Source organism: Sporofaciens sp. SGI.106 (assembly GCF_050314255.1).
Lineage (GTDB): Bacteria > Bacillota > Clostridia > Lachnospirales > Lachnospiraceae > Claveliimonas.
On sequence record NZ_JBNPMZ010000019.1, the window covers coordinates 1 to 55,043 of the forward strand.

General features: G+C 44.1%; 59 protein-coding genes, 9 tRNA genes and 1 other annotated feature. Of the genes, 7 read left to right on the forward strand and 61 right to left on the reverse strand.

The annotated features are described in order from the left end of the window. The 7 genes from ACQRCC_RS12250 to ACQRCC_RS12280 form a co-directional block, all read right to left on the reverse strand. On the reverse strand, positions 1–310 hold a 310-nt coding region (locus ACQRCC_RS12250; protein ID WP_427851068.1), incomplete at its 3' end, for a hypothetical protein. Between the two features lie 354 nt (positions 311–664). Continuing rightward, positions 665–1,978 carry an ATP-binding protein gene (locus tag ACQRCC_RS12255; RefSeq protein WP_427851069.1) on the reverse strand — a complete coding sequence of 438 codons (1,314 nt, stop codon included), beginning with the start codon at positions 1,976–1,978 and terminating at the stop codon, positions 665–667. Next, on the reverse strand, positions 1,972–2,328 hold the full coding sequence (locus ACQRCC_RS12260; protein ID WP_427851070.1) for an AlbA family DNA-binding domain-containing protein: 357 nt from the start codon (positions 2,326–2,328) through the stop codon (positions 1,972–1,974). The genes ACQRCC_RS12255 and ACQRCC_RS12260 overlap by 7 nt, the downstream gene beginning before the upstream one ends. Before the next feature lie 236 nt (positions 2,329–2,564). Then, on the reverse strand, positions 2,565–3,857 hold the full coding sequence (gene guaA, locus ACQRCC_RS12265; RefSeq protein ID WP_427851071.1) for a glutamine-hydrolyzing GMP synthase: 1,293 nt from the start codon (positions 3,855–3,857) through the stop codon (positions 2,565–2,567). A gap of 39 nt (positions 3,858–3,896) precedes the next feature. Next, the gene (locus tag ACQRCC_RS12270; protein WP_427851072.1) at positions 3,897–5,096 is read right to left on the reverse strand and encodes a coenzyme F420-0:L-glutamate ligase; all 1,200 of its coding nucleotides are present in this window, start codon (positions 5,094–5,096) and stop codon (positions 3,897–3,899) included. A 35-nt stretch (positions 5,097–5,131) separates the two neighbouring features. After that, positions 5,132–6,076, reverse strand: coding sequence for a CPBP family glutamic-type intramembrane protease (locus tag ACQRCC_RS12275; protein ID WP_427851073.1), 945 nt, complete (start codon positions 6,074–6,076; stop codon positions 5,132–5,134). A gap of 68 nt (positions 6,077–6,144) precedes the next feature. Then, positions 6,145–6,852 carry a DUF5714 domain-containing protein gene (locus ACQRCC_RS12280; protein ID WP_427851074.1) on the reverse strand — a complete coding sequence of 236 codons (708 nt, stop codon included), beginning with the start codon at positions 6,850–6,852 and terminating at the stop codon, positions 6,145–6,147. A gap of 256 nt (positions 6,853–7,108) precedes the next feature. On the opposite strand from ACQRCC_RS12280, the gene ACQRCC_RS12285 reads away from it, so the two are divergent. Next, positions 7,109–7,726, forward strand: coding sequence for a putative ABC transporter permease (locus tag ACQRCC_RS12285; RefSeq protein ID WP_427851075.1), 618 nt, complete (start codon positions 7,109–7,111; stop codon positions 7,724–7,726). 29 nt (positions 7,727–7,755) lie between these two features. On the opposite strand, the gene ACQRCC_RS12290 is transcribed toward ACQRCC_RS12285, so the two are convergent. The 15 genes from ACQRCC_RS12290 to sdaAB form a co-directional block, all read right to left on the reverse strand. Continuing rightward, on the reverse strand, positions 7,756–8,484 hold the full coding sequence (locus tag ACQRCC_RS12290; protein ID WP_427851076.1) for an NAD-dependent protein deacylase: 729 nt from the start codon (positions 8,482–8,484) through the stop codon (positions 7,756–7,758). 17 nt (positions 8,485–8,501) lie between these two features. Beyond that, positions 8,502–8,945 carry a MarR family winged helix-turn-helix transcriptional regulator gene (locus tag ACQRCC_RS12295; RefSeq protein ID WP_427851077.1) on the reverse strand — a complete coding sequence of 148 codons (444 nt, stop codon included), beginning with the start codon at positions 8,943–8,945 and terminating at the stop codon, positions 8,502–8,504. A 96-nt stretch (positions 8,946–9,041) separates the two neighbouring features. After that, positions 9,042–10,130 carry an NAD(P)H-dependent flavin oxidoreductase gene (locus ACQRCC_RS12300; protein WP_427851078.1) on the reverse strand — a complete coding sequence of 363 codons (1,089 nt, stop codon included), beginning with the start codon at positions 10,128–10,130 and terminating at the stop codon, positions 9,042–9,044. Positions 10,131–10,139: 9 nt separating this feature from the next. Beyond that, a complete protein-coding gene (locus tag ACQRCC_RS12305) occupies positions 10,140–11,855 on the reverse strand; it encodes an acetyl-CoA carboxylase carboxyltransferase subunit alpha (RefSeq protein WP_427851079.1) in 1,716 nt (571 codons plus the stop codon). Between the two features lie 6 nt (positions 11,856–11,861). After that, the gene (locus tag ACQRCC_RS12310; RefSeq protein WP_427851080.1) at positions 11,862–13,202 is read right to left on the reverse strand and encodes an acetyl-CoA carboxylase biotin carboxylase subunit; all 1,341 of its coding nucleotides are present in this window, start codon (positions 13,200–13,202) and stop codon (positions 11,862–11,864) included. 10 nt (positions 13,203–13,212) lie between these two features. Beyond that, on the reverse strand, positions 13,213–13,641 hold the full coding sequence (gene fabZ / locus ACQRCC_RS12315; RefSeq protein ID WP_427851081.1) for a 3-hydroxyacyl-ACP dehydratase FabZ: 429 nt from the start codon (positions 13,639–13,641) through the stop codon (positions 13,213–13,215). Between the two features lie 97 nt (positions 13,642–13,738). Then, a complete protein-coding gene (gene accB, locus ACQRCC_RS12320; protein WP_427851082.1) occupies positions 13,739–14,176 on the reverse strand; it encodes an acetyl-CoA carboxylase biotin carboxyl carrier protein in 438 nt (145 codons plus the stop codon). Between the two features lie 3 nt (positions 14,177–14,179). Then, on the reverse strand, positions 14,180–15,421 hold the full coding sequence (fabF, locus tag ACQRCC_RS12325; RefSeq protein WP_427851126.1) for a beta-ketoacyl-ACP synthase II: 1,242 nt from the start codon (positions 15,419–15,421) through the stop codon (positions 14,180–14,182). Then, a complete protein-coding gene (gene fabG / locus ACQRCC_RS12330) occupies positions 15,421–16,161 on the reverse strand; it encodes a 3-oxoacyl-[acyl-carrier-protein] reductase (RefSeq protein ID WP_427851083.1) in 741 nt (246 codons plus the stop codon). The genes fabF and fabG overlap by 1 nt, the downstream gene beginning before the upstream one ends. A gap of 11 nt (positions 16,162–16,172) precedes the next feature. Beyond that, positions 16,173–17,093, reverse strand: coding sequence for an ACP S-malonyltransferase (gene fabD, locus ACQRCC_RS12335; RefSeq protein WP_427851084.1), 921 nt, complete (start codon positions 17,091–17,093; stop codon positions 16,173–16,175). After that, entirely contained in the window at positions 17,086–18,024 is a 939-nt protein-coding gene (fabK, locus tag ACQRCC_RS12340) for an enoyl-[acyl-carrier-protein] reductase FabK (protein ID WP_427851085.1), read from the reverse strand. The genes fabD and fabK overlap by 8 nt, the downstream gene beginning before the upstream one ends. Positions 18,025–18,037: 13 nt before the next feature. After that, positions 18,038–18,262, reverse strand: coding sequence for an acyl carrier protein (acpP, locus tag ACQRCC_RS12345; RefSeq protein ID WP_427851086.1), 225 nt, complete (start codon positions 18,260–18,262; stop codon positions 18,038–18,040). Between the two features lie 79 nt (positions 18,263–18,341). After that, positions 18,342–19,307 carry a beta-ketoacyl-ACP synthase III gene (locus ACQRCC_RS12350; protein ID WP_427851087.1) on the reverse strand — a complete coding sequence of 322 codons (966 nt, stop codon included), beginning with the start codon at positions 19,305–19,307 and terminating at the stop codon, positions 18,342–18,344. A 215-nt stretch (positions 19,308–19,522) separates the two neighbouring features. Further along, positions 19,523–20,386, reverse strand: a complete 864-nt coding sequence (sdaAA, locus tag ACQRCC_RS12355; RefSeq protein ID WP_427851088.1) for an L-serine ammonia-lyase, iron-sulfur-dependent, subunit alpha — start codon at positions 20,384–20,386, stop codon at positions 19,523–19,525. A 48-nt stretch (positions 20,387–20,434) separates the two neighbouring features. Then, positions 20,435–21,106, reverse strand: a complete 672-nt coding sequence (gene sdaAB, locus ACQRCC_RS12360) for an L-serine ammonia-lyase, iron-sulfur-dependent subunit beta (protein WP_427851089.1) — start codon at positions 21,104–21,106, stop codon at positions 20,435–20,437. 194 nt (positions 21,107–21,300) lie between these two features. Here sdaAB and ACQRCC_RS12365 point away from each other — a divergent pair. Then, positions 21,301–21,383 (forward strand) — tRNA-Leu (locus ACQRCC_RS12365). A 44-nt stretch (positions 21,384–21,427) separates the two neighbouring features. Here the strand turns inward: ACQRCC_RS12365 and ACQRCC_RS12370 are convergent. Both ACQRCC_RS12370 and ACQRCC_RS12375 read right to left on the reverse strand, forming a co-directional pair. Continuing rightward, positions 21,428–22,318, reverse strand: coding sequence for a DNA/RNA non-specific endonuclease (locus tag ACQRCC_RS12370; protein ID WP_427851090.1), 891 nt, complete (start codon positions 22,316–22,318; stop codon positions 21,428–21,430). A gap of 2 nt (positions 22,319–22,320) precedes the next feature. Continuing rightward, positions 22,321–22,728, reverse strand: a complete 408-nt coding sequence (locus ACQRCC_RS12375) for a ribonuclease Z (protein WP_427851091.1) — start codon at positions 22,726–22,728, stop codon at positions 22,321–22,323. Between the two features lie 163 nt (positions 22,729–22,891). Here ACQRCC_RS12375 and ACQRCC_RS12380 point away from each other — a divergent pair, with 163 nt between their 5' ends. After that, on the forward strand, positions 22,892–23,764 hold the full coding sequence (locus ACQRCC_RS12380; RefSeq protein WP_427851092.1) for an aldose 1-epimerase family protein: 873 nt from the start codon (positions 22,892–22,894) through the stop codon (positions 23,762–23,764). Positions 23,765–23,833: 69 nt separating this feature from the next. Here ACQRCC_RS12380 and ACQRCC_RS12385 read toward each other — a convergent pair whose 3' ends face one another. The 8 genes from ACQRCC_RS12385 to yfcE form a co-directional block, all read right to left on the reverse strand. Next, a complete protein-coding gene (locus tag ACQRCC_RS12385) occupies positions 23,834–24,100 on the reverse strand; it encodes a phage holin family protein (protein ID WP_427851093.1) in 267 nt (88 codons plus the stop codon). Positions 24,101–24,246: 146 nt separating this feature from the next. Continuing rightward, positions 24,247–24,555, reverse strand: coding sequence for a sugar transporter (locus tag ACQRCC_RS12390; RefSeq protein ID WP_427851094.1), 309 nt, complete (start codon positions 24,553–24,555; stop codon positions 24,247–24,249). 32 nt (positions 24,556–24,587) lie between these two features. Beyond that, positions 24,588–24,833 carry a barstar family protein gene (locus ACQRCC_RS12395; protein ID WP_427851095.1) on the reverse strand — a complete coding sequence of 82 codons (246 nt, stop codon included), beginning with the start codon at positions 24,831–24,833 and terminating at the stop codon, positions 24,588–24,590. A gap of 5 nt (positions 24,834–24,838) precedes the next feature. Further along, on the reverse strand, positions 24,839–25,354 hold the full coding sequence (locus ACQRCC_RS12400) for a ribonuclease domain-containing protein (RefSeq protein ID WP_427851096.1): 516 nt from the start codon (positions 25,352–25,354) through the stop codon (positions 24,839–24,841). Position 25,355: 1 nt separating this feature from the next. Beyond that, positions 25,356–26,216, reverse strand: coding sequence for a hypothetical protein (locus tag ACQRCC_RS12405; RefSeq protein ID WP_427851097.1), 861 nt, complete (start codon positions 26,214–26,216; stop codon positions 25,356–25,358). Positions 26,217–26,227: 11 nt separating this feature from the next. Then, a complete protein-coding gene (locus tag ACQRCC_RS12410) occupies positions 26,228–27,154 on the reverse strand; it encodes a SufB/SufD family protein (RefSeq protein ID WP_427851098.1) in 927 nt (308 codons plus the stop codon). A 39-nt stretch (positions 27,155–27,193) separates the two neighbouring features. Next, complete coding sequence (locus tag ACQRCC_RS12415) at positions 27,194–27,916, reverse strand: ABC transporter ATP-binding protein (RefSeq protein WP_427851099.1); 723 nt, start codon at positions 27,914–27,916, stop codon at positions 27,194–27,196. Between the two features lies 1 nt (position 27,917). Continuing rightward, positions 27,918–28,484, reverse strand: coding sequence for a phosphodiesterase (yfcE, locus tag ACQRCC_RS12420; protein ID WP_427851100.1), 567 nt, complete (start codon positions 28,482–28,484; stop codon positions 27,918–27,920). A 187-nt stretch (positions 28,485–28,671) separates the two neighbouring features. Between yfcE and ACQRCC_RS12425 the strand changes: the two genes are divergently transcribed. Both ACQRCC_RS12425 and ACQRCC_RS12430 read left to right on the forward strand, forming a co-directional pair. Continuing rightward, a complete protein-coding gene (locus ACQRCC_RS12425; protein ID WP_427851101.1) occupies positions 28,672–29,190 on the forward strand; it encodes a nitroreductase in 519 nt (172 codons plus the stop codon). Positions 29,191–29,338: 148 nt separating this feature from the next. After that, positions 29,339–29,583, forward strand: a binding site (T-box leader). 124 nt (positions 29,584–29,707) lie between these two features. Beyond that, positions 29,708–31,087, forward strand: a complete 1,380-nt coding sequence (locus ACQRCC_RS12430; protein WP_427851102.1) for a TrpB-like pyridoxal phosphate-dependent enzyme — start codon at positions 29,708–29,710, stop codon at positions 31,085–31,087. A gap of 63 nt (positions 31,088–31,150) precedes the next feature. Here ACQRCC_RS12430 and ACQRCC_RS12435 read toward each other — a convergent pair. From ACQRCC_RS12435 to ACQRCC_RS12490, 12 genes are all read right to left on the reverse strand, one after another. After that, a tRNA-Leu gene (locus ACQRCC_RS12435) sits at positions 31,151–31,231 on the reverse strand. Between the two features lie 472 nt (positions 31,232–31,703). Beyond that, positions 31,704–32,087, reverse strand: a complete 384-nt coding sequence (locus ACQRCC_RS12440) for a PBECR2 nuclease fold domain-containing protein (RefSeq protein ID WP_427851103.1) — start codon at positions 32,085–32,087, stop codon at positions 31,704–31,706. 294 nt (positions 32,088–32,381) lie between these two features. Further along, positions 32,382–32,454: transfer RNA gene (locus ACQRCC_RS12445), tRNA-Lys, on the reverse strand. Positions 32,455–32,462: 8 nt separating this feature from the next. After that, a tRNA-Gln gene (locus ACQRCC_RS12450) sits at positions 32,463–32,534 on the reverse strand. Between the two features lie 13 nt (positions 32,535–32,547). Continuing rightward, a tRNA-His gene (locus ACQRCC_RS12455) sits at positions 32,548–32,621 on the reverse strand. A 142-nt stretch (positions 32,622–32,763) separates the two neighbouring features. Further along, positions 32,764–32,837: transfer RNA gene (locus tag ACQRCC_RS12460), tRNA-Arg, on the reverse strand. A 29-nt stretch (positions 32,838–32,866) separates the two neighbouring features. Further along, positions 32,867–32,937 (reverse strand) — tRNA-Gly (locus tag ACQRCC_RS12465). 7 nt (positions 32,938–32,944) lie between these two features. Then, positions 32,945–33,019: transfer RNA gene (locus ACQRCC_RS12470), tRNA-Pro, on the reverse strand. Positions 33,020–33,138: 119 nt separating this feature from the next. Beyond that, on the reverse strand, positions 33,139–33,618 hold the full coding sequence (locus tag ACQRCC_RS12475; RefSeq protein ID WP_427851104.1) for a metallophosphoesterase: 480 nt from the start codon (positions 33,616–33,618) through the stop codon (positions 33,139–33,141). Positions 33,619–33,640: 22 nt separating this feature from the next. Further along, on the reverse strand, positions 33,641–34,273 hold the full coding sequence (gene rdgB / locus ACQRCC_RS12480) for an RdgB/HAM1 family non-canonical purine NTP pyrophosphatase (protein ID WP_427851105.1): 633 nt from the start codon (positions 34,271–34,273) through the stop codon (positions 33,641–33,643). Positions 34,274–34,277: 4 nt separating this feature from the next. Further along, entirely contained in the window at positions 34,278–35,432 is a 1,155-nt protein-coding gene (locus ACQRCC_RS12485) for a THUMP domain-containing class I SAM-dependent RNA methyltransferase (protein ID WP_427851106.1), read from the reverse strand. A gap of 202 nt (positions 35,433–35,634) precedes the next feature. Beyond that, positions 35,635–35,853, reverse strand: coding sequence for a hypothetical protein (locus ACQRCC_RS12490; protein ID WP_427851107.1), 219 nt, complete (start codon positions 35,851–35,853; stop codon positions 35,635–35,637). 144 nt (positions 35,854–35,997) lie between these two features. On the opposite strand from ACQRCC_RS12490, the gene ACQRCC_RS12495 reads away from it, so the two are divergent. After that, positions 35,998–36,954, forward strand: a complete 957-nt coding sequence (locus ACQRCC_RS12495) for a DUF4352 domain-containing protein (RefSeq protein WP_427851108.1) — start codon at positions 35,998–36,000, stop codon at positions 36,952–36,954. Between the two features lie 240 nt (positions 36,955–37,194). On the opposite strand, the gene ACQRCC_RS12500 is transcribed toward ACQRCC_RS12495, so the two are convergent. From ACQRCC_RS12500 to murB, 10 genes are all read right to left on the reverse strand, one after another. Then, positions 37,195–37,674 (reverse strand): DUF1700 domain-containing protein, encoded by a 480-nt coding sequence (locus ACQRCC_RS12500; protein ID WP_427851109.1) that lies wholly within the window; start codon positions 37,672–37,674, stop codon positions 37,195–37,197. A 165-nt stretch (positions 37,675–37,839) separates the two neighbouring features. Then, positions 37,840–39,951, reverse strand: a complete 2,112-nt coding sequence (locus ACQRCC_RS12505) for a glutamine synthetase III (protein ID WP_427851110.1) — start codon at positions 39,949–39,951, stop codon at positions 37,840–37,842. A 144-nt stretch (positions 39,952–40,095) separates the two neighbouring features. After that, positions 40,096–40,959 carry a class II fructose-1,6-bisphosphate aldolase gene (fba, locus tag ACQRCC_RS12510; RefSeq protein WP_427851111.1) on the reverse strand — a complete coding sequence of 288 codons (864 nt, stop codon included), beginning with the start codon at positions 40,957–40,959 and terminating at the stop codon, positions 40,096–40,098. A 207-nt stretch (positions 40,960–41,166) separates the two neighbouring features. Next, positions 41,167–41,238, reverse strand: a tRNA-Glu gene (locus ACQRCC_RS12515). 111 nt (positions 41,239–41,349) lie between these two features. Further along, positions 41,350–42,723 (reverse strand): sodium-dependent transporter, encoded by a 1,374-nt coding sequence (locus ACQRCC_RS12520; RefSeq protein ID WP_427851112.1) that lies wholly within the window; start codon positions 42,721–42,723, stop codon positions 41,350–41,352. 26 nt (positions 42,724–42,749) lie between these two features. Continuing rightward, positions 42,750–43,718 carry a diacylglycerol/lipid kinase family protein gene (locus ACQRCC_RS12525; protein WP_427851113.1) on the reverse strand — a complete coding sequence of 323 codons (969 nt, stop codon included), beginning with the start codon at positions 43,716–43,718 and terminating at the stop codon, positions 42,750–42,752. A gap of 114 nt (positions 43,719–43,832) precedes the next feature. Further along, positions 43,833–44,090, reverse strand: a complete 258-nt coding sequence (locus ACQRCC_RS12530) for an HPr family phosphocarrier protein (protein WP_427851114.1) — start codon at positions 44,088–44,090, stop codon at positions 43,833–43,835. Positions 44,091–44,100: 10 nt separating this feature from the next. Further along, positions 44,101–44,994, reverse strand: a complete 894-nt coding sequence (gene whiA, locus ACQRCC_RS12535; RefSeq protein WP_427851115.1) for a DNA-binding protein WhiA — start codon at positions 44,992–44,994, stop codon at positions 44,101–44,103. Positions 44,995–45,002: 8 nt separating this feature from the next. After that, positions 45,003–45,884, reverse strand: a complete 882-nt coding sequence (gene rapZ, locus ACQRCC_RS12540) for an RNase adapter RapZ (RefSeq protein WP_427851116.1) — start codon at positions 45,882–45,884, stop codon at positions 45,003–45,005. A gap of 1 nt (position 45,885) precedes the next feature. Continuing rightward, positions 45,886–46,797: a UDP-N-acetylmuramate dehydrogenase gene (gene murB / locus ACQRCC_RS12545; RefSeq protein WP_427851117.1), complete on the reverse strand. Its 912-nt coding sequence runs from the start codon at positions 46,795–46,797 to the stop codon at positions 45,886–45,888. Positions 46,798–46,955: 158 nt separating this feature from the next. On the opposite strand from murB, the gene ACQRCC_RS12550 reads away from it, so the two are divergent. Then, positions 46,956–48,239 (forward strand): HlyC/CorC family transporter, encoded by a 1,284-nt coding sequence (locus ACQRCC_RS12550; protein WP_427851118.1) that lies wholly within the window; start codon positions 46,956–46,958, stop codon positions 48,237–48,239. Between the two features lie 65 nt (positions 48,240–48,304). Here the strand turns inward: ACQRCC_RS12550 and ACQRCC_RS12555 are convergent, their stop codons facing one another. From ACQRCC_RS12555 to dhaL, 7 genes are all read right to left on the reverse strand, one after another. Beyond that, positions 48,305–49,159 (reverse strand): N-acetylmuramoyl-L-alanine amidase, encoded by an 855-nt coding sequence (locus ACQRCC_RS12555; protein ID WP_427851119.1) that lies wholly within the window; start codon positions 49,157–49,159, stop codon positions 48,305–48,307. Between the two features lie 139 nt (positions 49,160–49,298). Then, entirely contained in the window at positions 49,299–49,976 is a 678-nt protein-coding gene (locus tag ACQRCC_RS12560) for an HAD family hydrolase (RefSeq protein WP_427851120.1), read from the reverse strand. 4 nt (positions 49,977–49,980) lie between these two features. Then, a complete protein-coding gene (locus tag ACQRCC_RS12565) occupies positions 49,981–50,637 on the reverse strand; it encodes a class II aldolase/adducin family protein (RefSeq protein WP_427851121.1) in 657 nt (218 codons plus the stop codon). Positions 50,638–50,671: 34 nt separating this feature from the next. Further along, positions 50,672–51,709: a 2-hydroxyacid dehydrogenase gene (locus ACQRCC_RS12570; RefSeq protein WP_427851122.1), complete on the reverse strand. Its 1,038-nt coding sequence runs from the start codon at positions 51,707–51,709 to the stop codon at positions 50,672–50,674. Next, positions 51,709–53,244, reverse strand: a complete 1,536-nt coding sequence (locus ACQRCC_RS12575; RefSeq protein ID WP_427851123.1) for an FGGY-family carbohydrate kinase — start codon at positions 53,242–53,244, stop codon at positions 51,709–51,711. The genes ACQRCC_RS12570 and ACQRCC_RS12575 overlap by 1 nt, the downstream gene beginning before the upstream one ends. Before the next feature lie 10 nt (positions 53,245–53,254). Then, positions 53,255–54,184: a sugar-binding transcriptional regulator gene (locus ACQRCC_RS12580; protein ID WP_427851124.1), complete on the reverse strand. Its 930-nt coding sequence runs from the start codon at positions 54,182–54,184 to the stop codon at positions 53,255–53,257. 190 nt (positions 54,185–54,374) lie between these two features. After that, positions 54,375–55,013, reverse strand: coding sequence for a dihydroxyacetone kinase subunit DhaL (gene dhaL / locus ACQRCC_RS12585; RefSeq protein WP_427851125.1), 639 nt, complete (start codon positions 55,011–55,013; stop codon positions 54,375–54,377). Positions 55,014–55,043 lie beyond the last annotated feature (30 nt).

The window sequence follows — 55,043 nt, forward strand, 5'->3', positions numbered from 1 at the left end:
CAGCCATTTCCAATTCCTTTTCCAACCACTTTTCATACGCTTCCGCTACAATTTGTCTGTTATAAGGCTCAAGTTCTTCAAATAAACAGGAATGAAAACCATATTGACTGGAAACTTCTTTTAGAAATACCATGGCACCATATGATTTCATTTCCCCTCTGATAAAAGTGTAAATTCTTCCTTTCTCAAGATTATCTTCACAAAAAACAGTCCCATCGCCCAGATAATCAAGTTCGTTTTCTACACATCTTATTTTTCGGACATTAGGATTAAATACATTAACTGCTGTTATTTCTTCTACTGATTTCATTATTAAATCCCCTCGTATCTTTTACTAATGAAATGATAATTCTTCTTTGCTGCAAAGCGTCATATAAAAATGTCTCTTCTCTACCGTTTTGCCTTGGACATAATCGCAAGATGATTGCTCCAACTAATTTGTGTCAGCAGTGCTGACACAAATACATCATTGCAGTAAATCCTCGACTTCTTATTACCACCATCCCTAATGTGTTTTATCATATCAAAAATAAGAACGCAAAGATTTGTTTTATATATTTCACCAATAATAAACTCATTTTCACTCGATAAACTCGAAATATTTTTTGTTATTTTTCCTGTTATTTCAGGCTTTCATCAATATTTTCGAGTGGAAATCGAGTTTTTATCGAGTTTCACTCGATTTCATATATTTACTGGAACGCCCTGCTCCAACTAATTGAATCAAAGATTCTCCTCGCATCTTATCCAAAGCACTTCTTGCTTGCTGCTTAGTAAATCCGCACAATTCTCTGGTTTTTTCGTTTGTTATAGATCCATTACCTTCAATATATTCCATAATCATTTCTTTTGCCTTAATATACTGAATTGATCTGTCTTTCGTATATTCCACTGTAGATTTTACTGCCTCATACGTTCTGGCAGTCAGCATATACTCTTTCCCAGAGACTTCAATCAAGCCATCTCTACTCATATCGTTAAGACTTTTTTGAGCCATATCTCTTGTTCCCTGTATTAGATCTGTTGCCGTGGCAAGAGAAATCCTACGATTATCTGTTAAATAACGCAAAATCATTAACTCAGAAAGCGAAAAATTCCTTTGACGTAAATTTTGTTCTCTAGCCACAAACTTCACAAATTCCACGTCATAAATAGCACTATAAATTGACAGTGACACCGCATCATTATATGCTCTGTATTCCGGATATGGTTTACCGGAAGACACCATATCTCTAAAAATAATATCTACACCCTGCCCCGTTCTCTGAACATACTTTAACCGTTGCAGTGTTTCAGCAATCAGCTTATTCCGTGGCACAGAAGGATGAGTAATAATGTTGTGTTCTGTAATACCTTCTGGAAATCCTCCTGGATTTTCAATCACAATTTTATCCTGATAATGTTTCACATACACAGCCGCCTGGTTCTGGTAATCTCTGTGTGCCAGAGCATTCAACAGCGCTTCCTGAAACACCCTTTCTGAAAAATCTACGATTTCCAATCGAAAAAGTCCCACCTGAACATTTACAATTCGGTTCGCATCCTGTATCTTCTCAGAAAGTCTGTCGATTACAGAAATAATCGGCGCTGTCATATCCAGTCTTGCATCATATTCTTCCAAATTTGACTGTGAATAATGCAGATAAATAACCTCTGCCTGCGGAAGAAGCCGATGAATTGCCTGCTCTTTTCCTACGAAAAGTAATCCAGCTATCGTTAACTTCAAATTCCCTGCATCATATTTAGTGAGTCCCAGGTCACTCAGAAAAGCCATATCTTCCATTTCTGAAAGTGTAGATTCAGGATCCCTTGCTTTCAATTTTTCCTTTAATTTATAAATTTCCAGCTTATTAATATCATCTTCTGTACTTTCCACTATAATTTGTCCGGAAAAATCAGGATTCTGAACAGCAGAATATTTATTACTCATCTCATCTGGATAATATGGTTTAGAATTCTTACTAAGCCTTCTTAACATCTGCCATCCGTCGTTGCATATGTTGTTCCATCATGCTCAACAGATAAAGTAATCACTGTCTTGCCCTGATATTCAATCTCCCCAGCTTCTGTAAATAAAGGCGGTCTTGTTTTATCATAAATAGCTTCCACAATATTCTGTAAATCATAATTACCTGTGCATCCAGTAACTTCTCCATTATCTTCCACGCCAAAATAAACAGTTCCACCTTTGCTATTAGCAAACGCAATTAATTCATCTACCACTAACGCAATGCGTTCTTTCATGCCGGAAGCCTTTACCCAAGATTTAAATTCTGTATTAATGGATTCTCCCTTTTGAAGAACTTTTTCGAAATCTAATCTAGTCACTGAATCACCACTTTCCCTTATTTTACGTATTACGATACATTGCCCAAAATATTATTATTTTATCTATTTTACCATACAAGATTAATAAAATGGGCAATAAAATAATTTTGTCCATTCATTTCCAAATTAGACATTGACAACAATATATTGAAAATTTGTGTAAAATCTATACAAAAAATTCATGGCAGATAATCAACACCATTATCTGCCACGTAAAATAAAATATACAATTATTTTTATTCAAACTCTATTGTTGCCGGCGGTTTCGGGCTCATGTCATAGCACACTCTGTTTACATTCTCCACTTCCATCAATATCCGGTTGGTAATCTTCTCCAGCACTTCCCAATCCACCTTTTCAATGCTTGCTGTCATGGCATCGATGGTGTTGATTGCACGGATGATTACCATATACTCGAAGCATCTCGCATGGTTCTTCATACCTACGCTCTTGAAATCCGGTACTACCGTGAAGTATTGCCATACCTTCTTATCCAGTCCGGCCTTTGCGAATTCTTCACGAAGGATTGCATCGGACTCGCGGACTGCTTCCAGACGATCTCTGGTGATTGCACCAAGGCATCTCACACCCAGTCCCGGTCCCGGGAATGGCTGACGGTATACCATGTGTGGCGGCAATCCAAGCTCGATTCCGCAGGCACGTACCTCGTCTTTGAAGAGCTGCTTTAACGGCTCTACCAGGTCAAACTGCAGGTCTTCCGGAAGTCCTCCTACATTGTGGTGTGATTTTACCATCTTCGCTGTCTTGGTTCCGCTCTCGATGATATCCGGGTAAATGGTTCCCTGTCCAAGAAAATCGATACCGTCTAATTTTCTTGCCTCTTCTTCAAATACGCGGATGAATTCTCCGCCGATGATCTTTCTCTTCTGTTCCGGATCTGCTACGCCGGCCAGTTTTCCAAGGAATCTCTCGGTTGCATCTACGTAGATGAGATTTGCGTGCAACTGATTCTGGAATACCTCTACTACACTCTCGGATTCATTTTTTCGCATTAGTCCATGGTTTACATGAACGCACACCAGCTGCTGCCCGATTGCTTTCAGGAGAAGTGCTGCCACAACAGAGGAATCCACACCTCCGGACAGGGCAAGCAGAACTTTCTTGTCTCCTACCTGGCGTCTTACCAGTTCTACCTGATCTTCAATAAAGTTTTTCATATTCCAGTTCGGCTCTGCTTTACAGATGTCGAATACGAATTTTTTCAGGGTTTCTTCATCCGGCAGCTCAGCCAGATTCTGTTCGCATTTTGCAGTCGGATGATCTACTGCCATCACCGGATATCCCTGTTCGTAAATGGCAGGATTTACTTCTACCGGAACACCGTCCACTACACGATTTTCGCCGCCATTTAAAATGATTCCTTTTACATTATCAAGCGCATTCAACTCCTCCGGAGTAATGTCATGCGGGTGAATCTCGCTGTACACTCCCATGTCACGAATGGCTCTTGCCAGCACTGTATTCTCGGTACTTCCCATATCCAGAATTACAATCATATCCTGTTTCATAAGTGTTCTCCTCTCACCAAACATATCAAATAAGCATTTCTAGTTCGCATCTGATGTGTAATTATCAAAATATCCCTGTACCAGGATTACCGGTGTTCCCTTATCACCGGAGCCGCTGGTCAGATCGCAGAGCGAACCGATCAAATCGGTCAGACGTCTCGGCGTAGTCCCCTGTGATGCCATATTTCCGACCAGATTATCCTGTTTCTCCTGAATCCTCTTAGAAATTGCTTCTTTCAGCGCCTCACCGGACAAATCCTTGAAATCATTATCCGCCAGATATTTCAGCTTGATTTCATTCGGTGTTCCCTCAAGTCCCGGTGTGTGTGCCACGGATACACATGGGTCGGCAAGCTCCCATATCTTTCCTACCGGATCTTTGAAGGCGCCGTCACCATATACCATAACTTCTACATGCTTTCCTGTCTTCTCCAGAATCTGTGCCTGCACTTCTGCTACCAGATCAGAACAGTCGCGCGGGAATAACTTGACAGATTCTTCCGTGGATTTATTAGAGCCCAGAAGTCCATATTTTTCATTACATCCACTTCCGTTTACCGGGCTGGTAAGAATGTCGTCCATACCGCATACCACTTCTGCACCTGCCGCTTTCAGAATGCGTTTTGTCCGCGCACGTGTGTGGATATCACAGGTAATAACCTTCTTCGTATACTTCAGGATTTCTCTCGGATTATTTGCGAAAATGACTTCTACCTCTGTTCCTTCACCACGAATAAGGCTGCCGTAATATTCGACATAATCTACTCCGGTAAATGGATGCTTATTTTCTCCGAACAGTTCTCTGTAACGCTTCTCATCCAGCACATCGCTGTACGGATTAATGCCGGCTTCATCAAGCTGATCCAGTGATACCAGCTCATTTCCAACTTCGTCACTTGGATAGCTCAGCATCAGAACCACTTTTTTCGCTCCTCGTGCCATACCTTTCAGACATATGGAGAAACGGTTTCTTGATAAAATCGGGAAAATAATTCCGATCGTCTCTCCGCCTAATTTTGTCTTTACGTCCTCTGCAATGTCGTCTACGGAAGCATAATTCCCCTGGGATCTCGCCACGATAGATTCTGTCGCCGCGATAACATCTCTGTCATTCAGCTTAAATCCTTCACTTTCCGCTGCTCCCAGCACACTCTCAACAATGATGTCTGCCAGGTTATCTCCTTCTCTGATAATCGGACAGCGGATACCTCTTGAAATAGTTCCTACTCTTCTTTCCATACCTTTTTCCCCCTTGTTTGGTTACTTCCACTTTATCACATCGTCTTCATTATTTCAAACAGAACCGAAGCTAACACCACGCACATTCCCAGAAACAGCATAAATCCGGCTATGGCCAGCAATATAATAAAAGTCTTTGTTTTCTCTTTTGATAAAAGTCCTTTATCATATCCCGGCTGTCCCCGGTGAATCAAGTAGTTACCGATATAAATAAGAAATGGTGCAGCTCCTCCATATATAAGATAAATACCAACGGTTGCCGGAGGAATTCCCATCATCTGTATAGATGCTGCCGCCCCCATAACATCCTGCCCGCCATCTTGTGTCAGACTGCCAAGAACCGCCATCATTAACACCGGAACTGCATTATTGATAAAATGAAAGAGCATATTGTAAAACATATTTTCCGTTTCAAATAACAGATATCCCATAGCGATACCCAGCATCATGGTCGGAATCATGCGCCAGATACTTCCATGAAATGCTCCGAAAATGGCCGATACAATAAGAATTGCTGCCCAACGGCTCTTCATTGTCCGGAAACAGGAAAGCAGCGCTCCGCGAAATGCCATTTCCTCACAGATGGCAGGAGACAGCGCGACGACGAAAAGTCCTAATATAGTCGGAAGACTATCGATCATTCCCTGAACTCCCTGACTTGCCCCCATTACTTCAGCCGGGAAGAAATAGGCAATAATGATAGTGACCGTCATGCTGGCCAGATATGCTCCCAGCCAGAGAACCAGGGTACCCATCACCTTAGAGAATTCTGGTCTCTTAAAGGGAAAAATCATTTTCATTTTCCCGTGAAATATCACAAATACTCCCACCGCAATTACGACCAATAGTATTTCTGTTATTAATGAGCTGAATATTCCCAGATAAGGTGCCAGCATATCTGCCAGCCAGAAAATATCCAGGAGATATAATGCGATCAGAAGGACTGCCACTCCATAGGGTTTCAATGTTCTTTTGTTCATAATGCCACTTCCTTTTTCAGTCTTGTTTTATTCTTTAACCCCAGTACTCGCTTCAAGTCGTTTCTTTTCTATGCTCTCTGCGTGTAGAACGGACAGATTCTTCGAATACACTGCTCATTCTCCCGGTCAAATGTACAGCTGATTTTCTCCGGAATCTCCAATTCCACACCAAATTCCTCCCTGATTACTTTTGCAGCAGTCACAACCGCAAGGAAAGAGTCTCTCTTACAGCATCTTGGTCCACTGATGCTTCCGATGCTCTCGAGTGCCCGGGCTGTCATCAGATTCGACTGTCCCCAGGATTTCCCGCTGAGCGGTGTTGCTTTCTTTAAAATACTGTAAGCGATGCCCGTACTGACTGCAGCTCCGCAGCAGCCCCAGAATCCGCAGATACCTCCCGGCACTTCTTTTCCCCGTCTTACCATCTCGGTCATTGCCCACTCATAGTCAAGATTGCCGCCGCAATTGCGAAATGCTGTTAATATTGCCGCGCCGACCAGCACATGATGTTCCGGACCGTGCATATAAATATATGGATTCTCCATAATTTCCTGCATAAGTGTGATTGGATTTCTGCTTTGGGAACCGCGGCACATCTCCTCGATTACCTCAATTCCCCTTTTACTGTGGCAGTCATCACACACATAATGATCATCTTCGCAGCTTACATTATTTTCAAAAATTTTATGACAGATACTGCATTCCATCTCTCTGGCATTTTCATAATAAACCAGTGGTTTTCCACACACCAGACAGGCTCCTCGTTTATTTTCCATAGCGATTCCTCCCATTTTTTGTCGTAACTCTATTCTAACACAGCACAGGCAATATGTAATCAAACTTTTTGTGAATTTTTTATGTCGTCTTTTTTATTTGATTTTTGGGGATTTCTTCTTAAGAATTTGTGGAAAAATATTCAGAATTTCTTCAGAATTTCCTCTGCTATATCTTTATTTCTTTTCGATAGAATGTACACAGAATAAAGAAAAGGCACTTAACTATACATTAATGGAAACACAGGGGGAAGTGACTATGAGAGAAGAAGAGACGATAAGAGCTAAAACACTGCAGGCAGAACGATTTCTGCTGTCTATCCACCCATTTACAGAAATAAATTATCAACGCAGCTACTCCGCAGATTCTCTGATTCTATTATTTTTCACCTTCTCCGGAATTGGCTGGCTATGGGAAGTATTTTTACATATTATTGAGGACAAAATGATTATTAACCGTGGGGTTATGACCGGTCCCTGGCTGCCTATCTATGGAATTGGCGCCCTTTTGATTCTTCTGGTTCTGAAGAAATGGCGCAGCAGACCATCCGCTTTATTTGGCAGGATCATTCTGCTCTGCGGTGCAGTGGAATATCTGACCAGCGTGGGACTGGAGCTGTTATTTGGCGTGCGTTGGTGGGATTACAGCGATATGCTCTTTCAGTTTCAGGGCAGAATATGCCTGGAGGGACTGTTGATCTTCGGACTGGGCGGACTTTGTATCGTGTACGTTGCCGCCCCGCTTTTAGACAATCTGTTCCGAAGATTATCTCCGGCGTCCCGCCAGGCACTTTGTGTATGTCTGCTGGTAATCTTCTGCGCAGATATGATATTTTCCATGTTTCATCCCAATATGGGATTTGGAATTACAACTTAATTTTCATGAATATTGCTCATGATGCTTGTCTATCTGACAAGTATCTGATCCAGAATCTCTCCGATAGGCGCCGCGATACTCAGCTCTGCTCCCACTTCTCTGGCAGTAGCGCTTTTATTGATGACTACCAGGTGTCTGCCGCGGAAATAATCAATAAATCCTGCTGCCGGATATACGACCAGTGAAGTGCCGCCGATAATCAGTGTGTCGGCCTGACTGATTTCCTGAATACTGCGCTGAATGACCGATGAATCCAGTCCTTCTTCATACAGCACCACATCCGGCTTAATGATCCCGCCGCACTCGCACCGGGGAATTCCCTCCGAATGTTTCACATATGCCGCATCGTAGAATTTCCCACATTTCCGGCAATAATTGCGATGAATGCTTCCGTGAAGCTCCAGCACGTTTTTGCTACCGGCCGCCTGGTGAAGACCATCAATATTCTGGGTAATCACTGCCGACAGTTTGCCCGCCTCTTCCAGCTGTGCAAGCTTGATATGAGCCGGATTGGGCTTTGCGTCCAGGAACATCATTTTCTCCTTATAAAATTCATAGAAAGCCTCCGTGTGATGCACGAAGAAAGTATGGCTTACGATCTGCTCCGGCGAATATTTATACTGCTGCTGATACAGTCCATCCGCACTTCGGAAATCCGGAATGTTGCTCTCGGTAGACACGCCTGCGCCGCCGAAAAACACGATCCGGTTACTATCATCTATGATTTTCTGTAATTTTTCTACTTCCTGTTCGTACATACCTGATCCCTCCTGCTTTATTCTCCATGATAACCGCGGAAGAACTCTGACAGAGCATCCAGTGTTTTCATCAGCACCGGAATCTCATTCTCGGAGAGCTTATCCAGAATCGCCTGTGTCATCTGATGATGATAATCCTCATGATGGCGGTATGCGGACTTTCCCTTTGCGGTCAGACGCACATACACAACTCTCCGGTCCTTCTCGCTTCGATGACGCTCCACATATTTTTTATTTACAAGATTATTCATGGCTGTTGTCAGTGTTCCCACTGTAACATTCAGTTTTTTTGCAATGGAGGACATGTTATTTCCTTCACCCGGTCCGATTGCCTCGATAACATGCATATCGTTATTGGTGATATCCTTAAATTCTTCGGTTATGATGGCTTTTTCTTCCTGCTCCCATATTTCATTGATCAGATGAACCAGAATATCATTTATCGTCTTGTAGGCGTCCATTGCTTCTCCTTCTCTAACAATCCCATATTCAGGAATGTTTCTGACATTCCTGTTTCTGTGTGCGTCAGTCTGCTGATATTTCCATTATACCCGCATTTAAAGCAAAGAATCAATGACTTCTTGCACAGTTTCCACTTTATCTGCACGATATGCATAAGCACCACAGAAAAGAAGTGCTTCCTCCGTCTCGCCCCTGGCTGCATGAATCAGCGCATCGGTAATACAGTAAGGGATTTCTGCCGGATTACATTTATGGAGGCAGCCGTGACACGGTGTGTGCGGAATGTGCTCACCTGCCAGGACCCGTTCCATGAACCGGTTCTTAATTGCCCTTCCCGGCATGCCTACCGGACTTTTTACAATAACAATATCCTCTTCCTTTGCCCGGATATAAGCCTGTTTATAACGTACATCCGCATCACATTCCTCTGTAGTGACGAACCTGGTCGCCACCTGAATGGCATCCACTCCCAGTGAAAATGCATATTCCGCCTGTTCTCTGGTACAGATTCCGCCTCCGACTGCCACCGGAATCTTCTTCCCGTATCTGGTCCCGTATTCTGCCACTGTCTGTAAGATTTTTTTAATCTCCTGTGCGTAGTCCTCTGCACGGTCTTCATACTGATAAATCTGTTCCTTCGTAAATCCCAGATGACCTCCTGCATTGGGACCTTCAATCACCACAAGATCCGGAACGATTCCGTATTTTTTATCCCAGTATTTTAAAAGTACCTTTGCAGACCGGTCTGTGGATACGATTGGTGCAAGTCTGGTTCTCGATTCACGGTTTTTTATATTTTCTTCCGTTTCTTTGACGATTCTTGGAAGATCCGTGGGCAGTCCTGCTCCGGATACAATGATATCCGCTCCCGCTTCTACCGCTGCTGCCACATATTTTTCATAGTGGCGCATTGCCACCATAATATTGAATCCAATGACACCCTGCGGTGCAATATTTCTTGCTTTCTCATATTCTTTTTTTAACGCACGCAGATTTGCCTCCAGAGGATTTTGATCAAAATCAGGCTCCCGAAAGCCAATCTGGGCGGCAGAGATGATTCCTATGCCGCCCGCTTTCGCAACAGCACCGGCAAGCCCGGACAGACTGATTCCAATTCCCATACCGCCCTGCACCACCGGCACTTTTACTTCCATATTATCCAAATAAAATGGTTTGTATTTCATACTAATCTCCTACATATTTCGGAAACGCTCATAGCGATGAGCGGTCAGTTCCTCCTCAGACATTTTTTCATATGTCTTTAAAAATGACTCTATTTCCACATTTAGAATATCCGTCACCTGTTCCTGGTTCAGAATTGTATAATTTTCCGGTTCCGGAATCACCTGTTCAATGATTCCCTGTCGGTATAAATCTTCTGCGGTCAGTTTCATAACCTCCGCAGCTTCTTTTGCCCTGCTGCTGTCTTTCCAGAGAATACTTGCAAATCCTTCCGGTGAGAGAATGGAATAAATGGAATTTTCCAGCATCCATACTTCATCGGCTACTGCCATGGCAAGGGCTCCGCCGCTTCCGCCTTCTCCGATCACAACGGAAAGTACCGGTACTTTCAGGTTCGACATTTCAAAAAGATTTCTTGCGATTGCTTCCCCCTGTCCTCTTTCTTCTGCTTCCAGCCCGCAAAATGCTCCCGGTGTATCTACAAAGCAAATGACCGGACGGCCGAATTTTTCAGCCTGTTTCATGAGTCTGAGTGCCTTTCGATATCCTTCCGGGGAAGGCATTCCAAAGTTGCGCTCTACATTTTCCGCTGTGGTTGTCCCTTTCGTCTGAGCAATCACTGTTACCGGTTTTCCGTGGAATCTGGCCACACCACCCACGATCGCTTTGTCGTCTGCAAAATACCGGTCTCCATGAAATTCTATAAAATCTGTAAATAATTCCTGAATATAATCACTTCCCACAGGTCGGTCATTTCGACGGGATATCTGTACTCTCTCCCATGCGGTCAGATTTTTCTGCTCTTCACATGGTTTATCGACAGTAGCCTGCTTTCTGTTTTCGCTCTCTTCTTTATTTTCTTTATCAGCATTTTCATGCAGCTTTATAATATCAGACAAAACTTCTTTCTGTTCCTCACGCGCAACGATACGGTCGATGAAACCGTGCTCTAACAGAAATTCTGCCCGCTGAAATCCTTTGGGAAGTTTCTGTCTGATGGTCTGCTCAATGACCCTCGGTCCCGCAAATCCGATCAGCGCCCTGGGCTCTGCCAGGATCACATCTCCCAGCATGGCAAAGCTTGCCGTCACTCCTCCGGTCGTCGGCTCTGTCAGAACAGAAATATACAGAAGTCCTGCATCACTGTGACGTTTCAGAGCCGCTGATGTTTTTGCCATCTGCATAAGGGAAGTAATCCCCTCCTGCATTCTGGCACCTCCGGAACAGGCGTAGAGCACAACCGGAAGCTGTTCATCTGTTGCCCTCTCAATAGCTCTGGTAATTTTCTCTCCGACTGCCCAGCCCATACTGGCCATCAGAAAACGCCCGTCACAGACACCGATCACCACATCACTTCCATTAATCCTGGCACGACCGGTCACTACTGCTTCCCGAAGCCCGGTCTTTTCCTGCAGTCCGGCTATCTTCTCTTCATAGCCTTTGTACTCCATAGGATTGGGGCCAAGCAGATCCTGATCCCATTCCTCAAAGCTTCCTTCATCTGTGATCATCTGAATCCGGCGATATGCATGTACACGGAAATATCCACCACATTTTGGACAGATGTAATTTCCTGACCTGACATCTTCTGCAATGATAGCAGCTCCACATTTATTACATTTGCGAAGCAGGCCTTCCGGAACTTCCGGTTTCTGCGTACGCACTGTAATATAGCCTTTTTTGGCAGATACAGATTTTGTTTTCTTAAACATATTTTCCAATTTCATACTCTATCACTCTTCCATATGCTCAATAAATTCTATATCAATATTTCCCGCCAGATAATCCGGATGATTCAGAATCTCATACTGGTAATCCACATTTGTATCGATTCCTTCTATAATAATCTCACCCAGTGCACTCTGCATTTTACGGATCGCTTCATTCCTGTTTTTTGCCCATACAATCAGCTTTGCAATCATGGAATCATAATATGGCGGAATGGTGTAACCGCTGTAAATCGCCGAATCAATCCGAATTCCTTTTCCGCCCGGAAGGTACATATCTGTGATGGTTCCCGGAGACGGCCGGAATCCCTTTTCCGGATTCTCGGCATTAATGCGGCATTCAATCGCATGTCCGGTCAGATGCACGTCTTCCTGTTTCAGAGAAAGCGGTTCCCCGGAGGCAATCCGGATCTGCTCCTTGATCAGGTCCACTCCCGTCACCCATTCCGTAACCGGATGTTCAACCTGAATACGGGTATTCATTTCCATAAAATAAAACTGATTATTTTTCTCCAGGAGAAATTCTATTGTTCCTGCATTCACGTATCCAGCTGCCTTCGCAGCCTTCACCGCAGCCTCACCCATTTTCTGTCTGAGTTCTTCCGAAATGGCAGTACACGGAGACTCTTCGATCATTTTCTGATGATTTCGCTGAATAGAGCAGTCACGCTCTCCCAGATGGATGACATTTCCCATGCTGTCTGCCAGAATCTGAAATTCGATGTGTCTCGGATGACGGACGAAATGCTCAATATACATGGTATTGTCGCCAAATGCCATCTGGGCTTCCTTCTGGGCTGTGCGAAAGCTATTTTCAAATTCTTCCGGCGTGTCTGCCACACGCATACCCTTGCCTCCGCCACCGAGAGCCGCCTTTACGATTACAGGATAACCGATCCGGTCTGCCTCCCTGGCTCCGGTCACAGTATCATAAATCGGTTCACTGCTTCCCGGTATGACCGGGACTCCGGCATTTACCATGGTGTTGCGTGCTTCCTGTTTGTTACCCAGTCTTGCGATCACCTCAGAACCCGGGCCAATGAAGGTAATGTGGCACTGCTCGCACAGCTCCGCAAATTTGCTGTTTTCTGAAAGGAATCCAAAACCCGGATGAATGGCATCTGCACCGGAAACGATGGTAGCGCTGATAATACGCTCCATGCTCAGGTAGCTTTCTGCCGAAGGTGCGGGACCAATGCAGACCGCTTCATCTGCCAGCTGCGTGTGGAGCGCCTCCTTATCAGCCTCCGAATAGACAGCAACAGTCTCAATGCCCATTTCCCGACACGCACGGATAATCCGCACCGCAATCTCACCGCGGTTTGCAATCAATACTTTTTTAATCATCCTCTTCCACCTATCCAATCATAAAGGTCAGTTCTGCACTTACAACGACCTTGCCGTCTACACTTGCAATTGCTTCCCCAATTCCCATGGGGCCTTTACTTTTGATAATCCGGGTCTCCAGCTTCACCTTATCTCCCGGAACGATTTTCCCTTTGAATTTACACTTATTAATGGCACCAAAATATGCCACTTTCCCTTTATTTTCCTCTTTGCTCAAAATAGCGACTGCACCAACCTGAGCCAGTGCCTCCACCGTCAGAACTCCCGGCATTACCGGCTCCTGCGGAAAATGCCCCTTAAAAAAATCCTCACGATAGGTGACACATTTATATCCAACCGCAAACTGCCCCGGCTCATAGTCTTCAATATAATCGACTAAAAGAAATGGGTGGCGGTGCGGTATAATTTCCTTGATTTGATTAATATCTAAATGATTCATCTCTATCTCCTTTTGTTGGGGACGTAGCAAAATGCATTTTGCTACGTCCCCAATAAACATTTGTGGTGTACCCATTTGACTTTTGTGGTGTACCCACCTACACAATTCGAAACAACGGCTGGCCATATTCCACTGCCTGACCGTTCTCGACCAGCACTTCCTCAACGATTCCATCGTACTCGCTTTCGATTTCGTTCATGAGTTTCATTGCTTCCACGATTGCAAGTGTCTGGCCCTTCTTTACAACATCCCCGACGGACACGAATGGTGCGGCGTCTTCTGCCGGTGCCACGTAGAATGTGCCCACCAGCGGTGATTTTACGTAATTTCCTTCTTTTACCGCAGCCGGTTTTTCCATCTTGTTTTCAAAAACCTCTGCCACTGTCGCTTCTGCCGCAGGTATTCCGGCCAGGACAGACGTCTTTTTCTTTTCTTTGCTAAGTCTGATTCGGACTCCGTTTTCTTCATATCGAAATCCGGTCAGTTCTGAGTCTGACACTGTTTTGATTAATGTGATGAGCTGTTCAAATTCCATTTTCTAGTCCTCCACATATTTGCGAATCAGTATTGTCGCATTATGACCGCCAAAGCCCAGGGAGTTGCTCATGGCATAATGGATCGGTTTTTCGATTGGTGCACCGATTGCATAGTTCAGGTCACATTCCGGATCCGCTTCTGTTGTTCCTACTGTCTGATGAATGAATCCCTCTTCTACTGATTTTACGCAGGTGACGAATTCTACACCGCCTGCCGCGCCCAGAAGATGACCGATCATGGATTTGGTTGAATTGACGATTACGTTGTCAGCCGCCTCGCCGAATGCTTTTCTTATAGCGCGTGTCTCAAATAAGTCATTGTGATGGGTACTGGTTCCGTGAGCATTGATGTATTCCACCTCTTCCGGCTTCACCCCTGCCTCTTCCACGGCAAGCTCCATGGCACGGGCAGCGCCGCTTCCATCCTCGATTGGGGAAGTGATATGATATGCGTCTGCTGTTGCACCGTATCCCGCAACTTCAGCATAAATTTTTGCTCCACGTGCTTTTGCATGCTCCAGTTCTTCCAGAATGACTACGCCTGCGCCCTCGCCCAGAACAAATCCGTCTCTGTCCTTGTCAAATGGAATAGACGCCCGCATTGGATCTGTACTCTGTGACAATGCAGTCAGAGCGGTAAATCCGGCAACTCCTGATGGACAGATACAACTTTCGGTACCGCCTGCTATCATAATATCTGCATCACCATACTGAATGGCACGGAATGCATCTCCGATACAATGTGTTCCCGATGCACATGCTGTTACTACATTCGTGCATTTTCCGCGGAACCCGAGCTGAATGGAAATATTTCCGGCTGCCATATTGGAAATCATCAGCGGCACCATCAGCGGGTTTACTTTATTCGGCCCTTTTTCCACAATCTTTGTGTAATTGCTTTCTACCTGCTGCAGGCTTCCGATACCGGATCCAACGATGACTCCCGCACGGAAAGGATCTTCTTTCTCTATGTCAATTCCCGCGTCTGCATAAGCTTCTTTTGCTGCTGCCACAGCATACTGTGAAAATGGTTCCATTCTCTTTGCTGCTTTGAAATCCATATGTTCTTTCGCCACAAAGTCTTTCACCTCTGCCGCAATCTTTACTTTATAGTCAGAAGTGTCAAATTTGGTAATCTCACTGATTCCCACTTTTCCTTCCCGGATGCCGGCCCAGAAGTCTGCTACATTATTTCCAATTGGTGTCACGGCTCCAAGTCCGGTGACCACTACTCTTCGCTTCATCATATTGCCATTCCTCCATCTACCTGAATTACCTGTCCTGTAATATATCCGGCATCCTCTGATGCAAGAAATGCCGCTGTCTTTGCGATATCCTCCGGTTTTCCAAAAATTCCGAGGGGAATCTGCGCCTTTGTAGATTCTTTCACCTTATCTGACAATACCTCTGTCATTTCCGTCTCAATAAATCCCGGTGCGATTGCATTTACCGTGATTCCACGGGAAGCAAGTTCCCTTGCCGCGGCCTTGGTAAGTCCAATCACACCTGCCTTGGAGGCTGCATAATTTGCCTGTCCCGCATTTCCCATAATCCCTACTACGGAAGACAGGTTGATAATGCGTCCACTTCTCTGCTTCAGCATCTGCCGGGATACAAACCGGATAGTGTTAAACGCACCTTTCAGGTTCACATTTATCACCCGGTCAAAATCTTCCTCCGACATTTTCATAAGAAGACCATCCCTTGTAATCCCCGCATTATTTACTAAAATGTCAATGCGTCCGTATTTTTGAATCACATCCTGGATGAATGCCTCGCATTTAGCGTAATCTGACACATCACACTGGAAAAGCTCTGCCTGCCCTCCACAGGATTCAATCTCCTGCTTTACTTCCATTGCCCGGTCTGATGAACCGTTATAATTAATTACCGTCACAGCACCGAGTCCGGCAAGCTCCTTTGCGATTGCCCTTCCAATCCCCCGGGATGCTCCGGTTACAACTGCTATCTTTCCATCCAACATACTGACTCCTCCTACTTTAACGCATTTACTACTACTTCCACATCTTCCCACACACCTATATGGTACATGTTTACATCCCGGTTAATCTTACGCATAAATCCGCTTAATGTCTTACCCGGTCCGATTTCCACGAAGGTATCTACTCCCTCTTCGATCATCCGCTCCATGCTCTGTTCCCAGCGAACGGAAGAGCTGACCTGTTCCATCAAAAGTTCTTTTGTTTCGGAAATATCGTCCACCGGCTCTGCCGTCACATTGGTCACATAAGGCATCTGAAGAGATGTAAATCCCACCGTCTCCAGCACTTTTCCCAGCTTTTCTCCTGCCGGCTTCAGCATTGGAGAATGAAATGGTCCGCTGACATTCAGCATTACGGTACGCTTTGCACCGGCCTCTTTTAACTTTTCTGCTGCTTCTTCCACAGCAGAAGTCTCTCCGGTGATGACAATCTGTCCCGGACAGTTATAATTGGCTACGGACACCTGTTCCATATCACCAATCACATTCTCAATGGCTTCCCCTGACATACCAAGAATCGCCGCCATGGCTCCCTCACCTGCCGGAACCGTATTCTGCATCAGAATTCCTCTGGCACGCACCGTCCGGATAGCATCTGTATTGCTCATGCCGCCCGCAGCTGCAATGGCACAGTATTCTCCAAGACTTAATCCTGCCGTCATGTCCGGCGTAAGCCCTGCTGCCTTCACCACTTCTGTCATAGCCAGACAGGTGGTAACCATAGCTGCCTGCGTGTATTCTGTAATATCAAGTCTGTCATTTTTCTCAAAGCACAGTGCTTTCATATCCAGATCCAGAATCTCCTCCGCCTCATCAAACACTGCCTTTGCCAGGGGGCTCTTCTCATAAAAATCGGCTCCCATGCCTGCCTTCTGGGCACCCTGACCCGGATAGATAAAAGCTATCTTACTCATAAAAACCTGCTCCTTTGATTAACCCGTCTGTCTCATTTACCAGTTTCGTAATCAATGCCTTACAGGACATTTTCTCCTTTACCATGCCTGCAATCTGACCTGCCATCACACTTCCGTTCTTCACATCGCCCTCGACAACAGCCTTGCGAAGACCTCCCAGTGTCAAAAGTTCCAGTTCTTCAAAGCTTGCACCTTTATTTTCCAGCTCCAGATATTTTTTCGTCATATCATTGCGAAGTGCACGTACCGGATGTCCTGTGGTACGTCCTGTAACCCGGGAATCAATATCCTTTGCCTTGATGATGCGGTCTTTATAATTTTCATGTACGATGGATTCCTCGGTTACTACAAAATGAGTTCCCATCTGCACCCCTCTTGCACCCAGCATAAATGCTGCCGCAATACCACGTCCGTCTGCAATTCCTCCGGCTGCGATTACCGGGACATTAACTGCATCTACAACCTGTGGTACCAGTACCATAGTCGTATTTTCTCCGATATGGCCTCCGGCCTCTGTTCCTTCAGCTACCAGTGCATCTGCACCGCAGCGCTCCATACGCTTTGCCAGCGCAACGGAAGCTACTACCGGAATGACTTTAACACCGGCTTCCTTCCACATTTTCATATACTTTTCCGGACTTCCGGCTCCGGTAGTCACTACCTTTACGCCTTCTTCCACGATAACCCTGGCGACCTCATCCGCATACGGACTCATCAGCATAATATTTACACCAAATGGCTTATCGGTTAACTTTCGTGCCTCCCGGATCTGATCCCGTACCCAGTCCGCCGGTGCACTTGCGGCACCAATCAGTCCAAGCCCTCCGGCTTCCGATACAGCTGCAGCCAGATGATACTCTGCCACCCATGCCATGCCGCCCTGGATAATCGGATATTCAATTCCAAGCAGTTCCGTTATTTCTGTCTTCATACCTGTCCTCCGCTTATTTATGCTCTTCCAGATACTTCACTACATCACCAATTGTTGCAATCTGCTCCAGATCTTCTGTCGGAATCTCTACTCCATACTCTTCTTCCAAAGCCATGACAAGCTCAAATAAATCCAGAGAATCTGCTCCAAGGTCTTCCTTAAATGAAGAAGTTTCTGTAATATTGCTTTCCTCTACTCCAAGTGCCTCTGCTGTCATTTCAATAATCTTTTCTACCATTGTTATAATCTCCTTTACATTCTATCTTTTTACTCTTATGTTTCTATGACATCACAGCTGAATAAAGCCATGTTGTTCGCTAAATCTTCCAGTCAATAATATCTGCTCCCCAGGAAAGCCCCGCACCGAATCCTGCCAGCACAATTCTGTGTCCCGGTTGTAAAACCCGGCTTCTTCGCAGCTCGTCCAGAAGAATCGGAATGCTTGCGGAAGAGGTATTGCCGTATTCCTGCAGATTCATGGGAAATTTTTCTATTTCCACGCCCAGCCTTTTTGCCACAGCCTCTACAATCCTGCGATTTGCCTGATGCAAAATGAAATAATCAATATCTGCAATTTTCAGCCGGTTTATCTCCAACACCTCGCGTATTGCTTCCGGCACCCGTTTTACTGCAAATTGAAATACGCCCCGGCCATCCATTTTCATGTACCGATCTTCCTCCGGCATTTGCTGCCATCCCTTTACGTGCCCTCCCGGACAGGTCAGAGCCTCACCTTTCGCCCCATCGGAATGGGCTGCAATCTGATAATTCTTTCCTTCACATGCCTTCACAACGGCCGCTCCCGCCCCGTCACCGAAGAGAATACAGGTTCCGCGGTCTTTCCAGTTAATCAGATTCGATAAGCTTTCGCTGCCGATGACCAGTATGGTCCGGCACATACCGCTTGCCAGATAGGCAAGAGCTGTATTATATGCGAAAATAAATCCGCTGCAGGCTGCATTCAGATCAAAGCACACTGCCCGCTCTGCTCCCAGAATCTTCTGCACCTTGCAGGCTGCGCAGGGAAGTATCACATCTGAGGAAATGGTCGATACCAGGATCATATCCACATCCTTCGCATCTACCTTCGCGTCTTCAAGCGCCCGCTTTCCCGCCTCGGCTGCCATGGATACCGTCGTCTCATTTCCTATGATATGGCGTTTCACCACACCTGTGCGTTCCCGTATCCATTCATCACTGGTCTCCACCAGCTTTGCAATATCATGATTGTCCAAAATATTATCCGGTACATAAGAACCTGTTCCACAAATCATTCCTGTCATGGTGTTGTCCTCATTTCTTCTCTCTTCTACATGGTCTTAATTGACTCTTGAAAATGTTTTGACTTTCAAAGTATATACAACCTTGTTTTGAATGTCAAGTAGTTTGATTATCAAATTATTTGCTTTTTTCATTCTTTTCTTTATGCATAAATACCCATAACCGAAAAAATGGTGCCGGGCGAAATCCCGGCACCAAAATCTTTTCCTTATATTTATTACATCTTTTCCATAACTTCTATACCGCGCGGACTTCCTGCCACACCACCGATACCCGTCTCCCGGAGGCTGACATCCATCTTCTCGCCCACATCACGCATGGCATCAATAACCTGATCCACAGGAATCTGACTGATAATTCCTGCCAGCGCCATATCAGCTGCCGCAAGCGCATTCACTGCACCGCCTACATTTCTCTTTACACACGGAACCTCAACAAGTCCTGCAACCGGATCGCATACAAGTCCCATCAGATTTTTAAGCGCCATTGCTGCCGCATGTCCCATCTGATACACATCTCCACCCCGGAGATAAGTGATTGCAGCTGCCGCCATGGCAGAACCGGATCCTATCTCTGCCTGACATCCGCCTGCTGCTCCCGCAAGAAATGCACGGTTTGCAATGACCTGTCCCACTCCTGCTGCTACATACATGGCTTCGATCATCTTATCCTCCGGCACCTCTTTTTCCCGATAGTAAGCTACCAGTACTGCCGGCATCACACCACAGGCTCCTGCCGTCGGAGCTGCTACAATCCTCTTCATACAGGCATTATTACATCCCATCTTAAGTGCAATGGTCATAACCTTTGCCACAAAATCACCGCACAATGTATCTCCATTCTGCTGATAAGCCTCCATCAGACCGCCTTCACGTCCCACGAGACCGCTTCTTGAAATCAGATCCGGCTCATAAGCATCCACACTGTCTCTCATGGCGTGCCACATTCCGCGCATCTGCTCCCAGGACTCCTCTTCCCCGGCTCCGCGCTCATCGCAATCCTCCAGCTGGATTGCCTTCCAGAATTCAATATTCTCGTTCTTACATTTACTCTGTATTTCTTCTATCGCTCGAAATGACATACGTTCTTCTTATCCTCCTGACTTTTTCTTCTTATCCCCGAAAATGAACTAAACCATACCGGACACATTTAAGAATGTTACTTTTAAGATTCCCTCCATCTCGCGCAGCCACTCCAGCGCATGCTGAGAGATTACCTGATCCGTCTCTACAACCATTACTGCAAAACCGCCTCTCTTATCACGGAAAAGCTGCATCGTTGCAATATTAATTTTCTTACGGCTCAATACATTTGCCACATCAGACACGCAGCCCGGCTGATCAATATTGTGTACAATCAGCGTGTTATGTTCCGCACTAAAATTCACATCCATGTCATCAAGCTTGCTTACCCGGATTCTTCCTCCGCCTATCGAATATGCCTGAATCTTAAGCGGCGCCACTCCTTCTGCTTCCAGGACCAGATAGGCTGTATTCGGATGTGCTCCCCGGATTTCCTTTTTCTTAATGACAAAGTCCATACCCTCTTCCTTTGCCACCTCATAGCTTCCCGGAATTCGCATATCGTCAGGCTTCATTCCCAAAAGCCCTGCAACAAGTGCCTTATCTGTTCCATGTCCTTCTCCTGTCGCTGCAAAGGAACCGGACAGATAGATTTCCGCCTTCTCCGGCTGAGTTCCCAAAAGCTGTCTTGCAACCAGACCGATTTTCACAGCGCCTGCCGTGTGGGAACTGGAAGGTCCTACCATAACAGGACCCAAAATGTCGAAAATACTTGCCATAATGACTATACCTCTCACCTTTCTCTTTCGTCAGCATCATCTGCTGCGGTATTATTCTCCTGCTTTCCCCTTTTTTGCGGGAGAATTTCTACCTTCATTATACTGTTCTTTTGGGTGTATTACAAATATTTTTTATTTTTTTGCAAAAAGTATTTGCATTATTTTGAAATGTATGCTATTATACTTTTTGTCGAGCGGAGATGGCGGAATGGCAGACGCGCTAGATTCAGGTTCTAGTGGTAGCAATACTGTGAGGGTTCAAGTCCCTTTCTCCGCATAAGAAAAGTCCTTGAAAATCAAGGACTTTTTTTTATTAATCTCTTATCTCTTCGCTTTTCTATATCCTGCTTTTTGTGCCTCCTCTTCCGATGAGAATATCACCAGGTATTTTGAATCTGCCATATCTTCATATGCTGTCTGTCCCGGGCAGTGATATATTTTTGAATTTGAATTCCCCCGGATTTCACCAACTGATCTTTCCGTACTTTCCGCGCTGTCCGCCAGGCTGCTTTCACCTGTCGTATAATCGATATCGATTCCGGGCTGTACATTATAAATATAGACATTAAAAGAAATTCCTTCTCCGCCGTCTTCTACCGACAAAGCCTCCATCTGCACACCGGACGCCAGAAGATTGTCTCCTTCAAAAACCGGTGTTACTCTGTACAGCACATGGTTATCGGTTTCTTTGATGTAATCGGCCACCATATTTTCAAAAGGGAGCATTCCCTCTACATTCATATATCTGGTTCCGGTGATCAGATTCTCCTCGTTTGCGTTTTCCGCAGTGAGCTGGTATCCGATCAGATGGCAACGATTATAAAGATACTTTCCATCTACATTATCATATTTTACCGTATGCCATCCCGTAGGCTTTACCTGACCGATAGAGCCTCTCTTTTCTGTCGGCATCAGATCCTGACCAATGTTCGCAACAGCCGTACCGCATCGGCCAAGGTCATCTAACTCACTGTATTCTTCAAATGATTCCTCTGTTATGTCCTCTTTTGAAAAATCCGGTAGGTTATCCTGAATTACAACATAAGGCTCTCCTCTGTATTCCGGTATTTCTTCCACAGAAATGGCCTCACTTCTGCTGAAACTGCTAATCTTGCTGTTATTCTGCAGGCTTGATACGGAACAGCCCGTAACCGTCAGAATCATTGCTGTAATACAGCTCAATATACACAGGTAACGTTTCATATTCTTCATCACTATTTCCTCACGTAAATTTCTTTCGTTATTTTTTCATGTGAATTTCCCGAAAACTCATCTTTCTCAGATAATTTCCATCCGGTTAAGTCTATCGGAAAGAATTGATCTGCCGGGTATTTTCGGTTCCAACGGTAAAGAATTATTTTTTCCAGCATCTCTTCTTTCACACTTTCCGGATTTTCTATAAAAACATACTGCCCTCTCAGATCAGAAGAGAAAAAATCTTTCATGATTTTGATATTGTCCGGATCATGATCCTTAAATAAAACAGAAGAATATTCCTGTATATATATTTTTTGCTTCTCACACATGTCTATGATATTTTTACAAACTGCTTTATCCTGACTTACCCGGCGATGATTAAACAACATTCCCATTCTGTCTTCAACGCATGCAATCAAATACATTTTATCCACTTCCTTTTTCCGTCAACTCATCCCAACCTGATTATAACATTTTCTCATCATCCTTGCACTTCCTTTCTCGCCGCGTTACAATAACATCAAAAGTACCTAATAGAGAAAAATAATTCCAGGGCTCTCGGTATCGCCTGGAATCGAAAGGAGTAATATGCAGCTTTATCTGGAAAACGAAAATTTAAAAGTCACTATAAATTATTTCGGTGCAGAACTTTCCAGCATTCAGAAGAAATCCACCGGAACAGAATATCTCTGGAATGCTGACCCCGCTTACTGGAATCGCACATCACCGGTATTATTCCCGATCGTGGGAAGTCTGAAGGGAAAGGAGTTCCAATATGGAGGAAGCACATATCCCATGGGGCAGCACGGTTTTGCCCGTGATATGGAGTTTTCTCTTCTAAGTGCAACGGAAACAGAATGCTGGCTCGAGCTGTCTTCTAATGAAGAAACGCTTGCGAAATATCCATTTGCTTTTCGTCTGGAAATCGGCTACCGGCTGGAAGATCAGAAACTGACTGTAATTTGGCGGGTAATTAACGAAGATGAGAAGACCATACATTTTTCTATTGGCGGACATCCTGCATTTATGTGTCCGTTAGATCAGCAGGGGCAGCAGACCGATTATTTCATCTCTTTTGACACGAAAGAACCAATTACATACGGATTGCTAAATACAGATGGATTACTGGCTACAGAAGAAACACTGACAACCGAGGATGGCTTCCTCACTATTACCGCTGATCTTTTCGACCGGGATGCGCTGATTATTGAGCATGATCAGGCAAAACGTGTAAGTCTCTGTACACCGGACAAAGTTCCTTATCTGACCGTCACTTTTGACTCTCCTCTATTCGGAGTCTGGTCACCGGCAGGCAAACATGCTCCTTTTATCTGCATCGAGCCCTGGTACGGACGCTGTGACCGTTTTGACTTTAATGGAACTCTTGCAGAACGGGAATATAGCAACACCCTGAATCCACAGGAAGTATTTGAAAGAAGCTATCAAATTGAGATAGGCTAAAGCTTTACTCCGCCCGGGATGGAAAATAATATCCATCCCAGGCAGACTGCATATAAGCAAATCTTGTAATCATTCTTTACACTGCTGTTTATACAACTGGTTGACTCCGGTTGCAGCCAGACCATTTGCCATTCCGACGGCTACTGCATTCAACAGATTTTCCGCCGGGAAATCCGGCATTGTATATAATCCTACGACTCCCAGTATTCCACCGGACACTGCCATAATAATCGGAATCCATTTATCCTGAATTCTGCTTGATGCTTTACATCCAAGTCCCACAACATAACAGATTGCCACTATGGAGACCACTGTTCCCAAAGTACCGATATCCATATCATCAAAACCTTCTCTTTTTTCCAGTATATGAGGAGCCACTTATTTTAAACACACCGGGTCTTCCCGATAATTTCGCAGAAAAAAACTGCTGCTCTACAGAACAACAGTTTCTTCATCTTTGCTTTTCCTTTTGTCCGTTTGTACTATATTGGAAGCTCCAGATAAATATCTTTTCCTTCCTTGATGGAGATTACAACTTTTCCGTTTGCAACCTTCACAACCGCGCCTTCCACATTCACTGCTACTGCCGGTGCCTCCGGTGATGTCTCAGCTTCTTCTGCCGGTGCTGATTCTTCTTCAACGCCATCTTTGTATCCCTCTACATTATCCGGTGTCAGAGGGCATAGGGAATCACTTGTTTTTGTTAATTTTGCGCCGAGAATCTGTCCGATTTTCAGACATCCGTCAAGATTCAGAAGTCCGGAATCTACCAGTTCATCAAAGATTACCAATCGTTTTTCCGCATATTTTTTATAGATATTCTCTATAGATCTTCTATATAACAGGGAATTTCCGCATCTTCGATAACCTGCAAAATTCTGACCGCATAGCTGCCTTTTATTTTATTAAAATTCTGAATGACAATCTCAACGTCTTCCATTTCGGTCAGACAATCATATAAAGCATCCAGATTTTCTCCATAATATTCTGGAAGATGCAGCTGTTTTCTCAGATATTTATGCGCCTCTTCTTCTGTCTGCATACATTCCGCATCTAAAACATATTCCATTCCCCTCATTCCTCCCCGTACAAAAGTTCAAAGGTTTCATAATGATCTTCCGTATAATAAATCAATCCATCATTGGAATAGACAATTCGTTTGGCACCTCTGTATTTCCCATCTGAGTCAATATCACATTCATAATATTTTCGGTCGGAAGCCTGCGGAAGGCTGCCCTCATAATTTCCAAAATAGTCTCCGCCAATGCTCTTTCCCGGCGCAACTTCACCAAGATTTCCTGACTGACTGACCCAACCCAGCTTTTTTGCCTCTTTTTTCGTAATAAAATTATCCGGCAAATGTCCATAGATATGCAGATATGCTGCAACCTCATCCTTAGAGGTATATTCGCCTGCTTCCTCTACCGATATTCCTGCATCTTCTGCCAATTCACCTGATTCTTCCACTAACTCCACAGATTCTTCTGACGAAACCGCAGAATTCCCCGACGACTCCACAGAACTACATCCTGTAAGCATACAAAGAAGGAGAACCAGCAATACCAGCATTTGCTTTATAAATTTTTTCATACTATTCTTCTTTCCCTTTTTCTTTCTGAAGTTCTTCTTCCTCTTCCACTTGTTTCAGGAAATCTGCATCCTGGTTTTTCAGTCTCGGAATAAGCCGGTTCGCAAATTTTCCCTCGCCACGATTTTTAATGTAGAAGAATCCGATAATCGAGAAAACAACGGCACCGACAAAGTTCACCATCAAATCCTTCATGGTATCAATAAGACCGATATCCAGATATCCTCCAAGTCCAAGTGATTGGCCATTCACCACAACATCATTAATATCACCTACAATCGTAGGCGTATTGCCTCCTGTCGGATCCAGCATTACGGATGAAATTGTATGTACCACTGTATCTTTCTGCATATCCAGCAAAAAGAACTGATCCATGCTAAATTCAAAGAATTCCCAAATTACTCCTATGGTCATGGAAAAACAAAATGCCACGATTGCTACAAAAACAGGGGATAATTTAAAGGAAAATCTCTCATTTCGGTTCAAAATATCAACCAGTGAAAATCCTATTGCCGCCATCAGAAATCCATTTATGGTGTGCAGCATAGTATCCCATGCCGGAATTTTGATATAATATGCCTGAATTTCTCCTAATATTTCCGCAGCAAATATAAACAAAAGCAATATAATTTCCAGTCCGGTAGGTAATTCTATTTTAAAATTCACCTGAATAAAACTCGGAACAATCAAAAGCAGCAGAGTCAGTATACACAGAAATACATTTTCGAAATTCCTGTTAAATATCTGCAGAATCATCACGAGGATTACCAGCGCACGAAGAATAACATATACCATAAATGAACTTTTGTGTTCTCGAAGCTCCATCTCCAGTGCCTTCGACATCATTTTAAATTTCTTTTTCAATTCAATTCCTCCTAATTCAAAAAGGCTTCTACAATAACGCCTTCTGCTTCTTCTTCTGTCATTCCAAGGGTACGAAGCTTAATCAGCTGTTCGTCGTTAATCCTTCCGATTGCCGCCTCATGAACAATGGCAGCATCCAGATGTCTTGCGTTAATTTCCGGAATAGAGCATACCTCTGCATGATCCATGATAATAGAATCACACTGAACATGGGCGTGACATTTTGCATTCCCCACTGCCTTCGGATGGAATACCTGTCTGGAATTTCCTTTTGCAACAGATCGGGACACAATCTGTGCCGAGCTTCCATCCCCATTCATCTGTACTTCCATATTGGACTCTGCCACCTGGTTATCATGGGTCATCAGTTTCTCTACTACGTATAATTTCGCATTGGTTCCCAGCTCCACATCCGTCTCACGCACAGTGGAGTCCACACCCTTGATCTGTGCAGTATCCAGTGTAAATACTGCATCTTCTTCCAAAATAATCTTTGTCACTGGATTCAGCACTCTGGCACCACTGCCGTTACCTTCCCCATAGTGTTTCTCCTCATAACGGACGTTCGCACCCTTTCCCACATGGAAAGTGTGGATACCATCGTGTCGGCTTTCATTACATCCGCTGTTATGGATACCGCAGCCTGCCACGATCACTACCTCTGCGCCTTCTGCCACAAAGAAATCATTGTATACCACATCCGTCATACCGGAAGCATCCACTACCACCGGAATATGAACCTGCTCTCCCTTTGTGGAACCATCGATATACACGTCGATTCCCGGCTTATCCTCTTTCTTTTTAATCTTGATATGTTCACTGTCACCGTGACACAAAGCAATACCATTGTGCCGCAGATTAAATGCTCCTTCCTGTTTAAATCCACTCTCATCTATCTGCTTTAATATTTTCTCTGTAATTCTATCTAATAATGCCATACTTCTTCTCCTTCCCTTCCCATGGTATTCTTCCGCATACTAGCAGCCTTCCCTGCAGCAGCAACCCGGTTGATTCCCAAGCAGAGTCGGAAGAATCTCTTCTTTCTCTCCGATTGCTCCGATTTTACCGTCTTCAATTACCATAATGCGATCCGCCATCTGAATAATCCGTTCCTGATGAGAAATAAGAATCAGCATTTCTTCCTTTCTCTTATGAATCTCCTCAAACTGATTCACCAGCATAGAGAAACTCCAGAGGTCAATCCCGGCCTCCGGTTCGTCAAAAATACATAATTTGTGCGGCTTGGCAAGTACTGTAGCAATTTCCAGACGCTTCATCTCACCGCCGGACAGGGTTCCGTCCACCTCACGTTTCAGATACTCTTTGGCACAAATACCCACTCCACTGAGCATCCTGCACACTTCGCTTTCCGGCAAAGGCTTTCCTGCTGCCAGAGAAAGAAACTTCTCTACAGTCATTCCCTTAAACCGCGGCGGCTGCTGAAATGCATACCCGATTCCCGCATTGGCGCGATGATCAATATCATAATTTGTAATATCCTCACCATCCAGAATAATCTGTCCTGAATCAGCCTGTTCAATTCCCATCAGCACCTTGGCCAGAGAGGATTTTCCTCCACCGTTCGGACCGGTAATTACCAGCATCTCTCCACTGTTTACTGTGAAACTGATATCCTTTACAATACTTCTCTTTACTCCATTTTCTTCGACCTTAAAAGTCAGATTCTTCACTTCCAGCATTTTAATTATCCTCTCCTTCTACACTGTCACAGGCAAGCACCTTATATGATTTGCCCTCCAGTGTTTTCCATGTAAATTTCCCATTCTCCAGCATCATGTAGCTGTGGTCGCTCTCTTCCTTTGGAATCGCAACGGATCCTGGATTAATATATATTCTTCCATCAAACATCTTACTCATCGGAACATGGGTATGCCCATGAAGCAGGATATCCCCTTCCTTCATCATTGGCGGATTTTCCATGTTAAAATGATGTCCGTGCGTGGCAAAAATCATTCTTCCCTTTTCATACAGAATACAGTACTCCGCCAAAATCGGGAATTCCAGTACCATCTGATCTACTTCCGTATCACAGTTGCCCCGCACACAGAGAATTTCTTCTTTCATCTCATTCAGCATGGCAATCACCGCCTTGGGATCATATTCCTTCGGCAGATCATTTCTGGGTCCATGGTACAGAATATCTCCCAAAAGTAACAGTTTGTCCGGTTTTTCCACTCTATATTGTTCCAACAGTTTCCGACAGTAATATGCACTGCCGTGTATGTCGGATGCGATCATTATCTTCATCTCATTCCTCCTCATTCATATACGCTCCTCACCCGTCCCGGGACGCGAGTTCTAACTGATAGTATAGCTTAGTATTTCGACAAAAACAAGTTTTGAATTTTGTCCAAAATGGACAATGCATTTTCCGAAATAAAGAGATATACTAGGATAAAGATGTACCAGGAAATATCAGAAAGGGGAAAACACCATGAACGAAGTATTAAATAACATTTATACAAGAAGAAGTATCCGGAAATTCACAGATCAGGCTGTTCCAAAGGATTTAATTGATGAGGTTGTAAAAGCTGGAACATACGCTCCGAGCGGAAAGAATATGCAGACATATCGTTTCTTTGTTATGCAGAATGCAGATTCCATTCTGAAGCTTCAGGAAGTAGTAGGAAAAGGAATGGAAAATCCGGCATATACATTCTACGGAACAAAAGCCATTGTAATTGTAGCTGTAGATAAAGAAGCCGTAAATGGTGTAGAGGATGGCTCCTGTGCACTTGAGAACATGATGCTTGCTGCTCATTCTCTTGGTCTTGGAAGCTGCTGGATCAACCAGTTAAAATATTGTGGAGATAAGCCGGAAGTTTCCGCTTATCTTGATGAGATCGGACTTCCGGAAGGACGTCGTGTTGTAGGTATTCTGGCACTTGGATATGCCGCTGAAGAGGGAACCTGCCACGCACGCCAGGAAGGTCTTGTAACATATCTGGATTAATTTGCTATTAAGGATTTTGTCAATCATACCTAAACTAATAAAAGAAAAGGGAAACGGCGTTTCTGAAGCTGAGTCAGGAACGCCGTTTTCTAATTTTTCATTTTTTCTATTGACAACGCTTTTTCACTGCATTATAATAAAGCAAAACAAAGAACCGATGAGCAAGAGTAGTAACCCTGACAGCGTATTACCAGAGAGTCGCGAATGGTGGAACCGCGATAATATTAGTCAAGGCGAATGGACTTGTGAGGGCAAACCGAAATCAGTATTCTCTGACGTAGGGGCGACGGCTTCCGACCGTTATCCTGGAACATGTATGACAGTACATGGCTGAGTGCATTCTGAAACAGAATGAACATAGGTGGCACCGCAGGTATATTCCCTGTCCTATATAACATATAGGGCAGGTTTTTTATTTTGCAAAAAATCTTTGTCACTAAAACGTAAAGTCAGCAAAGCTGACTGCTATACTACAGCCCGTACTAAACTCTAATTTTTGAAAGGAAGGTAAAAAGCTATGACAGACAACAAAAAAATCCCTTACAAAATCTATCTGGAAGAAAATGAGATGCCAAAACAATGGTATAATGTACGGGCCGATATGAAGAATAAACCGGCACCGCTTCTCAACCCAGGCACCCTTGAGCCCATGACTGCCGAAGAACTGGGACATGTATTCTGTGATGAGCTGGTAAAACAGGAACTGGATGATACAACAGCTTATTTTGATATCCCGCAGGAAATTCAGGATTTTTATAAAATGTATCGTCCATCACCGTTGGTTCGCGCATACTGCCTGGAAGAAGCGCTGGGAACACCGGCAAAGATTTATTATAAATTTGAAGGAAATAACACATCCGGAAGCCATAAATTAAACTCAGCCATCGCCCAGGCCTATTATGCGAAAAAGCAGGGGCTGAAAGGTGTTACTACTGAGACCGGAGCCGGCCAGTGGGGAACAGCACTTTCCATGGCATGTGCATACCTTGGTCTGGACTGTAAGGTATATATGGTAAAATGTTCCTATGAACAGAAGCCGTTCCGTCGTGAAGTAATGCGTACCTACGGCGCAGATGTTACTCCATCCCCATCCGAAACAACAAATGTAGGCCGCAAGATCCTTGCAGAGCATCCTGGAACCACCGGAAGCCTTGGCTGTGCCATTTCCGAAGCCGTAGAGGCTGCTACTACCCGCGAAGGTTACCGCTATGTACTGGGATCCGTACTCGCACAGGTACTCCTTCACCAGTCTGTAATCGGTCTGGAAACCAAAGCCGCTCTTGACAAGTATGGAATCGAACCAGATATTATTATCGGATGTGCCGGCGGCGGATCCAACCTTGGCGGACTCATTTCCCCATTTATGGGTGAGAAATTAAGAGGTGAAAAGGACTACCGCATCATTGCCGTAGAACCGGCAAGCTGCCCAAGTCTTACCCGCGGAAAATACGCATATGACTTCTGTGATACCGGAATGGTATGCCCTCTTGCAAAAATGTATACCCTGGGAAGCGGATTCATTCCTTCTCCAAACCACGCCGGAGGACTTCGCTACCACGGCATGAGCTCCATTCTTTCACAGTTATACGATGACAAATTAATGGAAGCTGTATCCGTTGAGCAGACAGCCGTATTTGAGGCTGCTACGAAATTTGCCCGCATCGAAGGAATCCTTCCTGCACCGGAAAGCAGTCATGCTATAAAGGTTGCTATGGATGAGGCTCTGAAATGCAAAGAAACCGGTGAAGAGAAGACGATTGTCTTTGGCCTTACCGGAACCGGATATTTTGATATGGTCGCATACGAAAAATTCAATGATGGTAAAATGGAAGATTATATCCCGACAGATGAAGATCTGGCCGTTGGATTTGCCGGACTTCCAAAAGTAGATAAATAGAATAAAATAAATCTGCAAAAAGGCCCACATCCCTGATTTTCAAAGATTGTGGGCCTTTTTAAATGCGGATGACAGGACTTGAACCTGCACGTCGTAGACACTAGATCCTAAGTCTAGCGCGTCTGCCAATTCCGCCACATCCGCAGATATGGAACTTAACGTTCCCTTTAAAACAAAAATAGCGCAACCCCTCAAACTCAAGAGTCTACACTCTTTCACAAAAGTGAGTGTATCTCTGAGATATAAACGAGACATGTTGATTCTATTATACCGAGCGAGAATTGTCAATAGTTATATGAGAAATACATCATTGCAGACCGGCATGTATTCAGATTGATATTTTGTTAAAATATCCGCAATCTTACTCCTTTCTGTGTGCAACATAGCACATTACAGATGATTCCCCGGCAGTTTAACTATCGTAAGAGTATCGAACAAAAGGTATAAAAAAACACTCACTCCAAAGAATGGGTGGCTAATAATCATTATATACAGAAGCAGGAAGACATTTGGTGGGTGTGCCCATTCCCACATTTCTTTTGACCCATAGGGTGTGTAGCAGCACATTCTCTACTTCAAATATCTCCCTGTTCATTGTATGCTTATTATACATCATCTATTCATTTTTGTAAAGCAACTCGTTTTTCTCAATCATTTTTCTAAGATTTCGTTCTCTAATCCTGTAAAATGTCATTACTGAATTTTTCAACCCTTCTTTATCCATATCAAGCGCCACACGTACCACCACATTCAGGTTCGTATCTGGTAATTGTTTTACCATGAATACTGTTCCTTCATGTTTTTCATCATTAATAATGTAATCCGGTTTTTCCACACTGATTTTACCATATTCCCAAAATAATTGGTAATCCTGCGGATGTCTTTCTTGAATATGCGCTAATCTTTCGTTTGTAACAATTATTTCAGCCGTTTGTAGTTTTCCGAATTTGCTTTTTAGTATATCAGTATTAATTGAACCTAACAATGTAATCTCTGACATGGCTTTATCCTTTTGTTTATTAATTGGTTCAATTTTATCAGAGCTGTTCGATTTTGTATAGATATTTATAAAAGAAACCTGTTTTTCAACAACTCTTACTCACCTTCAAGCAAATTCTGAAGTCTACCATTTCAGCAGTAGATGCAGCGGTAAATTTCTGAGAAAAAAATGAGACATTGAGACGCGAATGAGACATTTACAAAGTTTCATAATGAGCTACAATAGGATACTTCAAAAAATCAAAAAAATAGCGCAAACCCTTGTATTTCCTAGGTTTCCGCCTCTTTTATCTAGTGAGCGTGCGGGGATTCGAACCCCGGACAACTTGATTAAAAGTCAAGTGCTCTACCGACTGAGCTACACGCCCGTATTAAACTGGGCTAGTTGGATTCGAACCAACGAATGCAGGAGTCAAAGTCCTGTGCCTTACCGCTTGGCGATAGCCCATTAGAAATTAGAGGGTGGGTAGTGGGACTCGAACCCACGATATCCGGAACCACAATCCGACGCGCTAACCAACTGCACCATACCCACCATATTCTATCAAGTCCATCCACCGGGCTAAGCATTATGCCAAGGCCATAGGACTGACCCGTTCACCAAGTCTGTTCCTTCCAGCATATCATCTGTTCAACCAGCCTTACAGGAAGCCACGCAACATCAGTGTACGTGTCAACGAGCCTGGGGGGATTCGAACCCTCGACCTACGGCTTAGAAGGCCGTTGCTCTATCCAGCTGAGCTACAGACTCATTCTCTCAAAGCACCAAGGCTTTAAGAAAGCGGGTGATGGGAATCGAACCCACGTATCTAGCTTGGAAGGCTAGTGTTCTACCATTGAACTACACCCGCATAAGTATCGGGGTGACAGGATTCGAACCTGCGACCTCCTGGTCCCAAACCAGGCGCTCTAGCCAAGCTGAGCCACACCCCGATATTTTATTTTTTTCTTATCACTTCTCCGTGACACAATAGTTATTATATATTAGGGTTCCTGGTTTGTCAACAAGTTTTTTTATTTTTTTTAATATTTTTTCAATCCGCCTTTTTCCCTTATAAATAGCAGATTTCATACTTTACATTCTCTTTTTCATCAATATCCATACGGATGTAACTGGGACGCCTCCCCGGCTGTCTGGGGTATGCGATGCTGCCCGGATTCAGCGTCACCAGATCCGTTTCCTCTGTCAATGACGGAATATGGGTATGACCATACATAACCACATCCGCTCCCCTTCCTCTTGCCGCTGCCTTCAGTCTGTCTTCTCCCAGCCCCACACAATATCCATGCCCATGTGTTATAAAGATGTGCAGGTCTCCGATAAAGAACTCTTCCTCTCGCGGAAGATCCGAAAAGAAATCATTATTACCGCTGATAATATGTTTTGGGCAATCTACCAGTGCTTCTATATAATCTTCCCGTCCCTCCACATCTCCCAGATGGATCATCATATCAACAGGTCCCTCAGCCTCTATGGCCTGTTCCAGATTCCTGTGGGATTTATGTGTATCACTTACAATTAATACTCTCATACAATCTGTTTCCCGCTCTTTCCTACGCTTTTTCCTTACCGTGCTTTTTTTCTTCAATAATTACCCTTATCTTTCTCAGCCCCTCTCCCCGATGACTCAACTCATTCTTTTTTTCAGGAGACAATTGTGCGCTGGTACATCCATACTCCGGAAGAAAGAAAATCGGATCATAACCGAAACCATTTTCCCCGGCAATCTCATAGCCGATCCTTCCTTCCATGGTACCGCGTACCACTTCTTTTGTTCCATCCGGAAATGCCGCCGCGATCGCACACACAAACCTTGCCGTACGTTCCTCATCAGGAACTCCCGCAAGACGATTAATCAGATTCTGATTCTTGATATCATAAGAGGTATCTTCTCCCATGTAACGCGCCGAATAAATTCCCGGCTCCTTATTCAGATAATCGATTTCCAGGCCGGAATCATCCGCCAGAACAATCGCATCTTTATATTCCGGCATCTGCGCAGCCACTGCTGCGATTCCAGCTGCTTTGATTATTGCATTTTCTTCAAAAGTCTTTCCATCTTCCACAATATCTGCCTGAATTCCCGCTTCCTTCTGTGAAAGTATTTCCATCCCCAGATCCTTTAAGATCATGCGGATTTCTATCATTTTATGTTCATTTCCTGTCGCAAATATTATTTTGTCCATCTTCTTACTCCTCCCTGGGTCTTCTGGGCGGTTTAGGCCCCTGAAACTGATAGAAATATGTTTTAAGCATACCATTATATATCTTACGGTTTTTATCCGCTTTTCGGCCAAAATAACGCTCTGCATCCTCATAACTCGTTATCATATAGGCAGACCATGAATCCAGCCTTCCAAAGCTTTCTCCAAACGCTTTATACAGTGCCGGAAGATCTTTTTTATCTTCAAGACGCTCCCCGTAAGGAGGATTGGTAATGATAAAGCCATATTTCTTCGGATGCCTGAGATCTTTTACGTCCCTTTCCTGAAAATGAATCAGATGATCCACCCCGGCTTCTCTCGCATTTCTTCTGGCGATTTTTATCACATCGCCATCCAGGTCATAGCCCTGTATATCGGTCTCTATATCGTCACAAATCAGGTCATTAGCCTCATCAATGGCCTCATACCAGCCTTTTTTAGGCACAAGGTCTGTCCACTCTTCCGCCATAAATGAACGGTTCATTCCCGGAGCAATATTCGCTGCCATCATTGCCGCCTCTATCGGAAATGTTCCGCTTCCGCAGAACGGATCCACCAGTATCCGGTCTTTTTTCCACGGCGTCAGAAGAATCAATGCCGCAGCCAGCGTTTCCGTAATCGGAGCCTTGCCGGACACTTCCCGGTATCCTCTTTTATGTAAAGATATGCCGGATGTATCAATTCCTACTGTTACTATATCTTTCATCAAAAAAACTCTCACCGGGTAGGAAGCACCGTCCTCAGGAAACCATTCCACACGATATTTTTCCTGCAGACGCTTCACCATTGCTTTTTTCATAATAGACTGAATATCCGACGGACTGAACAATTTACTCTTCACAGATGCCGCTTTCGCCACCCAGAACTTCCCGTTTTTCGGAATATACTTTTCCCACGGGATTGCCCTTGTCTTTTCAAATAGTTCCTCAAAAGATACTGCTTTAAACTGTCCAGCCTTCAGAAGCACTCTCTCTGCCGTACGCAGAAAAATATTCGCCCTGCATACCGCATTTATATCTCCATAGAAGGAAACCCTTCCATCCTCAACAGCAGATATCTCATATCCCAGATCCTGTATCTCTCTTTTCAAAACTGCCTCCAGTCCAAAATGGCAGGGGGCAATAAATTCCAGTTTTTCCATGCTATTCTCCAAATAAATATTTTCTTTTTCATCTTACTTTCTTCTCCTGTACTTTGTCAACGCAAGTATGCAAGATTTCAAAGAAAATAGACATACTGTTTTCCTTTCCTTCACATTTTTTATAAAAAGCAAAGAAGACATGCTCCATCCCGCATGTCTTCCCCGCACATTTCTTCAGCTACAATCTGCAATGATCCTATTATTAGTAGTTATCACTATAATTTCCATAATTAGATGCATTTTTATTAGATGCATTCCTGTTGGATGAATTCTTATTGGATGCGTTTCTGTTAGATGCATTCTGACTTGTTGTATTCTTGTTTGATGCGTTTCTGTTGGACGCGTTATGATTTGATGTGTTTCTGTCAGACGCATTCTGACCTGATGCATTTTTGTTTGATGAACTATAATTGTTTGCCATTGTTCTTTCCTCCTAATCAATTTGATTACAGTTTTATTCTGTCCGTATTTTTATTTTTTATGTATGCATTTTTTCTATCTTCAAAATCCGGATGGCAACATTTTTCATTGACTGCCGCTCCTGTTCATGTATATAATTTAATCGTTGAAAACATCATTATTTTACAAGAGAAAAGAGGTCCTTTATATGAATTGTCCTATTTGCGGAAATGAACTTCGTCCAGGAAAAAAAGATCCTTCTTATGGATTATGCGATAATTGCAGAAAAAAATTTAAACTTCCCGAAGCATCTTCAAAGTCAGATGTTACAACTGCCAGCGAACCTGAAGAAGAGCCTGTTCAAAGCTCTGATAAACCTCTAAAAAAGAGTAGTCAAGGCTCTGACAAGCCGAAAAAGAAGAGTAGTTCAGACTCTGACAAGCCGAAAAAGAAAAAAAGTCAAAGATCTGACAAGCCTGTAAAAAGCAAAGCAAAAACTCAGACAGATTATTTTCCTGACGAAATGGATATGGATACTCCCAAAAAGGGGGGATGTCTGAAATTTATTATTATCGGGATTATCATTCTTTTACTAGGAGCAGCCGGACTCTTCTTCGGAAAAGATATCATTAAAGAGAAGTTCTTTAAAATTGAAATTTCTGCTGATGCAAAGAATGATAAAAAAGGAAGTGAAGGCTCTGCTTCTGCCGATAATGACAAGAATCACTATTCTCTCGGCGACACGGCAGAAATAGGCGATCTTCAGGTTACATTTAAAAACACCTCAACCTCAACCGGAAATGAAACCATTATTCCCGGTGATAGAAAAACATTCCTGATTTGTGAATTAGAGATTACAAATAATTCAGATGAAGAAATCAGTATCAGTTCTCAAATGGATATCGAAGCGTATTGTGACGATTATTTAGTATCTGAAGATTTATCCGGGCTCTCTCTTCCGGAGGCTGAGGGAAAAAATGAATTCAACGGCTCCGTTACTCCGGGTGCTTCTCTGGATGGCATCTTAATTTATCAGGTGCCGGAGAACTTTTCAACTTTTGAATTAATGATTGCCCCGGATTTCTGGTCCGGAGAGGCAGTAAAATTTTTCATTCAGAAATAATCTTAAGAAATATACAGTTTATTTATTATAATTTTAAGATTTTTTTAATTTTTATCTTGCTTTTTAGATTACCTTATATTATACTAAGTCTTGTAGAAAATATTTTCTACAACCCCTTATTAATTATTTATACTCCCCTCAAAAGACCGATGGCTCCCCCATCGGTCTTTTTCACGTATAAACAAAAAGTTCCGCCCGCGCAATCTTCACGCGCGAGCGGCCTGCGAAGCAGTATTTTCATCAGCGCCGTCCCCGGCCACCAATCAAACGTATTACCAGAATTACAACCAGGATCGGAAGAATAAGCGGTGCAAGCAAGCTGAATATACCTCCTATCACAGCTCCTACAACCATGAGAACTCCAAGAATCCCCAGTACCAGCAAAAGCTTCTTCCACCACGTATCAAATCCAAATGAATACACACGTCCGCCGGTTCTGCCATATGCAGAATTGCTTCCATACTCCTCCTGTTTTCTGTACCCATCGTACTCATTCACGCTTTCGTAAGTCTCCGCAGTACTCTCCTGCATATCAATGATTGATCTTGCGATCACCCACGGATCGCCCAGCTCATTCATTATATCCTCTTCCGTTCTTCCTTTCGCTAATTCACCTGATATATAAGACCGGTAATATGCCATCTGCTCCTGAACACTTCGGGCATCCAGGTCTGAAGCTAACGCCTCCTGCAATCCGGAAAGAAATTCCATCTGTGTCATACACACATCCTCCTTGCAATATTCTGAGTCTTTTCTGATCATTTTATAATCCAGAGATTAAAAAACCTTGTACTTATGATAGCACATTCATATAGTGCTTCCAAGTACAAGGTTCTTAATATTTTCTGATATATTTCTAAATTTTCCAAACAGAATTATGTATATTTATACCTCAAACATAAGATCTCCATAGGATGGCATTGGCCATGCTTCCTTATCCACGATCATCTCAAGTTTATCTACCGGTGTACGAAGTGCATCCATTGCTGTAAATACTGTATCGTGGTAGAATACAGCCTGTTCCTGACCCTCTTCCATTGCTCCGGCTTCTGCTGTTACTGCCTCCAATGCTTTCAGTGCTTTCTTTGTTTCTACCAGAAGTCCTGAAATCTCTGTCAGAAGCTCTGCCTGAACGGATACGTCTGCTCCTGCTGCCTTCACTGAATTGATGGTATCTGCCAGTTCCTTTGTATATTTGATAATTGCCGGAACAATCTGTTTGCTTGCCATATCGATCATTGTCTTTGCTTCGATATTGATAGCTTTTGCATAAATCTCATACTTAATCTCAGCACGGGACTCCAGCTCAGCCTTTGTAAATACATGGAATTTCTCAAACAGATTCACTGCTTTGTCTGTAGTAAGCGCCGGAATTGCGTCTACCATGGACTTAATGTTTGGAAGTCCGCGTCTCTCAGCCTCTTCCACCCATGCATCAGAATATCCATTTCCATTGAAGATGATGCGCTGATGCTCTGTTGCATACTGTTTGATCAGATCATGCACTGCTTTATCAAAGTCTTCTGCATTTTCCAGAATATCGCATGCCTCTGCAAATGCTTCTGCTACGATTGTGTTCAGCACTACGTTCGGAGCTGCTACAGAATCGCGTGAGCCAACCATACGGAATTCGAATTTATTTCCGGTAAATGCAAATGGTGATGTTCTGTTTCTATCGGTAGCGTCTTTTGCAAGATCAGGCAGTGTACTAACACCTGTCTCAAGCTTTCCGCCTTTCAGGCTGTGTGTTGCCTCACCGGTTGTAATCAACTGCTCGATTACATCCTCAAGCTGTTCTCCAAGGAAGATAGAGATAATTGCCGGAGGTGCCTCATTTGCTCCAAGTCTGTGGTCATTTCCCGGATCTGCTGCAGATTCACGAAGCAGATCTGCATGTGTATCTACTGCTTTTAAAATACAGGTCAATACTAACAGGAACTGAACATTCTCATGAGGAGTCTTTCCAGGATCCAGAAGATTCTTGCCGTCATCGGTTGTAATAGACCAGTTGTTGTGCTTACCGGAACCATTTACCCCTGCAAACGGTTTCTCGTGAAGCAGACACTTCATTCCATGCTGGCATGCAACTCTCTTTAATGTCTGCATAATCAGCTGATTGTGATCTACTGCAATATTACAAGGTGCGTAAATCGGAGCCAGCTCATGCTGTGCCGGTGCAACTTCATTGTGCTGTGTCTTTGCAGAAACACCAACCTTCCACAATTCTTCGTTTACATCTTTCATGAATCCTGCGATTCTCTGACGAATGGTTCCGAAATAATGATCATCCATCTCCTGTCCTTTTGGCGGCATTGCACCAAAAAGTGTACGTCCGGTATAGATCAGGTCTTTTCTCTGAAGGAACTTCTCTGCATCCACCAGGAAATATTCCTGCTCAGGTCCAACAGAAGGTGTAACCTTTTTAGATGTTGTGTTTCCAAATAAGCGAAGCAGTCTCAGAGACTGTTCATTGATTGCTTCCATAGAACGAAGAAGCGGTGTTTTCTGGTCAAGCGCCTCTCCTTTATAAGAACAGAATGCAGTCGGAATACAAAGCGTTGCGCCTGCCGCATCTTTTCTTACAAATGCCGGTGATGTACAATCCCAGGCTGTATATCCTCTTGCCTCAAATGTTGCACGAAGACCTCCTGACGGGAAAGAAGAAGCATCCGGCTCTCCTTTGATCAATTCTTTACCCGAAAAGCTCATCAGAACCTTTCCATTGTCCATTGGTGCTGAGATGAAGGAGTCATGTTTTTCAGCGGTAACACCCGTAAGAGGCTGGAACCAGTGAGTGTAATGAGTTGCGCCTTTCTCGATTGCCCATTCTTTCATCTCATGTGCAATTACATCAGCTGTGGCAAGGTCTAACTCCTTACCTTCCTCAATCATCTTCTTCAAATCTTTGTAGACTTTCTTTGGCAGACGTTCCTGCATCACTGTGTCATTGAATACATCTTCGCCAAAAATGTCTGCTACATTAAATACTTCACTCATGTTTTCCATTTCCTTTCTTTTTCATTAAGACAAGAAATAAGAAAAAGGCACCCCAACTCCTGCTGGAACGCCTTTGTTCTCCTTTTCGTCTGCTAGTATACCTCATCCGGTCGAAAAAGGCAAGTAAAATTTTTCAATTCGTTTTTATGCCTGTCCTACAGATCCGAATAATTCCATTTTTTCTTTAACCTTTGCGATGATTGCTTCATATCCAGGTTTCAGTAATTTACGCGGATCGTATCCTTTTCCTTCCAGATCCTTACCAGCTTCCACATATTTGCGGGTAGCATCTGCAAATACTAACTGACACTCTGTGTTAACATTGATTTTTGCAACACCAAGGTCAATAGCTTTTCTAACCATTTCATCCGGAATTCCTGTACCTCCGTGAAGTACTAACGGAAGATCTCCTGTCAGTTTCTGGATTGCATCCAGAGTTTCAAAGCTGAGTCCTGCCCAGTTCTCAGGATATTTTCCATGAATGTTTCCGATACCTGCTGCCAGCATATCAACGCCGAGATCAGCAATCATCTTACACTCTTCCGGATCTGCACACTCGCCCTGTCCGATTACTCCGTCTTCTTCTCCGCCGATTGCTCCTACTTCAGCTTCCAGAGACATTCCTTTTTCTGCGCAGATTGCAGCCAGCTCTTTAGTCTTTGCTACATTCTCTTCGATTGGATATTTGGATCCATCAAACATAATAGATGTAAATCCAGCTTCGATACATTTCTTACATCCTTCGTAGCTGCCATGATCAAGATGTGTAGCAACCGGAACAGTAATTCCCAGTTCTTCTACCATAGCCTCTACCATAGCTTCAACAGTCTTGAAACCACACATGTATTTTCCTGCTCCTTCGGATACACCCAGGATAACCGGGGACTTTGCCTCCTCAGCTGCAGTTAAAATTGCCTTTGTCCACTCCAGGTTGTTAATGTTGAACTGTCCTACTGCGTAGTGTCCTGCTACTGCTTTCTGAAGCATTTCTTTTGCTGATACTAACATATCTTTTCTCCTCCAATTCCTTCTGTTATATCTAAAGCTCTCAATCACTCGTCTTGAAAAGCCTCATTTGTTTCATTATATCTCATGTAACAAAAAAACACAAGGATAAAGGATTTTTAGCCAACAAAAAACCTGCCCCTTTTCTATTTTGGGCGCAAAAAAACGCCGAAATCCTTTACTATAAAGGAATTCGGCGACTTGGTTAAGTGACTCCGCGGGGAATCGAACCCCGGATTCCAGCGTGAGAGGCTAGCGTCTTGACCGCTTGACCACGGAGCCATATCCTGTTGAGCTGTTCGGTTTTATCAACCGCTCATCTCGTACTTGCTTAGTATAGCAGACAACGCCATAATAAGCAAGTACTTTTTTCATTTTTTTGAATTTTTTTATTTATTTGAAAAATATACCCATATATCCCTGAACAAAGATAATAAGAACGATCAAAGGCAGTATAAATGTCAGATAGAAACGGATTCCTTTTCCGGAAGGAAATTTCATTCCTTCCCCCGTATTTGCTTCCCTGAGGAAATTATCCCATCCCCATCCATATCTTGTCACACAGAATAATAAATACACCATAGAACCAAGTGGAAGGATGTTATTACTTACCAGGAAATCCTCAATATCCATAATATTCTTTCCTCCGATCGTGAAGGAAGACCAGTCGGTCAGACCCAGCACGCACGGAATACTCAGTACAATAAGTACCACTCCATTTATCAGAACAGATTTCCAAAGCGGCCAGTTCCACAGATCTCTGGCATACTGAATAATATTCTGGAACACCGCAATAATCGTTGACAGCGCAGCAAAAGTCATAAACAGGAAAAACAGGCTGCCCCAGATTCTTCCGCCGACCATTTCCCGAAATACATTCGGAAGTGTAACAAACACAAGTCCAGGACCCTCTCCCGGGTTGATATCAAAAGCAAAGCAGGCAGGAAAAATAATGAGTCCCGCCACGACAGCCACAAAAGTATCCAGTACCGTAATACTCACAGCCTCTCCCGCAAGGCTCCTCTCTTTCCCAATATAGCTTCCGAATATTGCGATAGAGCCTGCACCCACGCTCAAAGTAAAGAAAGCCTGTCCCATCGCCGCAAATATCGCTTCCTTTACTCCAGCCTCGCGCATCTTCTCAAAGCTCGGGAACAGATAGAACTTTAGTCCTTCTGCAGCATTTTCAAGGCTCACTGAACGCACCACCAGGACCAGCATCAACACAAGAAGGCTGGTCATCATTATCTTTGTAATGAATTCCACGCCATTCTGAAGTCCGACCGAGCAGACTGCAAGAGCAATTACAGAAATCAGTATCATCCAGAACAACATCTCATTCCGATTAGATGTCAGAGTACTAAAAATATTCTCTATCTGTTTTGCATCCGCACCTTCAAACACTCCGACCGACATTTTGTAAAAATATGCCAGCATCCATCCTCCAATGGTTGTATAGAACATCATCAGAAGATAATTTCCTGCCATAGAAAAATACCGGAATACATGCCACTTACTCCCTTCCGGTTCTAATGCATTAAAAGACATAGCCGAACTCTTCTGACTCCCACGCCCTACTGCCAGTTCCATCACTACGATCGGCAGTCCCAAAACCACCAAAAAGAACAGATACATCAGCACGAAGGCTCCGCCGCCATATTTACCTGTTATATATGGAAATCTCCACACATTCCCCAATCCAATTGCACACCCCGCCGAAATCAGGATAAATCCCAGACGCGAGGAAAACTTTTCTCTTTTCTCCATCTCTACTTCTTACCTTTTCATCTTTTTTATTCCTGTTTTTCTTTCTCCAAATCCTCGATTCCCGGCAGTTCTTCAGGCTCTGCATCTGCCGACAGATCCTTCACATGCTGAGGCTGAATCATAATTTCAAGCTGTTTCTGAAGATTCTCAATCTCTACATAGTCATGTTCCCCGCCAAACTCCCCATCCAGCGTCCAGGGTATTTCTTCAAGAGACTCGAACGTAATATGCCCGGTTCTGAAAGAATACATATACTTCGTATCCACCTGTTCAATAAGGAGGGCCGCTATAACCTCCTGTAAAGCAATCGGGTTCTTCGGCGTCTTAATCAGGGTCACCTCAAATACACCATCATCAAACTGCACATTTTTTCCAATCATATTGCGGAAACCGGCCACGGACCTGGAATTGGTCACCATACCAAAAACAAATTCATCCTCTATCGTTTCTCCGTCATGAGTCACTTTAATTCGATAAGACGGAATATTAAACAGACGTTTGGTTCCTTCCAGCACATATGCCAGATGCCCCAAAACATTCTTTACTTCCTGCTCTGTCTGATAGGAAACATCCGTAAAAAGTCCAAATGCTGCAATATACACGAAGATTCCTTCATTAAATCTCCCCACATCACAGGGAAACGCAACCCCATTAACCGCATTATCCGCTGCCGCCAGAAGATTCTTGGGAATATGAAGACTATTCGCAAAATCGTTGGTGGTGCCGGTAGGAATATATCCTACGGGTATTCTCTGTTTTCGCGCCATCATCCCCGTTACTACTTCGTCAATCGTTCCGTCTCCTCCGCTGCACACTACCAGATCATATTCCTCCGTAAAATTCTTCACTTTACGATAAGCGTCCCGATAAGACTGGGTGGGATACACTACCACCTCAAATCCCGCCTTGACAAAAATATCAATAATATCTGACAACTTTGGTTTTAACAGTTCCTTTCCCGCATGAGGGTTGTAAATAAATAATAATCTTCTCACAGACTTACCTCCTTAATATAAAGCTCAAATCTTTCTCAAATCTTCCACCTCATATAAAGCAACATATTTCAAAAGAGGGCATCCATCATGCCCTCTTTTCATTCCACATATGTATTATTTCGCACCCATCAGGAATTTCTCCACACCGCAGATGGCCTTTTCTTCATCTGAGCCTTCTGCTACGACAGTGAGTTCCTCTCCGTTTCCAAGGTTCAGACTCATCATTCCCATAATGCTCTTTGCATTGATTTTTTTGTTCTCCACCTCAATGTAAACCTGACTGGAATACTGATTAGCTTCCTGAACCAACAATGCAATCGGTCTTGCATCCAGACCCTCGTCAAACCGGATAGTAATAGGTTTTTTAATCATAATTTCCCTCCTATTGTTCCCTTAACTTATCTGCCATTTCACTTAATTTTCTCAATCGGTGATTGACACCGGACTTGCCAACCGGCTCTTCCAAAAGAGTTCCCAACTCTTTCAGCGTCGCTTCCGGATATTTCAGACGTGTAAGGGCAACGTCTTTCAGTCCATCCGGCAGCTTATCAAAACCAAGATGATCGCGCACATACGCTATATCTTGCATCTGCTTCACAGCAGCAGATACGGTTTTGTGAATATTTGCAGTCTCACAGTTCACCTTGCGGTTCACCGCATTTCGCATCTCCTTCAATATCCGCACATTCTCAAGATTCATCAGTGCCACATGTGCCTCCATCACATTCAGCATATCCACAATCTGTGCTCCTTCCTTCAAATAGACCACATAATTCTTCTTACGCTGAACGATCTTGGCATCCATGTCAAAACTGTTCATAAGATATCTCAAATACTGTGCGTTCTCCATTGTATCACATACAATTTCAAAATGATAGGATTTTTCCGGATTACTCATAGACCCGGCGGCAAGAAATGCACCCCTCAAAAAGGCACGTTTACAGCACACCGCCTGTATAGAAGCATTCCGGACTGCCCTAAGACTTTTCCCCTTCGCGGCAAGTATATAACAATAGCTGTCCCTTTGCGGATGACTTCTAACAGCCACCCGGACAACAATTTCATTTCCTATATTAAATGTTTTTTGCAATAAAGTAAAGCCTTTTCTCACAACGGATATATTTTCCGTTTGAATCCGCAGAGAAACTCCTCCATTTTCTTCTTCCCGGAGTTCTCCGCACATACCCGCAATTGCCGCCAATTCGGCCAGTTGGCAATGTCTTGCACGCGGGCACTGGCCTGACAATTCTTCTTTTATTTTACCAGAAAATGACATAGACACTCCTACTTTGCTTTCGTTATCGCATCCTTTTCGATATCTCTGTGCTCTATTCGGATTCCGTAATCCTCTTCCATATCCAGTAATTTCTCATAGAGTGCATTGGCAAGCGTCACGGAACGGTGTTTCCCACCGGTGCACCCAATCGCCACTACCAGCTGCGTCTTACCTTCTGACACATAATTCGGAATCAGAAATTCTATCATATCCGTAAGCTTCTCAAGGAACTGTGAAGCCTTATCGTTCGCCATTACATAGTCCCGTACCTCTTTATCATTACCACTCTTAGGGCGAAGTTCTTCTATATAATATGGGTTCGGCAGAAAGCGCACATCGAATACCAGATCCGCATCACTGGGTATTCCATATTTAAATCCAAAGGATAATACCGTGATATAAAGATTCTTATACTCTTTATTCTCCACAAAGATTCTGTTCATCTCCATCTTCAGTTCTCTGACCAGCATCCGGCTTGTATCTATAATGTAATCCGCACGATCCTTAAGTACCTTAAGCCGGGTCCGTTCTTCCTTAATTCCCTGATCAACCCTGCCTGTTCCGGACAGCGGATGACTTCTTCTCGTCTCCTTATACCTTTTAACCAAAACCTCATCCGAGGCCTCCAGAAAAAGCACCTCATAGGAAAGATGCATATCATCCAGTGCTATAAGAGACTGCTCCAGTTCCCGGAAACTATGAATACTCCGGATATCCAGTCCCAACGCAATCTTATTTATCTCCGCATTCGGCATTCTAAGCAGATCTACCAGCTTCGTTACCATCGGCACCGGCAGATTATCCACACAAAAATATCCTACATCCTCCAGCATCTTAAGTGCTGTACTCTTCCCCGCTCCTGACATTCCGGTTACAATCACAAATCTCATTTTAAAATTCTCCCAGTTTCTTCACTTCCGGCTCCAGCACAACGCCAAACTGTTCCCGAACCCGACCGGACACCTGATCCATCAGAGAAACAATATCCGCCGCGGTGGCTTCATGGGCATTGATCACAAATCCACAGTGTTTCTCTGACACCTGCGCTCCGCCCACCTGAAAGCCGCGAAGTCCTGCATCCTGAATTAATTTTCCTGCAAAATATCCTTCAGGTCTCTTGAATGTGCTTCCGGCACTTGGATATTCCAACGGTTGTTTGCTGGTTCGCTTCTCCCTCAGTTCTTCCATATATGTCCGAATAGTTTCCTGTTCTCCCGGTCTCAATTCAATTGCCGCCTCCAGAACAATATACCCTTCTTTTGCAATGACACTGGTTCTGTATCCCAGTTCCAGTTTTTCTTTCGGAAGTACTATAACCTCTCCATCAGAAGTCATGACCCGCACCTCCAGAAGGACATCTTTCATCTCTCCGCCATAGGCACCCGCATTCATTACACATGCGCCGCCAATTGTTCCCGGAATACCTGCTGCAAATTCAAATCCGGTAAGCGATGACTCCAGTGCCGTATTCGCAATCTTTGCCAATGACGCACCCGCCTGAGCATAGATCACATTATCTTCCACGCGAATCCGGCTCATTTCTTTATAAAGCTGAATAATCACGCCTCTGTATCCCTTGTCCGAAACCAGAAGATTGCTTCCATTCCCGACGATATAATAAGGAACTTTCTCCTCATCACAGATTGCTGCTGCCGCCTTCACCTCTTCTTCCGATGAAGGCATTACAAAAAGATCCGCAGGACCTCCCACACGGAAGGTTGTATGCTTTTTCATCGGTTCTTCTGCCAATACCTTTTCCTGACCGAGAACCGCCGCCAATTTCTCGTACAAATTCTGCTTCATATCAGCTAACCTTTCTTTAATATTCAATGTTCATCATACACTAAAACATCTGTGAATTCAACGTACACTTGCAAATTCTTCTGAAATGCGTTATATTAGTCACAGACTATATTCGTAAACCATATGCGAATAATTTTATTAAAGGAGTGATTTTTTCATTGGATTCGAGTGACGCCACGCAATTGATTATTTTATTTATTTTACTGCTGTTATCCGGATATTTTTCATCCGCAGAGACAGCTCTTACAACTGTTAATAAGATACGGATGCGCTCTCTTGCAGAAGAGGGTAACAAACGAGCCAAAACTGTTCTGGATATTACAGAGGACTCGGGCAAGATGCTCAGCGCCATTTTGATTGGTAATAATATCGTCAATCTGTCTGCAGCATCCCTGACCACCTCCCTGGCATACAGCCTGGGCGGCTCTGCAGTAGCATTCGCCAGCGGTCTTCTCACTGTTTTGATTCTTCTGTTCGGTGAGATCACCCCAAAGACAATGGCTACCATACATGCAGAGAAAATGTCCCTGATCTACGCACCCGTTATCCATATATTCATGAAGCTGATGACTCCACTCATCTTCATTATCAACAGCCTGTCAATGGGAGTACTTTTCCTGTTTCGGATCGATCCGAACGACAAAAACCGTACCATGACAGAGACGGAGCTTCGTACTATTGTAGATGTAAGCCATGAAGACGGTGTAATTGAGTCAGAAGAAAAGGAAATGATCTACAACGTGTTCGACCTGGGAGATGCCAAGGCAAAGGATGTTATGGTTCCGCGGGTTCACGTTACATTTGCCGATGTAGACAGCACATACGAAGAACTCATCGAGATATTCCGGGAAGACAAATTTACAAGACTTCCGGTATTCGAGGAAACTACAGATAATGTCATAGGAACCATTAACATGAAGGATCTTCTTCTGTTTGATAATAAGAAGGAGTTTCATGTACGGGACATTCTTAGAGAAGCTTACTTCACCTACGAATACAAGAATATTTCCGAACTTCTTGTAGAAATGCGACAGGCCTCTTTCAATATTGCCATCGTATTAGATGAATACGGTGAAACTGCCGGACTTATCACACTGGAAGATTTATTGGAAGAAATCGTGGGTGAAATTCGGGATGAATACGACGAAAACGAAGAAGACTTTGTAGAACAGATCGGTGAGCGCGAATATATCATCGAAGGTTCTATCAATTTGGAAGACCTGAACGACAGACTTGACCTTGATTTATCTTCCGACGACTATGATTCACTGGGAGGTCTGATCATCGAACACCTGGACAGGCTGCCGGAAGCAGGAGATGAAGTAACTACCGAAGAAGGAATCCGCATGGTAGTTGAAACATTAGATAAAAACAGGGTTGAGAAGGTTCATGTATATCTTCCGGAACCCGACACAAGCGAAGACGACAAAGAGGATGCATAATGCATCCTCTTATTATTTTACGTCTTCATGCATCCTGCAGAATCTATTGATTACATTATCTTCGGTTAACGGGTTATCAGCACCGTCTGGTATCCATCCCTCTTTAGCCTGCGCTCCATCTCTACTGCATTACCCAACGTATCAAAATCCCCCACTCCAACCCGGATGAACTCTCCCGAATCATTCAGATAAGCCGGGAAATCCTGCTCCAGAAGTTCATCCCGCAGGCGGATTGCGTAATTACGGTTCCGAAATGCTCCCACCTGAACCCGATACATCTGACGTGGCTGCGTCCGGCCGGACATACCGGCACCATTTCTCATAGCCATACCATTAGTCATACCGTTACTAATACTATTAGCCATGCCCGGATCCCGGATAACCCCTTCCCGTTCCAATGTATCCAGAATTCCAAAAGCAATAGCCTGCGCAATGGCCTCAAAATTAGCATCAAACAGTTCATTATCGGAGTCCGAATTGATAAACCCGGCTTCTATGAGAACCGCCGGCATCTGTGTACGCTTAAGCACTACCAGATTCGGACGGGCTTTCACTCCCAGATTTACAAACCCAACTGCCTCCAGCTGTTCGTTCACCGCCTGGGCAATCTGATATTTCAGCCCTGAAAGGTCATAGACCAGAGATTCTACCCCTTCCGCTTCATTATCCTCCGGGAATGAATTCCGATGAATAGAAATAAAAAGATCCACTCCTGCATTATTCGCTTCCATCGCCTTCTGATACGGCGTCTCATATACATCCGTCGTCCTGGTATACTCCACATCAATATCATTATTCTGCAGTATCTCTCCCACTGCCAGTGCAAGTCGAAGAGCGTCATCCTTCTCCTGACGTCCGTCATACACTGCCCCTGGATCCTTTCCCCCGTGTCCGGCATCTACCATAATAGAATAAGGCATAAAAATATCCTCTTACACACTCTTCATTATCAGAGTATGCAAGAGGATCTCTATTCGTGTCACGACTTATTGGGAGCAACCGGTGTAAGTTTAACGCATTAATTCACAGCGCAATTGACACTTACAAACAACATTTTTGTTACCTCTCTTCGAAACAGGGACACGTTCTAACCTCATCCAGAATCTCTTTTAGATTTTCTATGATCCTATCAGCTGCATCAATATTCTGTTCTCCCGATGTCGCATTCCTATAACCAAAGCAGAACACGCCTGCATTCTTTGCTGCAGTTACACCTGCACAGGAATCCTCAATCGCCACGGCATTTTCTGCCGAAAATCCCGAAAGTTCAAGCACCTTGAGATACGCATCCGGCGCCGGTTTTTTTGCCTTAATCTCATCTCCGGACACTGTATAATCAAACGCCTCATCCACTCCCACCAGCCGAAGGGCATCATCCACCAGAACTCTGGTAGATGATGATGCCAGCCCGATCTTAACACCATGCGCCTTCGCCCATGCAAGAACCTCTTTTAATCCATCCGACGGCGGGATATGATTTTCTTCAATCTGTTTTGCCACCAGACGGTACTGCTCCTTTTCCAGGGCATATGGTTCGCCTTCTATACCGCAAAGCTCAATGATTTTTCTCCAGAATCCACTGGAGGATTTTCCCACCGGATCCGGAAAAGTATCATCCGGCACAATACCAAATTCCCGAAACATCATCTGCCGGGCATTTTCGTGAAGTGGCTCACTGTCCAGGATCACTCCGTCCATGTCAAAAATAATTATTTTTAAATCTTTTTTATCCATCATTTTTCTATTTTTTCTGTCCGTATTTGTGCAGGAAAAAGTCATGGAAGAAATCAATGTCCTCCTGGGATATCTCTACCGCACCGCCAATGCTCTGACAATTTATATATACCATAGCCGTTTTCTCCAGCACCTGAGATCCTGTGTACGCCTCTTTCAAAGTACGTCCTACCGTTATTGCTCCATGATTTGCAATCAAAGCACCCATTCTTCCCTTCAGCGCATCTACTACCGACTCTGCCATCTCTTTTGTTCCCGGCATGGTATAAGCTGCCACTTTTACATCTCCGCCAAGGATCTGCACCTGATCATCACAGATTGGTGGAATCGGTTTTCTTGCTGCCGCCACCGTCAGTGCATAAGTGGAATGCGTATGCATAATTCCATTTACTTCCGGTCTGTCTTTATAAACAGCCGCATGCACAACTGCCTCAATGGATGGTTTTAAGCTTCCCTCATACTCCAGAGTATTCATATTTACAATTACCATCTGCTCTGCATACAGGCGTTCATAATCCATACCGGACGGAGTAATAACCATATAGTCCTCATCAATACGGGCGGAAATATTGCCCCATGTTCCCGCTACCAGTCCACTGTTATACATGGATTTTGCTGTACTGCACACTTCAATCTGCATTAATTTTGCTTTTTCTCTGTTCATTTCCGTCTCCTTCTTTTTCTTTTCCGATTGTCATTTAGTATTTGTATTGATATAACAAATGCTCTCCATTCAGGAATCTTCTTACATCCGCAACGATCTGTCTGGTATGGTTTACAAGCACATCGTCGGTTGCCCCGGCAATATGTGGCGTGATTACCACATTATCAAGCTCTGTCACATATGGGTGATTGCTTGCCAGCGGCTCACTTGCATATACGTCAAATGCCGCTCCGGCAATTCTTCTTTCTCTCAGTGCATCGATAAGTGCTTCCTCATCCAGAATCGCCCCCCTGGATGCATTAATAAAATACGCCGTCGGTTTCATGTAAGAAATCATTTCTCTGCTGATACAACCCTTTGTCTCATCCGTAATCTTCATATGGCAGGTAATAAAATCAGACTCCTGCATAACCTGTTTCAGAGTCCGGGCTTTCCGCACGCCAAACTCTTCCACATCAATCTCACCCACAAACGGATCGTAAATTAAAAGTTCCATTCCGATCGCACGTGCAATCTTTCCAACCCTTCTTCCGATACTTCCGTATCCCACAATACCAAGCGTCTTACCGTGGAGCTGAGTCCCCTTGAATACCATATACGGCGAATCCATATCCATATCCCAAATCATATCCACCTTCAGACCATCCTTGGTCACTTTCTTAGCATCGGGATTTCCTGTAAATTTGCCTGCTTTCAGTGCTCCGTGGGCCATCGGAATTCTTCTTGCAATAGAAAGCATTAAACCAATCGTCATCTCTGCTGTCGAGTCGGAATTTCTGCCAGGTGTATAAAGAACCGGAATTCCTCTTTCTTTTGCCGCTGCCATGTCCACATTCACCGGTGTTGCTCTGGTACACGCAATTAATTTCAGGTTCGGAGCTCCTTCTATAACCTTTCTGGTGATATCATCATAACTGGTAATAATCATGTCTGCATCCCTGGTCTTCTCAACCAGCTCTTCCTCCGACATTTTCGGAAGTCCCAGCGCCCATCCGTCTTTTACCACTTCACCCATCTCATACAATGGTTTCAGTTCTTCTTCGTTGTACTCCGCAGTAAAGAAAATCTTCATTATTCATCCTCCTCTCCAATTGCACGGATTTTCTTGTTCATCTGATGTCTGTAATCCCATATTTCCTGATTATGGATTCTGACTCTTTTATATAATTCATAAATAAGATCATACTTCTTTGTATTCGTAAGATTCGGTTCGTATACCTGCCGGAAGGTGCATGCCTTTTCCACCGCTTCATCATAATTCTTATAAAGCCCCTGAGCCACGCCCACCATCAGCGCAACACCTTTCGCTCCCAATTCCTTACCGGCTGGAATCATCACTTTCATTCCCACTACATCGGCAATCATCTGGGCCCATACCGGGCTTTTCGCCCCTCCTCCGGCCAGGAAAATGGTTCCGCTTTTGTCCACATTCATCAGACAGTCCCTTATTGAAAGGCTGATTCCCTCATACACAGCCCGAATCATCTGTTCTCTTGTAGTCACCTGACTGATTCCAAAAAAGCTCGCCCTGGCATAGGGGTGATAAAACGGTGCTCTCTCTCCGGCAACACTGATATACGGATGATAAACAACTCCACCGCATCCCACCGGTACGCTGTCTACAATCCTGTCAATTTCGTTAAAATCTCTGGTAGTTGCAATATTTTCCAGCATCCAGTCAATATTAGGCGTTCCATTCAATGTAGGCTGCAGCTCCACATACAGATCTCCCAGCGGATGTTTTTCGTAACGGGAATTCTCTGCTCCGAAAGCACAGTCTTCTTTTTTCATCACAATTTCACTGGCGCAGGTTGTGCCCAGGATCACACACACATCCTTTTCATGGATAGCTCCAAGCCCCACCGCTGTTGCCGAAGTATCCAGCGCCCCCGCAATCACCGGAAGCCCTCGCCTGAGCCCCACTTCATCTGCAAAGGAATCAAGAATTGTCCCTACCACTTCATCAGACCGGACCGGATTCGGCAAATAGCTTCTGTACTCTGCAATCCCCATGGCCTCCATCAGATTCTCCGCTATCTTCCCACTGTGTACATCAATAAGCGATGTGAGACTGTCTGTAATTTCTGTCTTGATTTCTCCTGTCATCTTATATCTTATCCAGTCTTTGCAGAAAATAAGTTTACTCGCTTTATCCAGCGTTTCCTTCCTGTTTTCCTTCATCCACTTCAGAAGCATCATCTGATTTCCCAGAAGCGGAGGTGTTCCTGTAGTTGTATGATAGAGACGTCCAATCTCCGGATGATCGTTGGTAATCTCTCCCACTTCATTCACTGCTCTTCCATCACACCAGAGAATTGCATTCTGTACCGGGTTCCCTTCATCATCAATTAGCCAGCATCCTTCTCCCTGACCGGTTACCCCAACACCAATAATATCATCCTTCCGGGCGACACCGGATTCAGCTACCGTTTTTACACAGTACTTCACTTTTTCCCAGACAGTGAGCATATCCTGCTCTACCTGATTTCCCGCGCCATTCAGTGTTTTGCTCTCCTGACTGGCAACACCGGCTTCCTGGCCGAATTCATCAAAGAGCACCGCCTTTACATTCGATGTCCCTACATCAATCCCAAGAATGTACTTCATACTACGCCTCCTATACTTCCATCACTTGCCGCGCCGTAGTCTCATCTATAATCAATCTGTCAATACAACCCGAACAGAGCACTGCCCGAATCGCTTCTACCTTTTCCTCTCCACACGCCACAAGCACCGTATTTGCTATATTTTTCAGACATTCCATATCCGCATTCAGCAGACGGTCTGTCAAAGGACACTCATCATAACTTCCATCGAGCCGAACCGGATTCATAGCAATATCTCCCACAAATCCCTGTTCTCTCAGTATCCGTATGTCATCGGGAGTAATGTGTCCTCTGGTACACATGGTCGACTTTTCCGTCAGCTCTCCCACTCCGAGAACTGCTATATTACACTTCTTCATCAGTTCGTACGAAGCCTTAATACTGCGTTCCTTCAGAAGCCACTTCTTCGTCTCCGCATGCTCCACTACGACCGGAGCGTATAACATATAACTGGGACAATCCAGTCTGTCTGCCAACCCGCGGGCAATCTCATCAGATTTTTCCACAGGACGCTCAATATTCTGAGCTCCCATCAACTGTACAACCCGGCACTCACTGCGGCGCTTAAACGTCATCTGATCCACCACTTCCGCCAGAGTCCTTCCCCAGGACACTCCAATGATATCTCCCTGCTGAATAGTCTCATCCAGATACTGCGCTGCCACATTCGCCACTTTATATATAGCCGTATCTTTCTCGCCATAATCAGTTGCCACAATTGCTTCTTTCAGACCAAATCTTTCTTCTATTTTTCCTTCCAGTTCAATATTATCCCTTTCATATCCATGAATATTAATCGTGACAACATCCAAATCTACCAGTGAATTAATAATCTGATTCACTTTCTGTCTCGTAAACGATAGTCTTTTTGCGATTTCATCCTGGGTCATCCCAAGAGTATAATACCAATATGCTATTTTTATATTCAGATTTCTTTTCATTCAACTACCCTCATATTACAAATGTAATACGATATTACATTTGTAATCTTAGTATATCATTTTCACCCTATTTGTCAATACTATTTTCAGACCCCACTTACTAAAAAAGGTCCACCGGACCTTTAGCCGCATGCACAATAACAGAAAAAGCAAGGGACAAGGCATACCTGTCCCCTGCTTCTCTTTTTTATTACAATAATTCAATAATTCCATCAGCCATTGCTGTCAGAATAATACAGCATGATGTTGCTCCTGCATCCAGAACTCCTCTGGAACGCTCGCCCAGACGACTGGAACGGCCAAACTTAGCCACCATATCTTTTGTAGAATCACGTCCTGCTGCTGCAGCTGCCTTCATTTCCTCCAATGCTTCTTTGTAGTCTTTTCCGGACTCTGCCGCTGCTTTCAGCACATCAACTGCAGGTGACAGGGTATCAACCAATGTTTTATCTCCAACCTGCGCCTCAACGATATCCTGAAGCTCTTTCAATCCATTTTCCAGCATTGCCGCAAGTTCTGCCACACCAATCTCCTCTGCATCTTCTCCGGCTTCTGCCATTCCCATCAGAATATTTCCGTAAATCGGTCCCATAGATCCACCGATTTCATTGAACAGGATAGTTCCCAGATCGTCCAGGCCTTCTGTAAAAGTGAAATCTTCATCTTTGAATCTTTCCTCAAACAGGCTGAAACCTTTATTCATGTTCATGCCATGGTCTCCATCTCCGATGAGTCCGTCTACTTCTCCAAGATACGCTTTATTATCCTGAATTCCCTTTACCATTTTTAACAGAACAGACTTGCCGTCTGCATTTTTAAATGTTCCCATATTTTCTTTTCCTCCTGATGATTCTGATCA

Coding starts and splice junctions, on each gene's coding strand:
- ACQRCC_RS12305 (WP_427851079.1), bottom strand. CDS start 11,855: ATGAAATTGGAAAATATGTTTAAGAAAACAAAATCTGTATCTGCCAAA.
- sdaAA (WP_427851088.1), bottom strand. CDS start 20,386: ATGTCATTTCGAGCGATAGAAGAAATACAGAGTAAATGTAAGAACGAG.
- ACQRCC_RS12270 (WP_427851072.1), bottom strand. CDS start 5,096: ATGGAAAGAAGAGTAGGAACTATTTCAAGAGGTATCCGCTGTCCGATT.
- ACQRCC_RS12560 (WP_427851120.1), bottom strand. CDS start 49,976: ATGATGGATAAAAAAGATTTAAAAATAATTATTTTTGACATGGACGGA.
- ACQRCC_RS12555 (WP_427851119.1), bottom strand. CDS start 49,159: ATGCCTTATTCTATTATGGTAGATGCCGGACACGGGGGAAAGGATCCA.
- ACQRCC_RS12410 (WP_427851098.1), bottom strand. CDS start 27,154: ATGGCATTATTAGATAGAATTACAGAGAAAATATTAAAGCAGATAGAT.
- ACQRCC_RS12285 (WP_427851075.1), top strand. CDS start 7,109: ATGAGAGAAGAAGAGACGATAAGAGCTAAAACACTGCAGGCAGAACGA.
- ACQRCC_RS12475 (WP_427851104.1), bottom strand. CDS start 33,618: ATGAGAGTATTAATTGTAAGTGATACACATAAATCCCACAGGAATCTG.
- ACQRCC_RS12310 (WP_427851080.1), bottom strand. CDS start 13,202: ATGATTAAAAAAGTATTGATTGCAAACCGCGGTGAGATTGCGGTGCGG.
- ACQRCC_RS12350 (WP_427851087.1), bottom strand. CDS start 19,307: ATGACAGGAATGATTTGTGGAACAGGTTCTTATGTACCGGATAATATT.
- ACQRCC_RS12570 (WP_427851122.1), bottom strand. CDS start 51,709: ATGAAGATTTTCTTTACTGCGGAGTACAACGAAGAAGAACTGAAACCA.
- ACQRCC_RS12520 (WP_427851112.1), bottom strand. CDS start 42,723: ATGGAGAAAAGAGAAAAGTTTTCCTCGCGTCTGGGATTTATCCTGATT.
- ACQRCC_RS12385 (WP_427851093.1), bottom strand. CDS start 24,100: ATGGATATCGGTACTTTGGGAACAGTGGTCTCCATAGTGGCAATCTGT.
- fabF (WP_427851126.1), bottom strand. CDS start 15,421: ATGAAGCGAAGAGTAGTGGTCACCGGACTTGGAGCCGTGACACCAATT.
- acpP (WP_427851086.1), bottom strand. CDS start 18,262: ATGGTAGAAAAGATTATTGAAATGACAGCAGAGGCACTTGGAGTAGAG.
- rapZ (WP_427851116.1), bottom strand. CDS start 45,884: ATGAGATTTGTGATTGTAACCGGAATGTCAGGAGCGGGGAAGAGTACA.
- fba (WP_427851111.1), bottom strand. CDS start 40,959: ATGTTAGTATCAGCAAAAGAAATGCTTCAGAAAGCAGTAGCAGGACAC.
- ACQRCC_RS12430 (WP_427851102.1), top strand. CDS start 29,708: ATGACAGACAACAAAAAAATCCCTTACAAAATCTATCTGGAAGAAAAT.
- ACQRCC_RS12395 (WP_427851095.1), bottom strand. CDS start 24,833: ATGGAATATGTTTTAGATGCGGAATGTATGCAGACAGAAGAAGAGGCG.
- ACQRCC_RS12415 (WP_427851099.1), bottom strand. CDS start 27,916: ATGCTGGAAGTGAAGAATCTGACTTTTAAGGTCGAAGAAAATGGAGTA.
- fabK (WP_427851085.1), bottom strand. CDS start 18,024: ATGAAGACAGAAATAACGGAACTGCTTGGAATTGAATATCCGATTATC.
- fabD (WP_427851084.1), bottom strand. CDS start 17,093: ATGAGTAAGATAGCTTTTATCTATCCGGGTCAGGGTGCCCAGAAGGCA.
- ACQRCC_RS12575 (WP_427851123.1), bottom strand. CDS start 53,244: ATGAAGTACATTCTTGGGATTGATGTAGGGACATCGAATGTAAAGGCG.
- ACQRCC_RS12400 (WP_427851096.1), bottom strand. CDS start 25,354: ATGAAAAAATTTATAAAGCAAATGCTGGTATTGCTGGTTCTCCTTCTT.
- yfcE (WP_427851100.1), bottom strand. CDS start 28,484: ATGAAGATAATGATCGCATCCGACATACACGGCAGTGCATATTACTGT.
- ACQRCC_RS12290 (WP_427851076.1), bottom strand. CDS start 8,484: ATGTACGAACAGGAAGTAGAAAAATTACAGAAAATCATAGATGATAGT.
- ACQRCC_RS12580 (WP_427851124.1), bottom strand. CDS start 54,184: ATGAAAAGAAATCTGAATATAAAAATAGCATATTGGTATTATACTCTT.
- ACQRCC_RS12505 (WP_427851110.1), bottom strand. CDS start 39,951: ATGAGTGAAGTATTTAATGTAGCAGACATTTTTGGCGAAGATGTATTC.
- ACQRCC_RS12300 (WP_427851078.1), bottom strand. CDS start 10,130: ATGAAATACAAACCATTTTATTTGGATAATATGGAAGTAAAAGTGCCG.
- ACQRCC_RS12440 (WP_427851103.1), bottom strand. CDS start 32,087: ATGTCAGAGATTACATTGTTAGGTTCAATTAATACTGATATACTAAAA.
- ACQRCC_RS12280 (WP_427851074.1), bottom strand. CDS start 6,852: ATGGAAAATAAACGAGGAGCCTGTCTGGTGTGTGGAAAACCACTGGTT.
- rdgB (WP_427851105.1), bottom strand. CDS start 34,273: ATGGACAAAATAATATTTGCGACAGGAAATGAACATAAAATGATAGAA.
- ACQRCC_RS12255 (WP_427851069.1), bottom strand. CDS start 1,978: ATGTTAAGAAGGCTTAGTAAGAATTCTAAACCATATTATCCAGATGAG.
- fabG (WP_427851083.1), bottom strand. CDS start 16,161: ATGTTGGATGGAAAGATAGCAGTTGTAACCGGAGCATCCCGGGGGATT.
- fabZ (WP_427851081.1), bottom strand. CDS start 13,641: ATGAATCATTTAGATATTAATCAAATCAAGGAAATTATACCGCACCGC.
- murB (WP_427851117.1), bottom strand. CDS start 46,797: ATGAAGCAGAATTTGTACGAGAAATTGGCGGCGGTTCTCGGTCAGGAA.
- accB (WP_427851082.1), bottom strand. CDS start 14,176: ATGGAATTTGAACAGCTCATCACATTAATCAAAACAGTGTCAGACTCA.
- guaA (WP_427851071.1), bottom strand. CDS start 3,857: ATGAAACAGGATATGATTGTAATTCTGGATATGGGAAGTACCGAGAAT.
- ACQRCC_RS12380 (WP_427851092.1), top strand. CDS start 22,892: ATGCAGCTTTATCTGGAAAACGAAAATTTAAAAGTCACTATAAATTAT.
- ACQRCC_RS12370 (WP_427851090.1), bottom strand. CDS start 22,318: ATGAAGAATATGAAACGTTACCTGTGTATATTGAGCTGTATTACAGCA.
- ACQRCC_RS12375 (WP_427851091.1), bottom strand. CDS start 22,728: ATGTATTTGATTGCATGCGTTGAAGACAGAATGGGAATGTTGTTTAAT.
- ACQRCC_RS12500 (WP_427851109.1), bottom strand. CDS start 37,674: ATGACACAGATGGAATTTCTTTCCGGATTGCAGGAGGCGTTAGCTTCA.
- whiA (WP_427851115.1), bottom strand. CDS start 44,994: ATGTCATTTTCTGGTAAAATAAAAGAAGAATTGTCAGGCCAGTGCCCG.
- sdaAB (WP_427851089.1), bottom strand. CDS start 21,106: ATGGCAAGTATTTTCGACATTTTGGGTCCTGTTATGGTAGGACCTTCC.
- ACQRCC_RS12295 (WP_427851077.1), bottom strand. CDS start 8,945: ATGGACGCCTACAAGACGATAAATGATATTCTGGTTCATCTGATCAAT.
- ACQRCC_RS12565 (WP_427851121.1), bottom strand. CDS start 50,637: ATGAACAGAGAAAAAGCAAAATTAATGCAGATTGAAGTGTGCAGTACA.
- ACQRCC_RS12275 (WP_427851073.1), bottom strand. CDS start 6,076: ATGAACAAAAGAACATTGAAACCCTATGGAGTGGCAGTCCTTCTGATC.
- ACQRCC_RS12425 (WP_427851101.1), top strand. CDS start 28,672: ATGAACGAAGTATTAAATAACATTTATACAAGAAGAAGTATCCGGAAA.
- ACQRCC_RS12530 (WP_427851114.1), bottom strand. CDS start 44,090: ATGATTAAAAAACCTATTACTATCCGGTTTGACGAGGGTCTGGATGCA.
- dhaL (WP_427851125.1), bottom strand. CDS start 55,013: ATGGGAACATTTAAAAATGCAGACGGCAAGTCTGTTCTGTTAAAAATG.
- ACQRCC_RS12490 (WP_427851107.1), bottom strand. CDS start 35,853: ATGGCAAACAATTATAGTTCATCAAACAAAAATGCATCAGGTCAGAAT.
- ACQRCC_RS12485 (WP_427851106.1), bottom strand. CDS start 35,432: ATGGAAAAACTGGAATTTATTGCCCCCTGCCATTTTGGACTGGAGGCA.